Annotated in this window: 38 protein-coding genes, 1 other RNA gene and 2 pseudogenes (1 of these 41 running past the window's edge); 23 read left to right on the top strand and 18 right to left on the bottom strand. The window is 58.9% G+C overall.

Going from position 1 to position 57,671, the window contains the following annotated elements; translation table 11 throughout:
* The 4 genes from guaD to xdhA all read right to left on the bottom strand — a co-directional run.
* Positions 1 to 1,160, bottom strand: the 5' portion of a protein-coding gene (gene guaD, locus AACY02_RS14000; RefSeq protein WP_339432460.1) for a guanine deaminase. 145 nt of this gene lie to the left of the window's left edge; 1,160 of the gene's 1,305 nt are visible here — the first part of the coding sequence; its start codon is at positions 1,158 to 1,160; the stop codon falls past the left edge of the window.
* A gap of 13 nt (positions 1,161 to 1,173) precedes the next feature.
* Positions 1,174 to 2,031, bottom strand: coding sequence for a xanthine dehydrogenase accessory protein XdhC (xdhC, locus tag AACY02_RS13995; RefSeq protein WP_339432459.1), 858 nt, complete (start codon positions 2,029 to 2,031; stop codon positions 1,174 to 1,176).
* A 115-nt stretch (positions 2,032 to 2,146) separates the two neighbouring features.
* Entirely contained in the window at positions 2,147 to 4,546 is a 2,400-nt protein-coding gene (xdhB, locus tag AACY02_RS13990) for a xanthine dehydrogenase molybdopterin binding subunit (protein ID WP_339432458.1), read from the bottom strand.
* The gene (gene xdhA / locus AACY02_RS13985) at positions 4,539 to 5,993 is read right to left on the bottom strand and encodes a xanthine dehydrogenase small subunit (protein WP_339432457.1); all 1,455 of its coding nucleotides are present in this window, start codon (positions 5,991 to 5,993) and stop codon (positions 4,539 to 4,541) included. The genes xdhB and xdhA overlap by 8 nt, the downstream gene beginning before the upstream one ends.
* 268 nt (positions 5,994 to 6,261) lie before the next feature.
* On the opposite strand from xdhA, the gene AACY02_RS13980 reads away from it, so the two are divergent.
* The 6 genes from AACY02_RS13980 to ffs all read left to right on the top strand — a co-directional run bounded on the left by AACY02_RS13980 (position 6,262) and on the right by ffs (position 15,790).
* A complete protein-coding gene (locus AACY02_RS13980; protein WP_339432456.1) occupies positions 6,262 to 6,921 on the top strand; it encodes a GntR family transcriptional regulator in 660 nt (219 codons plus the stop codon).
* Between the two features lie 2 nt (positions 6,922 to 6,923).
* Positions 6,924 to 10,412 carry a chromosome segregation protein SMC gene (gene smc, locus AACY02_RS13975; protein ID WP_339432455.1) on the top strand — a complete coding sequence of 1,163 codons (3,489 nt, stop codon included), beginning with the start codon at positions 6,924 to 6,926 and terminating at the stop codon, positions 10,410 to 10,412.
* Between the two features lie 226 nt (positions 10,413 to 10,638).
* Complete coding sequence (zipA, locus tag AACY02_RS13970; protein ID WP_339432454.1) at positions 10,639 to 11,499, top strand: cell division protein ZipA; 861 nt, start codon at positions 10,639 to 10,641, stop codon at positions 11,497 to 11,499.
* Positions 11,500 to 11,586: 87 nt separating this feature from the next.
* The gene (ligA, locus tag AACY02_RS13965) at positions 11,587 to 13,944 is read left to right on the top strand and encodes an NAD-dependent DNA ligase LigA (protein WP_339432453.1); all 2,358 of its coding nucleotides are present in this window, start codon (positions 11,587 to 11,589) and stop codon (positions 13,942 to 13,944) included.
* Positions 13,945 to 14,415: 471 nt separating this feature from the next.
* Complete coding sequence (locus AACY02_RS13960; RefSeq protein WP_339432452.1) at positions 14,416 to 15,582, top strand: zinc-binding metallopeptidase family protein; 1,167 nt, start codon at positions 14,416 to 14,418, stop codon at positions 15,580 to 15,582.
* 111 nt (positions 15,583 to 15,693) lie between these two features.
* Positions 15,694 to 15,790: signal recognition particle sRNA small type (gene ffs / locus AACY02_RS13955), an RNA gene on the top strand.
* Between the two features lie 89 nt (positions 15,791 to 15,879).
* On the opposite strand, the gene AACY02_RS13950 is transcribed toward ffs, so the two are convergent.
* Complete coding sequence (locus AACY02_RS13950; protein ID WP_339432499.1) at positions 15,880 to 16,089, bottom strand: hypothetical protein; 210 nt, start codon at positions 16,087 to 16,089, stop codon at positions 15,880 to 15,882.
* Positions 16,090 to 16,779: 690 nt separating this feature from the next.
* Between AACY02_RS13950 and AACY02_RS13945 the strand changes: the two genes are divergently transcribed.
* The 3 genes from AACY02_RS13945 to AACY02_RS13935 are packed head-to-tail and all read left to right on the top strand — an operon-like array spanning position 16,780 to position 22,342.
* On the top strand, positions 16,780 to 19,512 hold the full coding sequence (locus AACY02_RS13945; RefSeq protein WP_339432451.1) for a DUF4135 domain-containing protein: 2,733 nt from the start codon (positions 16,780 to 16,782) through the stop codon (positions 19,510 to 19,512).
* On the top strand, positions 19,509 to 21,182 hold the full coding sequence (locus AACY02_RS13940; protein WP_339432450.1) for an ABC transporter ATP-binding protein: 1,674 nt from the start codon (positions 19,509 to 19,511) through the stop codon (positions 21,180 to 21,182). Before AACY02_RS13945 ends, AACY02_RS13940 begins: the two co-directional genes overlap by 4 nt.
* 2 nt (positions 21,183 to 21,184) lie before the next feature.
* On the top strand, positions 21,185 to 22,342 hold the full coding sequence (locus AACY02_RS13935; protein ID WP_339432449.1) for an AAA family ATPase: 1,158 nt from the start codon (positions 21,185 to 21,187) through the stop codon (positions 22,340 to 22,342).
* Positions 22,343 to 22,542: 200 nt separating this feature from the next.
* Here AACY02_RS13935 and queD read toward each other — a convergent pair whose 3' ends face one another.
* Positions 22,543 to 22,899 (bottom strand): 6-carboxytetrahydropterin synthase QueD, encoded by a 357-nt coding sequence (gene queD, locus AACY02_RS13930; protein WP_007955941.1) that lies wholly within the window; start codon positions 22,897 to 22,899, stop codon positions 22,543 to 22,545.
* 85 nt (positions 22,900 to 22,984) lie between these two features.
* Positions 22,985 to 24,064: a patatin-like phospholipase family protein gene (locus AACY02_RS13925; RefSeq protein WP_339432448.1), complete on the bottom strand. Its 1,080-nt coding sequence runs from the start codon at positions 24,062 to 24,064 to the stop codon at positions 22,985 to 22,987.
* A 148-nt stretch (positions 24,065 to 24,212) separates the two neighbouring features.
* Here AACY02_RS13925 and AACY02_RS13920 point away from each other — a divergent pair, with 148 nt between their 5' ends.
* Genes AACY02_RS13920 through AACY02_RS13905 form a run of 4 tightly spaced genes read left to right on the top strand, consistent with a single transcriptional unit; the run spans position 24,213 to position 26,814 of the window.
* Positions 24,213 to 24,521 carry a PepSY domain-containing protein gene (locus AACY02_RS13920; protein ID WP_339432447.1) on the top strand — a complete coding sequence of 103 codons (309 nt, stop codon included), beginning with the start codon at positions 24,213 to 24,215 and terminating at the stop codon, positions 24,519 to 24,521.
* A complete protein-coding gene (locus AACY02_RS13915) occupies positions 24,521 to 24,832 on the top strand; it encodes a PepSY domain-containing protein (protein ID WP_339432446.1) in 312 nt (103 codons plus the stop codon). Before AACY02_RS13920 ends, AACY02_RS13915 begins: the two co-directional genes overlap by 1 nt.
* Before the next feature lie 3 nt (positions 24,833 to 24,835).
* On the top strand, positions 24,836 to 25,504 hold the full coding sequence (locus AACY02_RS13910; RefSeq protein WP_221732956.1) for a response regulator transcription factor: 669 nt from the start codon (positions 24,836 to 24,838) through the stop codon (positions 25,502 to 25,504).
* The gene (locus AACY02_RS13905) at positions 25,501 to 26,814 is read left to right on the top strand and encodes a sensor histidine kinase (protein ID WP_339432445.1); all 1,314 of its coding nucleotides are present in this window, start codon (positions 25,501 to 25,503) and stop codon (positions 26,812 to 26,814) included. Before AACY02_RS13910 ends, AACY02_RS13905 begins: the two co-directional genes overlap by 4 nt.
* 132 nt (positions 26,815 to 26,946) lie before the next feature.
* Here AACY02_RS13905 and AACY02_RS26030 read toward each other — a convergent pair whose 3' ends face one another.
* Together AACY02_RS26030 and AACY02_RS26025 are read right to left on the bottom strand one after the other, a co-directional pair.
* The gene (locus AACY02_RS26030) at positions 26,947 to 27,702 is read right to left on the bottom strand and encodes a methyl-accepting chemotaxis protein (RefSeq protein ID WP_401160353.1); all 756 of its coding nucleotides are present in this window, start codon (positions 27,700 to 27,702) and stop codon (positions 26,947 to 26,949) included.
* A 102-nt stretch (positions 27,703 to 27,804) separates the two neighbouring features.
* Positions 27,805 to 27,951, bottom strand: a pseudogene (locus AACY02_RS26025) (HAMP domain-containing protein); the annotation flags it as partial.
* A gap of 1,399 nt (positions 27,952 to 29,350) precedes the next feature.
* On the opposite strand from AACY02_RS26025, the gene AACY02_RS13895 reads away from it, so the two are divergent.
* The 3 genes and pseudogenes from AACY02_RS13895 (at position 29,351) to AACY02_RS26015 (ending at position 32,483) form a co-directional block, all read left to right on the top strand.
* Positions 29,351 to 30,667, top strand: coding sequence for a Na+/H+ antiporter family protein (locus tag AACY02_RS13895; protein ID WP_339432443.1), 1,317 nt, complete (start codon positions 29,351 to 29,353; stop codon positions 30,665 to 30,667).
* A 133-nt stretch (positions 30,668 to 30,800) separates the two neighbouring features.
* Positions 30,801 to 31,577: pseudogene (locus AACY02_RS26020) on the top strand (cache domain-containing protein); the annotation flags it as partial.
* A gap of 84 nt (positions 31,578 to 31,661) precedes the next feature.
* The gene (locus AACY02_RS26015; protein ID WP_401135169.1) at positions 31,662 to 32,483 is read left to right on the top strand and encodes a methyl-accepting chemotaxis protein; all 822 of its coding nucleotides are present in this window, start codon (positions 31,662 to 31,664) and stop codon (positions 32,481 to 32,483) included.
* A gap of 123 nt (positions 32,484 to 32,606) precedes the next feature.
* Here AACY02_RS26015 and AACY02_RS13885 read toward each other — a convergent pair whose 3' ends face one another.
* Positions 32,607 to 33,542 carry a LysR family transcriptional regulator gene (locus AACY02_RS13885; RefSeq protein WP_339432441.1) on the bottom strand — a complete coding sequence of 312 codons (936 nt, stop codon included), beginning with the start codon at positions 33,540 to 33,542 and terminating at the stop codon, positions 32,607 to 32,609.
* A gap of 112 nt (positions 33,543 to 33,654) precedes the next feature.
* On the opposite strand from AACY02_RS13885, the gene AACY02_RS13880 reads away from it, so the two are divergent.
* Genes AACY02_RS13880 through AACY02_RS26010 form a run of 3 tightly spaced genes read left to right on the top strand, consistent with a single transcriptional unit; the run spans position 33,655 to position 34,873 of the window.
* Positions 33,655 to 34,140 (top strand): DMT family transporter, encoded by a 486-nt coding sequence (locus AACY02_RS13880; protein WP_339432440.1) that lies wholly within the window; start codon positions 33,655 to 33,657, stop codon positions 34,138 to 34,140.
* Between the two features lie 2 nt (positions 34,141 to 34,142).
* Positions 34,143 to 34,598, top strand: a complete 456-nt coding sequence (locus AACY02_RS13875) for a DMT family transporter (protein ID WP_339432439.1) — start codon at positions 34,143 to 34,145, stop codon at positions 34,596 to 34,598.
* Entirely contained in the window at positions 34,595 to 34,873 is a 279-nt protein-coding gene (locus tag AACY02_RS26010; RefSeq protein ID WP_445261952.1) for a DUF6124 family protein, read from the top strand. Before AACY02_RS13875 ends, AACY02_RS26010 begins: the two co-directional genes overlap by 4 nt.
* A 67-nt stretch (positions 34,874 to 34,940) precedes the next feature.
* Here the strand turns inward: AACY02_RS26010 and AACY02_RS13865 are convergent, their stop codons facing one another.
* From AACY02_RS13865 to inhA, 4 genes are all read right to left on the bottom strand, one after another.
* Positions 34,941 to 35,414 (bottom strand): hypothetical protein, encoded by a 474-nt coding sequence (locus AACY02_RS13865; protein ID WP_339432437.1) that lies wholly within the window; start codon positions 35,412 to 35,414, stop codon positions 34,941 to 34,943.
* Between the two features lie 333 nt (positions 35,415 to 35,747).
* The gene (locus AACY02_RS13860) at positions 35,748 to 37,313 is read right to left on the bottom strand and encodes a methyl-accepting chemotaxis protein (RefSeq protein WP_339432436.1); all 1,566 of its coding nucleotides are present in this window, start codon (positions 37,311 to 37,313) and stop codon (positions 35,748 to 35,750) included.
* Positions 37,314 to 37,414: 101 nt separating this feature from the next.
* Positions 37,415 to 38,206 (bottom strand): CPBP family intramembrane glutamic endopeptidase, encoded by a 792-nt coding sequence (locus AACY02_RS13855; protein ID WP_339432435.1) that lies wholly within the window; start codon positions 38,204 to 38,206, stop codon positions 37,415 to 37,417.
* Between the two features lie 243 nt (positions 38,207 to 38,449).
* The gene (gene inhA, locus AACY02_RS13850; protein ID WP_339432434.1) at positions 38,450 to 39,136 is read right to left on the bottom strand and encodes an isonitrile hydratase; all 687 of its coding nucleotides are present in this window, start codon (positions 39,134 to 39,136) and stop codon (positions 38,450 to 38,452) included.
* Positions 39,137 to 39,225: 89 nt separating this feature from the next.
* On the opposite strand from inhA, the gene AACY02_RS13845 reads away from it, so the two are divergent.
* A complete protein-coding gene (locus AACY02_RS13845; RefSeq protein WP_339432433.1) occupies positions 39,226 to 40,209 on the top strand; it encodes a GlxA family transcriptional regulator in 984 nt (327 codons plus the stop codon).
* A gap of 12 nt (positions 40,210 to 40,221) precedes the next feature.
* Here the strand turns inward: AACY02_RS13845 and AACY02_RS13840 are convergent, their stop codons facing one another.
* The 3 genes from AACY02_RS13840 to AACY02_RS13830 form a co-directional block, all read right to left on the bottom strand.
* Positions 40,222 to 40,611 (bottom strand): hypothetical protein, encoded by a 390-nt coding sequence (locus AACY02_RS13840; RefSeq protein ID WP_339432432.1) that lies wholly within the window; start codon positions 40,609 to 40,611, stop codon positions 40,222 to 40,224.
* Between the two features lie 251 nt (positions 40,612 to 40,862).
* The gene (locus AACY02_RS13835) at positions 40,863 to 42,689 is read right to left on the bottom strand and encodes a glycoside hydrolase family 15 protein (RefSeq protein ID WP_339432431.1); all 1,827 of its coding nucleotides are present in this window, start codon (positions 42,687 to 42,689) and stop codon (positions 40,863 to 40,865) included.
* Positions 42,682 to 43,482 carry a glucose 1-dehydrogenase gene (locus AACY02_RS13830; protein ID WP_339432430.1) on the bottom strand — a complete coding sequence of 267 codons (801 nt, stop codon included), beginning with the start codon at positions 43,480 to 43,482 and terminating at the stop codon, positions 42,682 to 42,684. The genes AACY02_RS13835 and AACY02_RS13830 overlap by 8 nt, the downstream gene beginning before the upstream one ends.
* A 175-nt stretch (positions 43,483 to 43,657) precedes the next feature.
* Here AACY02_RS13830 and AACY02_RS13825 point away from each other — a divergent pair, with 175 nt between their 5' ends.
* Positions 43,658 to 44,830: an MFS transporter gene (locus AACY02_RS13825; protein WP_339432429.1), complete on the top strand. Its 1,173-nt coding sequence runs from the start codon at positions 43,658 to 43,660 to the stop codon at positions 44,828 to 44,830.
* 20 nt (positions 44,831 to 44,850) lie between these two features.
* Here the strand turns inward: AACY02_RS13825 and AACY02_RS13820 are convergent, their stop codons facing one another.
* Positions 44,851 to 45,984, bottom strand: a complete 1,134-nt coding sequence (locus tag AACY02_RS13820; protein WP_339432428.1) for a cupin-like domain-containing protein — start codon at positions 45,982 to 45,984, stop codon at positions 44,851 to 44,853.
* A gap of 129 nt (positions 45,985 to 46,113) precedes the next feature.
* On the opposite strand from AACY02_RS13820, the gene AACY02_RS13815 reads away from it, so the two are divergent.
* Both AACY02_RS13815 and AACY02_RS13810 read left to right on the top strand, forming a co-directional pair.
* Complete coding sequence (locus tag AACY02_RS13815) at positions 46,114 to 46,851, top strand: thioesterase II family protein (RefSeq protein ID WP_339432427.1); 738 nt, start codon at positions 46,114 to 46,116, stop codon at positions 46,849 to 46,851.
* A gap of 241 nt (positions 46,852 to 47,092) precedes the next feature.
* Positions 47,093 to 57,671 (top strand): amino acid adenylation domain-containing protein (locus AACY02_RS13810; RefSeq protein ID WP_339432425.1); only part of this gene is annotated, 10,579 nt, incomplete at its 3' end.

Genomic DNA, 57,671 nt, shown 5'->3' with positions numbered 1-57,671 from the left:
AGCACCAGGAAGTCGGCATCGCTGCCCGGTTTCAGATTGCCGATCTTGTCTTCCAGGCGCAGTGCCCGCGCGCCGCCCAGGGTCGCCAGGTACAGCGACTTGAACGGACTCAAGCGCGCACCTTGCAGTTGCATCACTTTGTAGGCTTCGTTCAGGGTTTGCAGCAGCGAGAAACTGGTGCCGCCGCCGACGTCAGTACCGAGGCCGACGTTCAGCTTGTGCTTCTCGGCCATCGGCAGGTTGAACAAGCCGCTGCCGAGGAAGAAGTTCGAGGTCGGGCAGAACGAGATCGCCGAGCCGGTTTGCGCCAGCCGTGCGCATTCGTCGTCACACAGGTGCACGCCATGAGCGAATACCGAGCGCTCGCCGAGCAAGTTGTAGTGATCGTAAACGTCCAGGTAGCCCTTGCGCTCCGGGAACAGTTCCTTGACCCACTCGATTTCCTTGAGGTTCTCGCTGATGTGGGTCTGCATGTACAGCTCGGGGTATTCGGTCAGCAGTTGCCCCGCCAGCCCAAGCTGTTCCGGGGTACTGGTCGGGGCGAAACGCGGCGTGACCGCATAGTGCAGACGACCCTTGCCGTGCCAGCGCTCGATCAGTGCCTTGCTTTCGACGTAGCTCGATTCGGCGGTGTCGGTCAGGTAGTCCGGCGCATTGCGATCCATCATCACTTTGCCGGCGATCATGCGCAGGTCAAGCTTCTCGGCCGCCTCGAAGAAAGAGTTCACTGACTGCGGGTGCACGCTGCCGAACACCAGCGCGGTGGTGGTGCCGTTGCGCAGCAGTTCCTTGATGAAGATATCGGCCACATCATCGGCGTGAGCTTTGTCACCGAACTGGCTTTCGCACGGGAAGGTGTAAGTGTTGAGCCAGTCCAGCAGTTGCTCGCCGTAGGCACCGACCATGCCGGTCTGCGGCAGGTGGATGTGAGTGTCGATGAAGCCCGAAGTGATCAGCGCGTCCTGATACTGGGTGATCTCGATGTCTGCCGGCAGGGTCGGCAGCAGTTCGCTGGCGTGGCCGAGGGCGCTGATCTTGCCGCCATCGACCACCAGCAGGCCGTCCTCGAAATATTCGTAGGAGGCTTCGATCCCGACTTCGGCGGGGTCGGCGATGCTGTGCAGGATGGCGGCGCGGTAGGCTTTGCGAGTCAGAGGCATGAGGGTTCTCTAATCAGTTTGAGGCTTTGAGTTTGGTGGCCTGACTGCGGCGCGATACGGGCAGCAGTTTGGCAATCGGCTCGGCGCTGGCGCTGTGCTGGCCGAAATTGGCGTTATAGGTGGCGATGATTTCGCCGGCGATGGAGATGGCGATTTCCACAGGCAGTTTGCCTTTGACTTCGCCGATGCCCATCGGGCAGCGCATGCGTTGCACGACGCTGGGGTCGAAACCGCGATCACGCAGGCGATGTTCGAACTTGACCCGTTTGGTCTTCGAACCGATCAGGCCGAACCAGGTGAAGTCGTTGCGCTTGAGGATTGCGGCGGTCAGCTCCAGATCAAGCTGATGGTTGTGGGTCATGACGATGCAGTAGCTGCCGGCGGGCAGGTCATCGATTTCATCCACGGGCTCTTCGGCGACGATTTTACGCACGCCGTGGGGAATCTGTTCGGGGAACTCCGCCTCCCGCGAGTCGATCCAGCGCACCCGGCACGGCAGGCTGGCGAGCAACGGCACCAAAGCACGGCCAACGTGGCCGGCGCCGAACACCGCGATCTGCGCCTGTACCTGGCCCATCGGTTCGAACAGCAACACGGTGGCGCCGCCGCAGCACTGGCCGAGGCTGGCGCCGAGGCTGAAGCGCTCCAGATGAGTGTCTTGCTTGCCGCTGGCGAGCATGTCGCGGGCGATCTGCATGGCTTTGTATTCCAGATGCCCGCCACCGATGGTGTCGAAGCTCTGGTTCGCGCTGATCACCATCTTCGAGCCGGCATTGCGTGGCGTCGAGCCGAGTTCTTCGATGATCGTCACCAGAACGCAGGGTTCGCCCTGGTTCTGCAGGTCGGCGAGGGCGTCGATCCAGTTGTACATAGTCACCTCGACATCTGTGTTGTCTGTTCAGTCGTCTTCGCGAGCAAGCCCGCTCTCACATTTGGAATGCATTTTCCTGTGGGAGCGGGCTTGCTCGCGAATGGCGCGCCTCGGTCTAGAGCGAAGCCAGCTCGGTCTCTGTTTCTACCGCTTTCACAGTCTTGAGCTGGCGCATCTGCTCGCACCCCCACAGCACCCGCTCAGGGGTCGCCGGTGCATCGACTTTCGGTTGATGCTTGTAGTCACCGAGGCTCGCCACGGCGTCCTTGATCGCGCACCACGCGGCAATCCCGAGCATGAACGGCGGCTCGCCCACAGCCTTGGAGTGGAACACGGTGTCTTCCGGGTTCTTGCGGTTTTCCACCAGTTTCACCCGCAGGTCCAGCGGCATGTCCGCCACGGCCGGGATCTTGTAGCTGGCGGGGCCGTTGGTCATCAGCTTGCCTTTGTTGTTCCAGACCAGTTCTTCCATGGTCAGCCAGCCCATGCCCTGGACGAAACCGCCTTCCACCTGACCTATGTCGATGGACGGGTTCAGCGAGGCGCCGACGTCGTGGAGGATGTCGGTGCGCAGCATCTTGTACTCGCCGGTCAGGGTGTCAACGATCACTTCGCAGCACGCCGCGCCGAAGGCGAAGTAGTAGAACGGGCGGCCACGGGCCTGGCTGCGGTCATAGTAGATTTTCGGGGTCTTGTAGAACCCGGTGCTCGACAGCGAGACCTGATTGAAATACGCCTGCTGGATCAGCGCTTCGAAGGTCAGGATGTGGTCGCGCACACGCACATGGCCATTGTGGAATTCGACGTCTTCTTCGCTGACCTTGTATTGGCGTGCGGCGAATTCGATCAGGCGTCGCTTGATGATCTCGGCGGCGTTCTGCGCGGCCTTGCCGTTGAGGTCGGCACCGCTGGAGGCAGCGGTCGGCGAGGTGTTCGGCACCTTGTCGGTGTTGGTTGCGGTGATCTGCACGCGATCGATTTCGACCTGGAATACTTCGGCCACGACCTGCGCGACTTTGGTGTTCAAACCCTGACCCATTTCCGTGCCTCCGTGGTTCAGGTGGATGCTGCCGTCGGTGTAGATGTGGATCAGCGCACCGGCCTGGTTCAGGAAGCTGGCGGTGAAGGAAATACCGAATTTCACCGGGGTCAGCGCCAGGCCTTTTTTCAGGATCGGGCTGTTGGCGTTGTAGCGACGGATCGCTTCGCGGCGCTCGTGATACTGGCTGCTTTCTTCCAGTTCAGCGGTCATTTCTTCGAGCATGTTGTGCTCGACGGTCTGGTAGTAGTGCGTGACGTTGCGTTCGGTCTTGCCGTAGTAGTTGGCCTTGCGCACGGCCAGCGGATCGAGGTTCAAGTGACGGGCAATCGCATCCATCACTTCTTCGATGGCAACCATGCCTTGCGGGCCACCGAAACCCCGGTACGCGGTGTTCGACGCGGTGTTGGTCTTGCAGCGATGACCGTTGATGGTCGCGTCGCCCAGGTAGTAGGAGTTGTCCGAGTGGAACATCGCCCGGTCAACAATCGAGGCAGACAAGTCCGGTGAGCAGCCGCAGTTGCCGGCCAGGTCCATGTTGATCCCGTGCAGGCGCCCGGTGCTGTCGAAGCCGACGTCGTACTCGACGTAGAACGGGTGACGCTTGCCGGTCATCAGCATGTCTTCGACGCGCGGCAGACGCATCTTGGTCGGCTGGCCGGTGAGGTGCGCGACCACCGCGCACAGGCATGCCGGGCTCGCGGCTTGCGTTTCCTTGCCACCGAAACCTCCGCCCATGCGACGCATGTCGACGACGATTTTGTTCATCGACACGTCGAGCACTTCGGCGACCAGTTTCTGCACTTCGGTGGGGTTCTGCGTCGAGCAGTAGACGATCATGCCGCCGTCTTCGGTCGGCATTACCGAGGAGATCTGCGTCTCCAGGTAAAAGTGTTCCTGGCCGCCGATGTGCAGCGTGCCTTGAATGCGGTGTTCGGCAGTGGCCAAAGCACCGGCCGAATCGCCGCGCTGGTGGGTGTGGCTGTCGAGCACGAAGTGGCGTTTGCGCAGGGCTTCGACCACATCCAGCACCGGCTCCAGGTCTTCGTATTCGATGATCGCGGCCATTGCCGCTTTGCGCGCGGTTTCCAGATCTTTCGCGGCGACGGCCAGCACCGGTTGACCGACGAACTGCACATCATCGATGGCCAACAACGGATCGCCCGGCATCAGCGGGCCGATGTCTTTCAGGCCCGGCACGTCCTGGTGGGTGATGGCGATGCGTACGCCTTCGAATTCATAGCAAGGCTTGGTGTCGATGCTGATGATTTTCGCGTGGGCGCGGTCCGACAGGCGTGCGTACAGGTGCAACTGGTTGGGGAATTCCAGGCGATCATCGATGTACTGCGCTTCACCGGACACATGCTTGGCGGCGCTGTCGTGTTTCACGCTACGGCCGACACCGGTGGTCAGGTCTTTGGCGAACAGTTCAGCCAGTTCAGCTTGGGTCTTCTCTACGGCGTGATGGTTAGACATAAGCGGTCACCCGAGTCTCGATGTGCGGTGTTTGCAGTTCGATGAAGTATTTGCGCAGCAGGTTCTGCGCGCTGAGCAGGCGATATTCCTTGCTGGCGCGGAAATCCGAGAGCGGTGTGAAGTCCTCGGCCAGCGCGGCGCAGGCGCGTTCGACCACGGCGTTGTTGAACGGCTGGCCGAGCAACACGGCTTCGCAATGGGCGGCGCGTTTCGGGATCGCCGCCATGCCGCCGAAGGCGACGCGGGCGTCAGTGATCACGCCGTTTTCGACGCGCAGGTTGAACGCGGCGCAGACGGCAGAGATGTCGTCGTCCAGACGTTTCGACACTTTGTAGGCGCGGAACAGCTGCTCGGCGCTGGCACGCGGGACGATGATCTTCTCGATGAACTCGCTTTCCTGACGCGCCGTGACACGGTAGTCGATGAAGTAGTCCTCAAGATTCAACGTGCGCCGGGTGTCACCTTTGCACAGCACGATCTGCGCACCGAGGGCGATCAGCAGGGGCGGTGAGTCACCGATGGGCGAGGCGTTGCCGATGTTGCCGCCGAGAGTGCCCTGATTGCGGATTTGCAGAGAGGCGAAGCGGTGCAGCAGTTCGCCGAAGTCCGGGTACTCGGCGTTCAGTGCTTCATAGCAGTCGGAGAGGGCGGTGGCGGCGCCGATTTCGATGCGGTCGTCGAAGGTTTCGATGCGCTTCATTTCTGCGACATTGCCGACATAAATCATCACCGGCAGGGTGCGGTGGAACTGCGTGACTTCCAGCGCCAGATCGGTGCCGCCGGCCAGCAGTCGGGCTTGCGGGTAGGCGTCGTAGAGGTCGGCCAGATCGGACACGGTCAGCGGCACCAGGCAGCGCTTGTCGCCGCTGTTGAGTTCGCCGATATCGGTGGGGGCAATGGCTTTGAGGCGGGCGATGGTTTCGGCTTCGCGGGCGTCGAACTGGTCCGGTTGCTTGCCACAGCACGATTGTTCGGCAGCGGCGAGGATCGGCCGGTAGCCGGTGCAACGGCAGAGGTTGCCGGCCAGTGCTTCGTGGGCTTTGGCATGATCCGGTGCATTGCTGTTCTTTTGCAGGGCGAACAACGACATGACGAACCCAGGCGTGCAAAAACCGCACTGTGAGCCGTGGCACTCGACCATGGCTTTCTGCACGCTGTGCAGTTCGCCTTGGTGCTTGAGGTCTTCGACGCTGATCAGTTGCTTGCCGTGCAGCGACGAAACGAACGTCAGGCACGAGTTGAGGCTGCGATAACGAATGTGTTCGCGGCCAGCATCATCCGTTTGCAACTCGCCGACCACCACGGTGCAAGCGCCGCAATCACCGCTGGCGCATCCTTCTTTGGTGCCGGATTTGCCGACGTGCTCACGCAGGTAATTGAGCACGGTCAGATTCGGGTCCAGGGCGTGCTCGCTACGGAGTTCCTGGTTAAGTAAAAACTGGATCACGGAAGGCCTCGCAGACTCATTATTGTTGTTAACCGACGTGAACCGAATTTAGCAGGTCTGACTTTTCGGTCAATGGTTTTCTGACTTAAAGGTCAGGAAAATGCGTTTCGTCGATCAGCAACGTGTCTATTCAGTATTGACCCTCATTGGATCCCCTGCTTTTTTGCGGGATTCGTGCCAAAAACCGCTGAGTGGGCACTCCGCCATGACCGTGCATTTGCGCTACACTGCGCCGCTTGTGCAGATCGATAGAGTTTGAAGGACAACCATGACGTTCAAGGCGCCGGACAGCCTCGCCGAGCAAATTGCTCACCACCTCGCCGAACGCATCATTCGTGGCGAAATGAAGCCGGGAGAGCGCATCCAGGAACAGAAGGTCACGCTGGCACTCAATGTCAGCCGCGGATCCGTTCGCGAAGCCTTGTTGATCCTCGAACGCCGCCACCTGATCGCGATCCTGCCGCGCCGTGGCGCGCACGTCACCGAGTTGACGGCGCACAAGGTGCAGAGCCTGTGCACGCTGATGAGCGAGTTGTACATCCTGCTCGGCAACTCGGTGGCCAACGGCTGGCAAGACCAGGCCGACATGGCGCCGTTCGTGCAGATCCAGCAGCGCCTGACCGCCAGCTACGAGCGTCAGGACATCCGTACCTTCGTCGATGACAGTTTCGCCGTGATGCGCGCGGCCTATCCGTTTGCCAACAACCCGTACCTGCAAGAGACCGTCGAGAACCTGCAACCGGCGATGAGCCGCGCGTACTTCCTCGCCCTCGAGCAGCGCAAGGCTGAGATGAGCGAGTTCCTCGAACTGTTCGAGCGCTTGCTGGCCGCCGTGCTTGCCCGTGATCTGCCGCAGATCCGCATCGTGCTGACGGCTTACGCCCAGCGCAGTTGCGATCTGGTGGTGTCCGCCCTGACGGTCGCCTAAGCGTGCGGCTCAAGTGCATCAAACTGGCGGGATTCAAATCCTTCGTCGACCCGACCACGGTGAACTTCCCCAGTAACATGGCGGCGGTCGTCGGGCCGAACGGTTGCGGCAAGTCGAACATCATCGACGCCGTACGCTGGGTGATGGGCGAAAGTTCGGCGAAGAACCTGCGTGGCGAGTCGATGACCGACGTCATCTTCAACGGCTCGACCAGCCGTAAACCGGTGAGTCAGGCGAGCATCGAGTTGGTGTTCGACAACTCCGACGGCACGCTGCTGGGCGAATACGCCGCTTACGCGGAGATTTCCATTCGTCGCAAAGTGACCCGCGACAGCCAGACGACTTATTACCTCAACGGCACCAAATGCCGTCGTCGCGACATCACCGACATCTTCCTCGGCACCGGCCTCGGCCCGCGCAGCTACTCGATCATCGAGCAGGGGATGATCTCCAAGCTGATCGAGTCCAAGCCTGAAGATCTGCGCAACTTCATCGAAGAAGCGGCCGGCATTTCCAAGTACAAGGAGCGTCGGCGCGAGACCGAAAACCGCATCCGCCGCACCCACGAAAACCTTGCCCGCCTGACCGACCTGCGCGAAGAACTCGAGCGTCAGCTCGAGCGCTTGCACCGCCAGGCCGAGGCCGCCAAGAAGTATCAGGAATTCAAAGCCGAGGAGCGTCAGCTCAAGGCGCAACTGTCGGCCCTGCGCTGGCAGGATCTGAACGATCAGGTTGGCCAGCGCGAGTCGATCATCGGCACCCAGGAAATCAGTTTCGAAGCGCTGGTCGCCGAGCAACGTAACGCCGACGCCGCTATCGAGCGCCTGCGCGACGGGCATCATGACCTGTCCGAACGCTTCAATCTGGTGCAGGGACGCTTCTATTCGGTCGGCGGCGACATCGCCCGGGTCGAGCAGAGCATCCAGCACGGCCAGCAACGTTTGCGTCAATTGCAGGACGACTTGAAAGAAGCCGAGCGCGCGCGTCTGGAAACCGAATCGCACCTGGGCCACGACCGCACGTTGCTGCTGACCCTCGGTGAAGAGCTGGACATGCTCACCCCCGAGCAGGAAGTCACCAGCGCCGCCGCCGAAGAGGCTGCCGCCGCGCTGGAAGATTCCGAAACCGTCATGCACGGCTGGCAGGAGCAGTGGGACACCTTCAACCTGACCGCCGCCGAACCGCGCCGTCAGGCTGAAGTCCAGCAGTCGCGCATCCAGCAGCTGGAAACCAGCATGGAGCGTCTGGCCGATCGGCAAAAGCGCCTCGGCGAAGAGCGTGCATTGCTGTCGGCCGATCCGGAAGACGCGGCGATCATTGCGCTCAACGAACAACTCGCCGAGTCCGAAGCGACGCTTGAAGATTTGCAGACCAGCGAAGAGGCTCAGGTCGAAAAGCTTGAGCAACTGCGCCAGGAGTTGCAGCAAGCGTTGACCGCGCAGCAACAGGCGCAGGGCGATTTGCAGCGTTTGAATGGCCGGTTGGCCTCGCTGGAAGCCTTGCAGCAAGCCGCGCTCGATCCGGGCACCGGCACGGCTGAATGGCTGAAGGAGCACAACCTGGCCGAACGACCGCGTCTGGCCGAAGGCCTGAAGGTCGAGGCCGGTTGGGAGTTGGCGGTGGAAACCGTGCTCGGCGCCGACCTGCAAGCGGTGCTGGTGGATGATTTCAACGGTTTTGATTTGTCCGGCTTCACTCAGGGCGATTTGCGCCTGCTCAGCCCCGGCACCGATGGCGTGCGAGTGGCGGGCAGCTTGCTGGACAAGGTCGAGGCGCAGATTGACCTGTCGCCATGGCTCAGTCAGGTCAAACCGGTCGATAGTCTGGAGCAGGCCTTGGCCTTGCGCGGTCAGCTGAGCGCCGGGCAGAGCCTGATCAGTCGTGATGGATACTGGGTCGGTCGGCATTTCCTGCGCGTGCGCCGTGCCAGCGAAGCCGAAAGCGGCATGCTTGCCCGTGGCCAGGAAATCGAGACGCTGCATCTCGAACGTGAAGAGCGTGAAGCCACGGTCGAGGCGATGGAAACCCGTTTGCAAACCCTGCGCGCGCAACAGCGTCAGCAGGAAAACGGTCGCGAACATTTACGTCGCTTGCTGCAAGACGAAGCCCGTCAGCAAGGTGAATTGAAAGCCCAGTTGTCCGCCGGCAAAGCCAAGGCCGAACAACTCACGCTGCGCCGTACCCGTCTCGATGAAGAGCTGATCGAGCTCGGCGAACAGCGTGAGCTCGAGCATGAGCAAATAGGCGAAGCGCGCATGCAATTGCAGGACGCCCTCGACGCCATGGCGCTGGACACCGAGCAACGCGAGTTGCTGCTGGCCCAGCGCGACAGCTTGCGCGAGCGCCTCGACCGCGTGCGTCAGGAAGCGCGGCAGCACAAGGACCATGCGCATCAATTGGCCGTGCGGCTCGGCTCGTTGCGCGCGCAGCATGACTCCACGCGCCAGGCGCTGGAGCGTCTGGAAATGCAGGCCGAGCGTCTGACCGAAAAGCGCGAACAGTTGAGTCTGAATCTGGAGGAGGGCGAGGCCCCTCTGGAAGAACTGCGCCTGAAGCTTGAAGAGTTGCTCGACAAGCGCATGTCCGTCGACGAAGAACTCAAGACTGCGCAAATCGCCCTGGAAGATGCCGACCGTGAATTGCGCGAAGCGGAAAAACGCCGGACGCAAGCCGAGCAGCAATCGCAGTTGATCCGTGGCCAGCTCGAACAGCAGCGCATGGAATGGCAAGCCCTGACCGTGCGCCGCAAGGCTCTGCAGGATCAACTGCTCGAAGATGGCTACGATCTCAATGGCGTGCTCGCGACATTAACGGCACAAGCCAGTGAACGCGAAGCCGAAGAGGAACTCGAACGGATCAATGCCCGGATTCAGCGTCTGGGTGCGATCAACCTCGCGGCCATCGACGAATATACGCAACAATCCGAGCGTAAACGTTATCTGGATGCTCAGGATGCCGATCTGGTCGAGGCACTGGAGACGCTGGAAAACGTTATTCGCAAGATCGACAAGGAAACCCGCAACCGTTTCAAAGATACCTTTGATCAGATCAATGGCGGTTTACAGGCGCTTTTTCCAAAAGTTTTCGGTGGCGGGCGCGCGTATTTGGAACTGACGGGCGAAGATCTACTCGATACAGGGGTAACGATCATGGCGCAGCCGCCTGGAAAGAAGAACAGCACCATCCATTTGCTCTCCGGCGGGGAAAAAGCCCTGACCGCGCTGGCACTGGTTTTTGCGATCTTCAAGTTGAACCCGGCGCCGTTCTGCATGCTCGATGAAGTTGACGCGCCACTGGATGACGCTAACGTTGGACGCTACGCACGATTGGTTAAGGAGATGTCTCAGACGGTGCAGTTCATCTATATCACTCACAACAAGATCGCCATGGAAATGGCCGAGCAGTTGATGGGTGTGACGATGCATGAACCGGGTTGTTCGCGACTGGTAGCTGTAGATGTCGAGGAGGCGATGGCGATGGTGGACGCCTAGCGGCGCAGCGGCGAGTTGCAAGCTTCAAGCGGCAAGTGAAGCGGCTTGCAGCCTGGAGCTTAAAGCTTGTAGCTGCGAAGCCTTTGATCGTGCTAGTTTAATGTCAATTTTTCGTATACGTGGGCAAAACACCTGTCAGAACATAGAGTTGGCGCCACGTTTTAAAGCGGTTTGCACAGTGTAAACCCCTTATTTTTCAGCATTTTTTATAGAGGCACGGGATTACATGGAAATCGGTCTGCGCGAGTGGCTGATCGTCATCGGCATCATTGTGATAGCCGGTATTCTTTTCGATGGCTGGCGCCGGATGCGCGGCGGCAAGGGAAAACTGAAATTCCGTCTTGATCGAAGTCTGTCGAATCTGCCGGACGAGGACACCAGCGCCGAGCTGTTGGGCCCGGCCCGCGTTCTGGACACCCATAAAGAGCCACAACTGGACGAGCACGATCTGCCGTCGGTGAGCATGCCGGCCCGCGAAGCACGCGAGCCTCGCGAATCCGGCTCCAAGCGTGGCAAGCGTGGCAGCAACGGTCCGGCCCAGGGCGACCTGAACCTTGACCTGGATCTGGACGGCGGCCCGAGCTTCAGCAGTCGTGAAGACTTCGCCAATGATGCCAAGGCTGCACCGGTGGCCAGTGACAAGGATCAACCGCAAGCCGAAGAGGTTCTGGTGATCAGCGTGATCTGCCGCGACGCTGCCGGTTTCAGAGGCCCAGCGCTGTTGCAGAATATTCTGGAAAGCGGTCTGCGTTTTGGTGAGATGGATATTTTCCACCGTCACGAAAGCATGGCTGGCAACGGTGAGGTGCTGTTCTCCATGGCCAATGCGGTCAAGCCGGGCATCTTTGATCTGGACGACATCGATCATTTCAGCACCCCGGCGGTGAGCTTTTTCCTCGGTCTGCCTGGCCCGCGTCATCCGAAGCAGGCCTTCGACGTGATGGTGGCCGCTGCCCGCAAGCTGTCCCAGGAACTGAACGGTGAACTCAAGGATGACCAACGCAGCGTCCTGACCGCGCAGACCATCGAGCATTACCGTCAGCGCATCGTCGAGTTCGAGCGCCGCGCCCTGACCCATAAGCGTTGATTGAAAAGATTGCCTCGTTATAAAGAGGCAATCGGCAAAATAGATTGAGCAGCCTCGGCTGCTCTTTTGCTTTATGAGAGAACACCCATGACCGCCGCCCAAAACCGCATTCTAGCGCTGCGCGCTGAGCTGGATCAGCACAACTACCGTTACCACGTCCTCGACGAGCCGAGCATTCCGGATGCCGAGTACGACCGGTTGTTCCACGAGCTCAAGGCTCTGGAAGCAGCCAACCCGCAGTTGATCACCCGTGACTCGCCGACCCAGCGTGTCGGCAGTGTGGCGCTGACGGCGTTCACTCAGGTGCGCCACGAAGTACCGATGCTCAGCCTCGGCAACGCCTTCGAAGAAACCGATATGCGCGAGTTTGATCGCCGCGTCACTGAAGGTCTGGATCTGCCGGCTGGCGATCTGTTCGGCGGTGGCTCGGCGGTGGAGTACAGCTGCGAGCCGAAGCTCGATGGCCTGGCGGTCAGTCTGCTGTATCAGGACGGCCTGCTGGTTCGTGGCGCCACACGCGGTGACGGCACCACCGGCGAAGACATCAGCGTCAACGTGCGCACCGTGCGCAACATTCCCCTGAAGCTGCACGGCGAAGGCTGGCCGGCGACCCTGGAAGTGCGCGGTGAAGTGTTCATGTCCAAGGCCGGTTTCGAGCGCCTCAACGCCTCGCAACTGGACATCGGTGGCAAGACCTTCGCCAACCCGCGCAACGCCGCTGCCGGCAGCCTGCGTCAGCTGGATTCGAAGATCACCGCCAACCGTCCGTTGGAGTTCTGCTGCTACGGCATCGGTCAGGTCTCCCACGATATTTCCGACACCCACATCGGCAACCTCAAGCAATTGCAAAAGTGGGGCATGCCGATCAGCCACGAGCTGAAACTGGCCAAAGGCATCGGTGAGTGCCTGGATTACTACCGCGACATCGGTGAGCGACGCAGCTCGCTGACTTACGAAATCGACGGTGTGGTGTTCAAGGTCAACAGCATTGCCGATCAGCGTGAACTGGGCTTCCGCGCCCGCGAACCGCGTTGGGCGATCGCGCATAAATTCCCGGCGATGGAAGAGCTCACCGAGTTGCTCGATGTGGAATTCCAGGTTGGCCGTACCGGCGCCGTCACTCCGGTGGCGCGCCTGAAACCGGTCAAGGTCGCGGGCGTCACCGTGGCCAATGCCACGCTGCACAACATGGACGAAGTCGCGCGGCTGGGCCTGATGATCGGCGACACCGTGATTATCCGTCGTGCCGGTGATGTGATTCCGCAAGTGGTGCAAGTGGTCACCGAACGCCGTCCGGACAATGCACGACCTGTGGCGATTCCGGAGAGCTGTCCGGTGTGCGGCTCCCACGTTGAGCGCACGCAACTGATCAAGCGCAGCAAGGGCAAGGAAACCGTCAGCGAAGGCGCGGTGTATCGCTGCGTGGGGCGCCTGGCCTGTGGCGCGCAATTGAAGCAGGCGATCATTCACTTCGTCTCGCGTCGTGCGATGGACATTGAAGGCCTCGGCGACAAGAGCGTCGAGCAATTGGTCGATGAAGGCCTGGTCAGTTCGCCGGCCGATTTATACGCGCTGAAGTTTGATGACATCGTCGATCTGGAAGGCTTTGCCGAGGTGTCCGGCAACAAACTGCTCGCGGCCATTGAAGACAGCAAGAAGCCGGGGCTGGCGCGTTTCATCTATGCCCTGGGCATTCCCGATGTTGGTGAAGAAACGGCCAAGGTACTGGCGCGCTCGCTGGGTTCGCTGGAGCGCGTACAACAGGCGTTGCCGCAGGTGCTGACCTATCTGCCGGATGTCGGCCTGGAAGTGGCACACGAGATTCACAGCTTCTTTGAAGATGCGCACAACCAGCAGGTGATCGGCGAATTGCTCGGGCATGGTTTGCAGATTCAGGATCAGGGCGAACTGGGCGCCGAGTTTGCCGCCAGCACTACGCTGGGCGGCTTCCTCGACAAGCTGCACATTCCTTCGGTCGGCCCAGGCGGGGCGCAGAAGCTGGCAGACAGGTTTGGCTCGCTCGACGCGGTAATGAGCGCCGACTGGCTGGACATGCGTCAGGCATTGCCGGAGAAACAGGCCAATTCGGTACGTGAGTTTTTTGCGCTGCCGCAGCATCGCCAACTGGCCGAAGAGGCCGAGAAGCAACTGCGTGATTTCGGCATGCACTGGCACAGCGAGAAGAAGGTCGTCGAAGGTTTGCCGCTGTCCGGGCAGACTTGGGTGCTGACGGGCAAGGTCGAGTTGATGAGCCGCGATGTCGCCAAGGAACATCTGGAAAGCCTTGGGGCGAAGGTGGCCGGTTCGGTGTCGGCGAAGACGCATTGCGTGGTGGCCGGCCCAGGCGCTGGCTCCAAGCTGACCAAGGCCAATGAGCTTGGGGTGAAGGTGATGGATGAGGAGGCATTTATCGCGTTCCTGAAGGGCTGTGGCCTCTCCGTCTGACCTCTCGTTCCCACGCATTGCGTCACTAGTGTCCGGTAAAAACTGAAGGGGGAGCTTGCTCCCCCTTGCTGTGCCTGCTTCCTGAGCAATAATCAGGTTTTTCAGGCTCGATTTTCGCCTATGTTCAGCAGCACCCGATTTGCACAGATGCTTCAAGTTCTCCGAAAATGCCGTTCGTCTTCAGATATACAGCGCTTTGATCACGTACCTCTTGCTGCACCTTTAGCAGCGCCGGTCAGGTGGCTCTGGGCTATTTCCAGCTTCGTCATTCGGCTAGCCCACACGTTGTTCGAACGGCCATCAAGCATCGAACATCTTGAACATCGAAGGCAGAAGCGAACGGAGCAGAAGGCAGCTCAAGGCTGCCTTCTGCTATGAAACAGGTTTTACCGGACACTAGTGACGCTCTGCGTGGGAACGATCTTTGGGCGGGAATGATCTAGTCTTGGCAAGCCCCAAGGAGAGATCGCCATGTACCGCTTTTTCGAGCAACTCAGTTCTCGCATCGTCGCGCCGTTCATGGGCGAATCTTCACGCAACAGCAAAGTCTGGCCGTGTCGCTGCGGTCAGTCACTGTTCTTTCGCAACAGTCAGTGCCTGGCTTGCAGCGCATTGCTCGGTTATCAGTCTGAACAAAGTCGCCTGACCTCGCTGCAACCGGGGCCGCAGGAAGGCTCCTGGACGCTGGATGCCGATCCCGAGGCGGGACTGTTCCGTCGTTGCGCCAATCTCGATACGCCTGCGGCGTGCAACTGGTTGCTGCCGGACAACGGTCGCGACGTCCTGTGTGTTGCCTGCAGCCTCAATCGCACGATTCCCGATCTTTCGGTTTCTGAAAACCCCGAACTGTGGCGCAAGGTGGAAACGGCCAAGCGCCGCCTGGTGGCACAACTGATCACCCTCGGCTTGCAGGTCATCCCGAAAACGGTGAGTGAAGAAACCGGACTGGCCTTCGATTTCATCGGCGTCGACCTCGAAGGCAATTCACCAATGACCGGCCACGCGAGCGGCCTGATCACCCTTGACATCAAAGAAGCCGACGACGCCCATCGCGAGCGGGTGAGGGCGCAAATGCATGAGCCCTATCGCACGCTGCTGGGGCATTTTCGCCACGAGGTTGGGCACTACTACTGGGATCGGCTGATCGCTAACGGTCCATGGCTCCAATCATTCCGCAACCTGTTTGGCGACGAGCGCGCCAGCTATGCCGAGGCACTTGACCACCACTATCAACAAGGCGCCCCACTGGACTGGCCGCAGCATTACGTCAGTGCCTACGCGACCATGCACCCTTGGGAAGACTGGGCGGAAACCTGGGCGCATTACCTGCACATGATGGACGCAGTGGACACTGCGCTGGGTTTTGGCATGAGTGCGCGGGAAATGGACTTCGACTACCAGCCATTTGCGCCAAGCACTCTGTACGAACCTGAACATCCTGGCGGCGGGGCGTTTCTGTCGTTCGTCAACGCCTGGATAGAACTGGCCGGCATGCTCAACGAATTGTCACGCAGCATGGGTCAGCCGGACTTCTACCCGTTCGTGTTGCCGGCGGCGGCGATTGCCAAGCTGCACTTCATTCACCTGGTGATCCAGCAAGAGGGCGGCAGGGCGGATGAGGTGTTGCAAGCGCAATAGCAAGTGCTTGAACCTCTTCATGTTTTTTATCTGAAACCAACGGTTGTAACTTCGTCTCAGATAGGTACAATGGCGCGGCTCGCCGACAGGTGAGTGTCGTTATGGTGACCCCATCGGTCCCCCCGCAACGATTACCCGTGAACCTGGTCAGATCCGGAAGGAAGCAGCCACAGCGGGAACATTGTGTGCCGGGGTGTGGCTGGTGGGGTTACCACCTTAACGAACATCGAACGATTCAACAGAACTGCATGGGTATCGCCCAATGCGGTTTTTTTTTGCCTGTGATTTATGCATTCGTCATGCATCACCCCTGTGCGCGGGCAAGCCCGTCCCTACAGGGATTTCAGTGTTCTTCATGGATAACTCGCCGCGATAGATGCAGCCACGGGTGCAGGTTTCGTGGATGCGGATCCAGCCCGTGTGCGGATCGAGGTCGCCGCTTAGGTGAATCGCCACTTTGGGGACTTCGCTGAGGGGGGGATCGTTGCCGGCATCGCTCTGCGTCATAGGGCGTTCCTTGCTGGAATGAGAGAGAGGCGGGGAAGGTTGCAGAGTTCGAACCAAGTTTGAATAGCTATTTCCAATGCTTGAGAACTATATGAATTGATAGTTGTTGGACTAACAACTATTGGGGTGAGCTGTCATCTTGACGTTTTGTTCTGTCAATTTCTTGTATGAAAGAACTTAATATTTTGAATTGAGTCTGGATTGTTCCTATGGCCCCACTGGAATAGTCCTACAGGATATTAGTCCTGTTCCTGCTTCGAATTTATTGACCGTAAAGGTTTGATCCAATATATCTATAGCTCCAAATGATTCTCAATTTTTCAAAGCATTCTAATGGCAATACAAGGACGTAAGATGAGTAATCGTAGTGTCGATATTGAATCTATTAAAAATGTTATTCGGGCGGATGGCGTCATGATGAGTGCTGCCTTCGTAAAAATGTATGTAGATCCACTTCTTTTGCAAATTGAAAATACTCCCCCTGGAATGGAGCTTACAAGACCTGTACACACGGGGCCGGCGACAAGTAACTGTACTCAATGCTTCAGCAGGTGTTGCTATGCTTCCTACTCGCCAAAATCAATAAAAAGCGGGACGTGTTATGGGCTGGTGCCAAGTGCCAATGTAGTTGTCTTTAACTAGTCGCAAACCGCCGAAAGGCGGTATTTTATTTGACATAAGGAAATGTTGATGAGTGGTTTTTCAAAAGTTGAATCCATGTCGACTTATTTTGGAGCGCATAGAGTTTTAGTAAATGAGTATCTGAATGAACTGTATAAGAGTAAAGAGTTCGATCTTGCTTCTTTGTTCGATAAAAAACTGGCTAATGCGTTTGCTATACATGTTGCGAACAAGGTGGAAATTTATGTTCGGCAAACCATTGAGGCAGAAGTTTCGCATGTCAATGAAGATCTCGGCGTCAGTATGACGTACGAGGATTTTTTAGAGAAGGATGAGTTGTATCTAGAATTTTTGAGTAAATATGAATCACTGCAGTACTTGCTGGATAAACTTTTTGAGGATGAGTTGAAAAACTTTTCCTTAGTAAAGGGGGCTTTTGTTCAGTCGCTTCCGGAATTGCTACGGACTGGTTTTCTGACGGACGCTCATGAAGTGAGTGATGTGTTTTTGCTCGGGGATGAAAGTCACGATGGAAATAAAAATGTCGCTCTATTTTACGTACGGGGATGCCCCGCCTTTGCCTTGAAATTGCGCGACCTGGAACTGGAAAGGAAAACAAGCGAGTTTCTTGGGGATTTCTTTAAGGATCAATGTGATATCCAAGGCTGGGAGTTTCCTGAATATATATCGGGGCAGGATTTCGGATGGGTGAAGTGGTGTGATCAGGTTCCTTTGAAGAGCCAAGCGGAGGTAGAGAACTATTATAAGTTAGCAGGCTATTTGATTGCCGCAGTTGCTTCGTTAGGGGTTACCGATCTTCATTATGAAAATATAGTAACTCATCATGGAAATCCTGTGCCGGTTGACTTGGAAGCAGTATTTCATCATGTCTATGTTGACGCGTCTCGTTCGGCAATAGCTAGAACTGGGCTTGTGCCGAATGTTATTAAATACACAGATGGACTTGCCGACACCGAGCACGCGGGGATAGGAAATATATTTCGGAAAGAAATCATTAGAAAAGCATCTTTGAACAAAAATCCGAACGCAGTAGTGTTTGATGGTTGTGTACAGAATCCGATGGACTATATTGATTGTATGGTTGCTGGCTGTGTGGAGTGCTATAAAATTATAACTGCTGAGTATCAGCGGTTTGTGAGGTTTTTTAATCAAGCTTCTAATCTTAAAAATAGAATGATATTGAGAGACACGGCTAATTATTGCTTGGTGATTGAGGCGTCTTTTCATCCGCTACTTCTAAAGAGTAATGAAGGGCGAAAAAACTATATCGAGTCCTGCCTCGGATCAATCGAAGATTATCGGGCTGAGCCCGCTCTCTTAAAGGCTGAGGTTGAAGCCTGTTTTCTTGGGGATGTTCCAAGGTTTACGTCTAGTGCAAAGGCTCTTTTCGTTTGTTCAGTTCATGCTGTGAAAAGTATTAAACTGATTAACTGTGTGAGTGGGTACGATAGTGTAAGGAGTGATTTGCATCGTATAGTAAGTGATGGGTATGGTCACGAGATTGAATTTTTAAAGTGCGTGTATAAAGAGGCTGGAAAAGTAGTCGATATGAACTTTAGGTTTAATAGGGTTGGCTTCTTTGATGATGGAGAAGTCTCTAATTGTTTTTCTTTAGACACGACTTCCGCTTCAGTAAAGAGAACTGCTAAGCACATGCTTTATAAAAAATCTCCCCCGTTACTGTTTACCAGTAGAAGTGAGAGCTATCTTGAGCTAACTTCGGTAGGGTTCGATTTGTTTTCGGGTTCGGGAGGGCTTGGGTATCTCGCCTCTACTGGGGGGTTATTCGAGTCAGAGTCTGAGAATAAGGAGTTTCTCTCCGCGTATTATGAAATGGTGGTGGGTAGTGAGTTTCTCTCCTCGTCCCCAATAGGTGGAGCATATGTCGGTGGGTTGAGTTCGATAGCTCCGATTTTTATAGATGGAAACCTGACCTCTATTTCCGCTGCAACCGATAAAATTGTCACGTCTATTTATGCATGTGAATATAAGAAAATGGGTTCGGGATTGGTTTATGGTCTTGCCGGGGCTCTAGTGATTGCAAGTTGTTACTTTGAACTATCACGGATGGAAGTTTGGCGAGATGTTGCTAGGTCGCTATTCGATGTTTTAGTAGCGCGATCCGAACTCGATGGTGAGCAGATAATATTTGCTGCCAATATCTCAAGGCACGCAAAGAAGATATTATCTGGGCTTTCGCATGGTCAAGCAGGAGTCGCTTATTCGATCGCGGTATATGCCCTTGTTTTTGATATTCCTGATGGGGCGATCCTGCCATTGATAAAAGGCGTGATCATGTCGGAAATCAATTGCTTCGACCCTCAGCGTGGTAATTGGCCTGATTTGAGAAGTAAACCTCGAAATATAGAACTTCAAGATGAGTTTGGGTGGGCTTATGGGGGGGCAGGGATTATTTATGTATTAGATTTTTTAAAAAGACATTTTAATATCTGCATGATCAATGAGTTCCTACAGAAATACAATGTTCGTGCATTATTTGAGGCGAGTGTTTTAGAACCTGGCAAAAAAGAAAGTTTCTCAGTTTCCAACGGAGCCTTGGGCGTAGAGTTGATTTATCGGCGACTATTCAAGAAAGCTTTGAATAGTGATTTGGAAAGTAAGTGTTGGTCGATTCATGGTTCGGCCACTTTAGGTTGTGGTCTGATGAAAGGAAGTGCCGGAGAATGCCTAGCCCTGAAATCCCTGATGACAGGTGATCGATCCTTTCCCCTGTTACCTCATGAATTGTTCAAGCTTAACTTTCAGGAAGTATTCGAATGAAGGCCAAAGGGTTTGTCGATGCTTATAAGCTATTAAAGTTGTCCATGAAATCAAAGGATGCAGGTCGTTTGGCCTTTTTGGTGACGCTGGTTTTTCTTACCGCGATAGGGTTTGGGGTGTTGCCCATGTTTTTTCAACGGATGCTTGCGGTCGCTTCAAGTGATCATGAACAGTTCTTGAACTTTCTGGTTTTGGTGATTGGTGTTGTTTTTATATCTCAGGTGTTATCTCATTCGTCTGATGTGTTGACAATGATGTTTATTCAGAGGGTTAATATAAATCTTGGTGAGATGTTTATTAAGAAATCAATTGGTTTATCTGCGAATGAGAGTCTTGTACAAGGGCCGGCACACCTTGCGCAGGTGTTGCAATGTGCTTCTGCGAGTATGGATAATACTGTGCGCTCTTTATTGGTTGGTGTGCTGCCGTCCTTGGTTCAGATATTAGTATCGTTTGTAGTGTTGCTGTTTTTTGAAGATTTTTTCGTAATGTTTATGATTTTTTTATATGTTTTTGTATATGCCATTCTTAGCGCTTCAGTGATAGGTCGTTTGTCAGAGCTATTCAAAGCTGTGATATTGAAGGAAATGGGATGTTCTAAAACTGTCCATGGCATTGTTTCGAATATTGAGACGATACGTATTTATTTAGCTGAGGAGTTTCTACTGCGGTTTTTTCGCGAAGATCAAGAAGGGGTTTACCAGTCTTGGTTGGATTTCTATAGGAAAAGTACTTCTCTGGAGGTGGTCAGGATAGTTATTTTTTCATTGGTTTTTTTTGTGGTTATTTATGAGTCCTCGTTAAGGTTGCTTTCCGGTGAGATAGGTGTTGGTCATTTAGTAATGGTTGCAGCCTATATGTTTCAGGTTTGTCAGCCGTACGACGCTCTTTTAAAGAGTGTTGGAAGCATGATCGAGTCACTAAGTGGGTTTGCACCATTACTAAAGCATTTTGACGCTTGCGAAATTCGGCGTGTTGATAAAAATAATAAACTTCCGAACGTTGGTCATGGTCTGGAGTTTTGTAATGTTGGGTTCTCTTACCCTAACCGACCTGTAGAAAAGGTGCTGTGTGATTTGTCAATTCGATTTGCTCCGGGTGAAGTCGTCGCGATCACTGGCCCGTCTGGCGTGGGTAAGTCAACTATTGTCAAATTGCTGATGCGACTCTACGTGCCATCGTCAGGTTTAATTAAATATGGTGGTGTTGCGATAGGCGATTTGTCTGATCACGATTTTTATTCCAGGTTTTCTTTCGTGTCCCAAGAGGTTGGTTTGTTCAACGGTACGCTGAGATTTAATCTAAAAGTTGCCGATCAGAATGCACCGGATGAGAGACTGGAAGCTGTTCTAAAGCTCGCTAATCTTGAGGTATTCCTGAAAGGATTACCGTCCGGACTGGACACGGAAATTGGAGACAGAGGTCTAATGTTGTCGGGAGGAGAGCGCCAACGTCTTGCGCTGGCAAGAAGTTTTTTGCGGGATCATAAGGTGGTTGTTTTTGATGAGAGTACCGCGTTTCTTGATGAGGCGGCAGAGCGTACAGTCATATCAAATATAAAGAAATATAATGCGTCTAACATTGTGATCATTGTTGCTCATCGCGAGTCAATATTAAAGCTGGCTGATCGAGTAGTCTCGTTTAATGGCGAATATTGTGTGGAGCTTTAGTAGTGAGAATTTTGTCTGTTTCAGTTAAAGGGTATCGCTCTATTGATGATGTGTTTATTAATCTTGACGGATTGAACATTTTTCATGGCGCTAATGGAGTTGGGAAGACCAATTTGTATAATGCACTAAAGCTCGTGCAGGCCGCCGCGACGGGGGAGTTCTCAAAGTTTATCGTTAGGGAAGGTGGCATGCAGTCGATCCTTTCGGAAAGTTCAAAGCGCAGTGCCGAACGCTCAAAAATTATTCTTGAAGTGCGTTTTTCAACTTTTCCAGATGATGGCTATTACAGTTATAGAATTACAGCAGGCTTGGTGCCGCAAAAAAATGTTTTTGGAGAGAAAATTGTATTGGGCGATGGCTTTGAGTTTGAACCGCAAATTAAAAATGAAAAGCTATCGTTTTATGATGGGCGAAAAACTCATATTCTGATGGTCAGAGAGAATAGTTTCTTGAAAGTCATGGGTCGAGAAATGGCCATGCTGGACATGACTAATTCTATTCGACTATTTCCCTCGGCAACGGCATTAAACTCTCTCACAGATGCGGAGCGTTTTCCCGAGGTGTTGCGTATCAAACATGAAATAATGGGGTGGCGTTTTTATCATGGTTTCAGGACTGATATTGAGTCACCCATCCGTAAGCCTTGCTACGCTGTTAGTGGTACCGTGCTTGATTCCTGTGGAACAAATCTCGCTGCTGTTTTGGCGACGCAAAAATATATAGTTCAGGATCTTGATGTTATTGAAAAACTGATTGCGGATACATTCGGTGGAGCAACTTTGGATATTTCAAAGCCCGAGCGTACCGTTTCGTTTGGTTTGCGTTTCGCTCACAGTAATCGGACAAGTAATGCGTGGGAGTTGTCTGACGGTACGTTGCAGTATATTTGCCTGGTCGTTGCGCTGACATCCGGTTCTTTGCCTCCTTTTATTGTTTTGAACGAGCCTGATAACAGCCTTCATCCTGATATGCTCAGATCGTTGGCTGGTTTGATTAGCTCTGCCAGTAAGCGATCGCAGATTTGGGTTGTTACGCATTCACCGATATTGAAAGATATTCTAGAGGAGTCAGGGGCGTTCAAATCACGGCATGTTATCAAGCGGGGGCTTCATACATGGATTGAAGGACTGACTCTTAATGGTGATGTCGATGTTTTGTGAGTCAACCGCACGCTATGCCCGTTGAAGTCGAAGACTTGATCCAGCAGCCAGTCCGTCATGGTCCTGTCCTCTTGGCAGGGTGGGAGCCAAAAAAGCATAGGCATAAAAAAACAGCCGCGAAGGCTGTTCTCTATATCCTTGATGAACACCGATCCCCTGAAGCGGCTTCTGGCAACGCCTACAAGGGGATGTGTATTGAATTACTCGCCGCGATAGATGCAGCCGCTGGTGCAGGTTTCGTGGATGCGGATCGCGCTCAGTTCCGGCAGAAGTGGTTTCAATTCATTCCAGATGAATTTGGCCAGGACTTCGCTGGTCGGGTTTTCCAGGCCGGGAATGTCGTTCAGGTAGTTGTGATCCAGGCGCTCGTAGAGCGGCTTGAAAATCGCTTTGATCTCGGAGAAGTCGCGGATCCAGCCTGTGTGCGGATCGAGGTCGCCGCTCAGGTGAATCGCCACTTTGAACGAGTGGCCGTGAAGGCGCCCGCACTTGTGGCCGTCCGGTACGTGCGGCAGGCGATGGGCGGATTCGAATGTAAATTCCTTGAAGATTTCCACAGTAGTTTCGGCTCTGTTCAGATGGCGTTCGCCGCAGCGATTCGGGCAGGCGGCGAGTTTATCAGCTTGTGTTTGGCCTTGCTGACTAAAGGGTCAGCAAGCGCTCGGCGAGGCGACCATTGGCAGCCAGTTCGAGGAATTCGTCCCCCAGGCGCCGGCTCTCGTCCATCGCCGCGTGCCAGTATTTTTGCCGGCTCGGCGCATCGCCCATGAAGCGCTTGAAGTCGTTGCGGTCGGGCAGTTTGCCGTAGGGCAGGCGTGCCAGATATTCCTTTGACGGCGCGAGCAACAACACGTCTTGCAAGCGCTCCACCGAGGCCCGGCGCCATGGCAGGGTCTTGTCGAACCAGCCCGGAATCACACGGTCGGTGAAGTGCGGATAGAGCACGATGCCGTCGCCGCTGTAGGGCAGGTCAAGGTGATAGTCGAGCAGACCGCCATCGCGGAAAGTCCCTGCACCGGCGCCGGGCAGGTCGCGCACGCCTTCCATGATCATCGGAATCGAACCCGAGGCCAGCAGCGCCTGACGCAGATTGGCAGCATTGAGCGCGACGAAGCGCGACGGGAAATCGTTGAGCGCATGCACCGGCGGTGCGAGGCGCGGATCGTGGATGATCAGCCGTTCGAAATGTCGCGACAGCCGCGCGCGACCACGCAGGTTGTCGGCAATCACCGAGCCCAGCGCCAGCCCGAGTCGAGCGCGATGGTCGTCCGCCAGACGGCCCTGGCTTTTGACCACCATGATGTTCAAGCGGTAATCGGCGTTATTGAGAATGCTGTCGTCGCGGCCATCGAGCAGGTCATTGAGCATGCGCTGCGAGCTCTGACTGATCTGGGCCATGGTCACGCCTTTGTTGAAATTCTGCTCGGCGTACAGGTGGCCGAGGCGACGAATGCCTGCGGCGGCGTCCGGCAGGCAGGCGCTGGCGAAGCGCCAGGAACCCACTGACGCACCGATCAGCGAACGTTCGCGCGGCGCACTCGGCAGCCACTCACCGAACAAGGCCAGATCCAGCCCCTGAATCCCCAAAGCCTTTGGCCCACCGGCCGCGCCGGGCAGGGTGCCGACATCAGCAGCGTTGAGGCCTTGGGCGCGGATGCGCGCCATGGCCCGGGGGCCGGCCTTGAGGGTGAGGGACGGAAACTTGATGTGGATGGCTGTCATACCGGTCTCGATCGTTAGCAAGCGAAGGATTATAGAACCACGGCGGCCCTCTGTGGGAGCGAGGAAACAATGATGGCAATTCAGTTTCAGTTAAGTTCATCCCGCTAAGGTGCCCTGCGTTGCAACACATAAAAATATGGAGTCACCCATGAAAACCCTGACTGCCCTGTCCATCGTCTCGCTTTTCGGCTTGACCGCCAGCATCGCCCACGCCCGCGACCTTGGCCCCGATGAAGCCCTGCGTCTGCACGACGCTGGTACTATCGTCTCCTTCGAGAAGCTCAATACCACGGCGCTGGCCAGACATCCGGGTTCCGAGATCACCGACACCGAGCTGGAAGAGCAGTACGGCAAGTACATCTACCAGATTGAAATGCGTGATCCGCAGGGGCAGGAATGGGATCTGGAATTGAACGCGGTGACGGGGCAGGTTCTCAGGGATCATCAGGATAAGTAATGAAGGTTAATGTTCGCGCCACCCGTTGCACGGCGTTGGCGCTCGTGATTTTTTGTTCGACGGCGATGGCTCGCGACCTCGATCAGGACGAAGCGCTGCGCCTGGTTCGCGCGGGTGTGATTTTGCCGCTGGAGCAAGTGCTGCATCAGGCAATGGCGCGTTACCCCGGCGCGAAGCTTTTGGAGGTCGAGCTGGAAGAGAAGCACGACGTCTACATGTATGAAGTCGAGTTGCTGACCGTCGAGGGTGTGGCGCGTGAGCTGCACCTGAAGGCTGATACCGGTGAACTTGTGAAAGACGAGGAAGATTGATCGATGCGTTTGCTTTTGGTGGAAGACCACGTACCGCTGGCCGACGAGTTGCTCGCCGGCCTGCAACGCCAAGGTTACGCAGTGGATTGGCTGGCAGATGGTCGTGATGCGGTGTATCAGGGCCGCAGCGAACCCTATGACCTGATCATCCTCGACCTCGGCTTGCCTGGCGTGCCGGGGCTAGAGGTGCTGGCGCAATGGCGTGCCGGGGGCCTGGCGGTGCCGGTGCTGATCCTCACGGCACGCGATTCCTGGGCCGAGCGCATCGAAGGCCTGAAGGCCGGTGCCGACGATTACCTGACCAAACCGTTTCATCCCGAAGAGCTTTATTTGCGCATTCAGTCGTTGTTGCGCCGCTCCAAAGGCCAGGCCAACCAGCCGACGCTAAAGGCAGCCGGCCTGCATCTGGATGAGGGTCGCCAATGTGTCGTTCGCGACGGCGCCGACATTCAACTGACCGCCGCCGAATTTCGCTTGCTGCGCTATTTCATGCTGCACCCCGAGCAAATCCTCTCCAAAAGCCACCTCGCCGAACACCTCTACGACGGTGAGACCGAGCGTGATTCCAACGTTCTTGAAGTCCACGTCAATCACCTGCGCCGCAAGCTCGGCAAAAGCGTGATCGAAACCCGTCGCGGCCAGGGTTACCTGTTCGGCGGGCAAGCGTCGTGAGGTCAATCCAGCGCCGCTTGAGCCTGGGGTTGATCAGCGTGCTGGTGGTGGTCGGCGTGGTGCTGGCGCAAACCAGTCTGTGGCTGTTCGAGGTGGGATTGCAGCGCTATCTCGAGGCCGGTTTGCGCAACGACAGCGAAAGCCTGCTGGTGGCGCTGGTGCGTGGCCCGCAAGGCTTGCAGCTGGATGAGCGGCACCTGTCGCCGGCCTATCAGCGACCGTTCTCCGGGCACTATTTCCGCATTGATTTTGCCGACAGTCACTGGCGTTCCCGTTCGTTGTGGGATCAGGACCTGCCGCAGCTCGAACACCAAGGCCTGCACAGCAATCTGCAGTTGGGCCCGGACGGGCAGCAGTTGCTGGTGTTGCGTTCGGACTATCGACGGCTGGGCCAGTCGATCTCGATCAGCGTCGCCCAGGATTACACCCCGGTGCGCGAAAGCTTTCAGCGCATGCGCCAGATCGGACTGGGTTTGGGCGTGCTCGGGCTGTTGCTGATTCTGTTTTTGCAACGGCTCACCGTGCGCCGTGCCTTGCGACCGCTGGAAAAGGCGCGTGAACAGATCGCCCAATTGCAGCAGGGCCAGCGTTCGCAACTCGATGATCAGGTGCCGGTTGAACTCGAACCGTTGGTGGCGCAGATCAACCATTTGCTCGCCCATACCGAAGACAGCCTGAAACGCTCGCGCAATGCACTGGGCAACTTGGGGCATGCCCTGAAAACGCCATTGGCGGTGCTGTTGAGTCTGGCGGCGAGCGAAAAATTCGATGGCCATCCCGAGTTGCGCAAGATCCTCAAGGAACAACTGGAGCAAGTGCAGCAGCGGCTCAATCGCGAGCTCAACCGTGCGCGATTGTCCGGTGATGCGCTGCCGGGAGCGTTGTTTGACTGTGACGCAGAACTGCCGGGACTGTTGGCGACCCTGAACATGATCCACGGCGAGCATCTGGCGTTGAGTTACGTAGCGCCACCGGGGCTGCAATTACCGTGGGATCGGGAAGACCTGCTGGAGCTGCTCGGCAACCTCTTGGACAACGCTTGTAAATGGGCGGATGCCGAGGTTCGTCTCCGTGTGATCAAGCGTACTGATGGCTTTGCCCTGAGCGTGGAGGATGACGGGCCGGGCATACCCCAAGCGCAACGGGGTCAAGTGTTCAGCCGTGGGACGCGGCTTGATGAGCAGACGCAGGGGCATGGTCTGGGGCTGGGCATCGTGCGGGATATCGTCGATACGTGGGGTGGGTTGTTGGTGCTGGGCGAAAGCGAGTGGGGCGGGTTGAAGGTGGTGATCGAGTTGCCCCGGCGCTGAACCGCAGGTCGCTATAAAACCACTGTGGGAGCGGGCTTGCTCGCGAAGGCGGCGGGTCAGTCAATCAAGATGTCGACTGAACTACCGCTTTCGCGAGCGAGCCCGCTTCCACATTGCGTTGTGCAGTGAGCCTTAGACCCGGAACTGATCCATCAAACCCTGCTGCTGATTGGCCAGGCTATTGAGTGACTGGCTCACCCGCGCCGATTCATTCGCCTGCCCGGACAGCGACTCGGTCACATCACGAATCGTCGCCACGTTGTTGTTGATTTCCTCAGCCACGGCGCTCTGTTCTTCCGCCGCACTGGCGATCTGCAGGTTCATGTCGCTGATCACCGTCACCGCATCGCCAATCTGGCGCAACGCTGTCACCGCTTGCCCCACCTGCTCGACACTGCCCTGTGCCTGACGATGGCTGTTGCCCATCGAACCCACCACATCCTGTGTGCCGTTCTGCAACTGCTCGATGACCTGACGGGTTTCCTCGACCGACTCTTGCGTGCGGCGGGCGAGGTTGCGTACTTCGTCAGCCACCACGGCGAAACCGCGTCCGGCTTCACCGGCGCGGGCGGCTTCGATGGCCGCGTTGAGTGCCAACAGGTTGGTCTGTTCGGCGATGGCGCGGATGGTTTCCAGTACCGTGCCGATTTTCTCGCTGTTGGCGGCCAGGCCTTCGACCTGGACCATCGCAGCGCTCATGTCACTGGCGAGTGTGTCGATGCTCGCCGTGGTGCGGTCGATCACCGTCAGGCCCTCACGGGTCGCGCGATCGGCATCCTTGGCGGCTTCAGCGGCCTGGGCGGCGCTGCGGGCGACGTCCTGGGCGGTGGCGCTCATTTCATGGGACGCGGTGGCGACCTGATCGACCTGGCGGTACTGCTGCTCCATACCCGCACTGGTCTGGGAGGCGATGGCCGAGGACTGGTCGGCGGTGTTGCGCGCGTCCTGAACCGAGCGTTTCACTTCGGCGATGATCGGCTGCAACTTGTCGAGGAAGCGGTTGAACCAACCGGCCAGTTGACCGAGTTCGTCCTTCTTGTCGTAGGCCAGGCGCCGGGTCAGATCACCTTCGCCGCTGGCGATGTCTTCCAGCATGTGCGCCACGCCGAGGATCGGTTTGGTCACGCTGCGCGCCATCAGCCACACCAACAACAGGCCGACCAGCGCGGCCAGCACGCCGAGGCTCAGTTCGATCAGCGTGCCCGAGGTGTTGCTCGCATCCAGTTGTTGTTTGAGTGCTTCGGCGCGGCTGACCAGGACTTTCTCCGGCACATCGAGCAATACACCCCACGACGGCCCGCCCGGGATCGGCTGGAACGGCGACAGCACTTTCAACAGGCCCTTGCTGTGCAGGCTGCTGACGCTGCTGCTGGAGGCGAGCAGGCGCAGCAGTTCGGCGCCGCTGGTGGTATCGACGGCGTCCAGGCGCTGGCTGAGTTTGCCGGCGTCCGGACTGTAACCGGCGAGGAGGCCGGCGGGGCTGATGATGCTCACGGCGGTCTGGCCGTCATAGAGCTTTTTGCTCGCGCCCTGACTGATCGCTTGCAGGCTGTTGAGGTTGATGTCCACCGACAGCGAAGCGATGACCTTGCCGTTGACCATCAGCGGGAAGACGATGCTGGTCATCAGCACCTTCTGGCCGTCGATCACGTAGAAGTACGGTTCGATCACGCAGGGCTTGAGGGTCGTGCGCGGGCAGGTGAACCAAGCGTTGGCCGCTTGGCCACTGGGGCCGGTGCTGGTATCGGCCATGTCGCTTTCCGGCAACGCCATCGACGTGACTTTGCCAGGTACGGGCTGCGACCAGTACAGGGCGAAGCGGCCCTTGTCGTTGCTGCCCAGTTCCGCTTGCCCGGCGAACAGTTCGTCCTTGCCGTCCAGCCCATTGGCTTCGAACACCAGCGACAGGCCAAGCAGATCCGGATTGGCTTGCAGCGCGGACTTGACCTGACGGGTCATGTCTTCGCGCAGGTCGAAGGCATCGAGAAAGCGCTTTTCTGCCTGTTCACGCAGGAACAACACCTGTCGCGAGAAACCGTGGCCGTATTGATAGGCGTCCATGAACTGCTGGCGAATGCCCGCCGCCTGCACTTCTCCCTGGGATTCGATGCGCGCCTGAGCCGACTCGGTGAGCATCTCCATACTTGAAGCCTTCACCAGTTCGGAACTGTGCTCCATGCGGTACAGCGAAAGACCGACCAACAGGGTCACGATACCGGCCAGGCAAAGCCCGGCGAGCAGGGTGATTTTCCATTGGATGGAAAGTTGTCTGAGCGACATGGAGACGTCCTTATTCGATAAATATCTGAGACTTTGCACTGTAGCGGCCGCGAATCGGCTTTCTTTATCCTTAAAACACAATAGGGCGGATTGTCACAGCCATTGGCGGGTTTGGAGGCTTTGACACCGCTGCCACTCTGCGGCAAAGTGCGCGCCCTTCTAATAAGACCCTCTTTGCAAATCCGCCGGTGCTCCGTGGGCGGGCTCATCCTGTCTGGCGGTGGCTGTTGCACCGCAGTGATTTTGAGGTAGTGAAATGAATGCAGTGATTGCAGCAGTCGGCGTGATGCTGATCCTGAGTCTGTCCCGCGTGCACGTAGTGATCGCTCTGATCGTCGGTGCGCTGGTCGGCGGTCTGACCGGCGGTCTGGGCATTGATGCCACGCTCAAGGCGTTCAATAGCGGTCTGGGCGGCGGGGCGACGGTGGCGTTGTCCTACGCGTTGCTCGGCGCTTTCGCGGTGGCGATTGCCAAGTCCGGCTTGGCCCACGCACTGGCCGACAAGGTTCTGGTAATGGTTGACCGCCAGCATTCGACCGACGGCGGCAACGTCAAATGGCTGCTGATCGGCATGCTGTGGATGGTCGCGATAGCCTCGCAGAACATCCTGCCCATCCATATCGCGTTTATTCCGCTGCTGGTACCGCCACTGCTCTATGTACTGAGCAAGTTGCAACTGGATCGCCGATTGATTGCCTGCGTGATGACGTTCGGTCTGATCACCCCGTACATGTTTCTGCCGGTGGGCTTCGGCAACATCTTCCTTAATGAAATCCTGCTGGCCAACGTTGCCCGCAGCGGTGTCGACATCAGCGGCATCAATGTCACCCACGCCATGGGTATTCCGGCATTGGGCATGGTGTTCGGCCTGGCGATGGCTTTCGTCAGCTACCGCAAGAAGCGCGTTTACAACCTGGCGAAAATCGAGCAGGTCGAGCAAGTGGCGGTGCAGTACAACCCGCTGAGTCTGATGATGGCCGGTGTGGCGATTGCGGCGGCATTCGTCGTTCAGTTGTTGCTGGACTCGATGATTATCGGGGCGCTGGCCGGTTTTCTGATTTTCTCGGCCTCGGGTATCGTCAAGTGGCGCGAGACCGATGACCTGTTCACTCAAGGCATGAAGATGATGGCGATGATCGGGTTCATCATGATCGCCGCCTCCGGGTTTGCCGAAGTGATGAAGGCCACCGGGCAGGTGCAGACACTGGTCGAATCGTCGGCAACATGGATCAACCACAGCAAGGGCGTGGGTGTGTTGCTGATGCTGCTGGTGGGTTTGTTGGTGACCATGGGCATCGGCTCGTCGTTCTCCACCGTGCCGATTCTGGCGGCGATTTTCGTGCCGCTGTGTGTGCAATTGGGTTTCAGCCCTCTGGCGACCGTGTGCATTGTCGGCACCGCCGGTGCACTGGGCGACGCAGGTTCACCGGCCTCGGACTCGACGCTGGGCCCGACCTCCGGCCTGAACATCGACGGCCAGCATCACCATATCTGGGACACCGTGGTGCCAACGTTCCTGCACTACAACCTGCCACTGCTGGCGTTCGGTTGGATCGGGGCGATGGTTCTGTAACACCACAAATCCCCCTGTGGGAGCGAGCAGGCCCGCTCCCACAGGGGGGGATTGAATCGTTTGCTCAACTTTTGATCTGGCGTGCCGTTAAAGCCTTTAACCACGCCAATAAAACCAAGAGAGTGAGCCCCCCATGCGCCTGAGTCTCAAGGCTAAAGTCCTTTCCCTTGCCGTTCTTCCGGTGTTGCTATTTGCGCTGGTGATCAGCCTGACCACGCTGTTCATCCTTCAGGATCAGGCCAGCAAGGAAGTCGAAGAAACCCGCCAGCGTCTGCTCAGCGACGCCAAAGCCACGCTGCAAAGTTACGTCGCCGTGGCCATGACCGCGATCAAGCCTTTATACGACGCCTCCGCTCCCGGCGATGAAGCGGCGCGTGCGCAAGCGATCAAACTGTTGTCGGGTATTCGCTACGGCAAGGATGGCTACTTCTTCGGTTACGACTCCCAGACCGTGCGCCTGTTCAAGGCCAATGATCCCGAAGGCGTAGGCAAAAGCTTCAAGGACAACCGCGATCCAAACGGCGTCTACGTCAACCGCGGTCTGGTGAGTGTGGCGAAGGACGGCACCCACTATCTGCAATACAGCTCACCGCTGCCAGGCAATGCCAAGGTGCTGGTGCCGAAACTCGGCTACACCGAATACCTGGCGAAGTGGGACATGGCCGTCGGTTCTTCGGTCAACCTTGACGGCATCGAGGCGCAGGTGGAGGTGGTCGAAGCCAAGGTGCAGGAACGTATGCAAGGCGTGGTGCTGAGCATCGTGGGTGTGGCTGTGGTGATGCTGTTGCTCATCGCCGTGGCGGGGATGTTGCTGGCCAACACCATTCTGCGTCCCCTGAACTTGATGAAAGCCAACCTCGATGACATCGCGGCGGGCGAGGGCGACCTGACTCGCCGACTGACCATCACCAGCCAGGATGAACTCGGCGAACTGGCCGGCTCGTTCAACCGTTTCGTCGACAAGATTCATGGTCTGGTGCGCCAGATCACCGAGATGACCACGCAACTGACCGGGTTGGTGACGCAGGTGTCCGATCAGGCGCAGCGCTCGGATCAAGCGATGGAGCGTCAGCGCCACGAGACCGATCAGGTCGCCACGGCGATCAACGAAATGTCCGCTGCCGCGCAGGAAGTCGCCAAGAGTGCGCAAAACGCTGCAGTCGCTGCCCAGCAGACCGACGAGGAAGGCCAGAGCGCCAAGCGCGTGGTGGCCGGCAGCATCAAGCAGATTCATGCGCTGGTGGACGACATTCGCAGCAGTGGCGTGTCGCTGGACAGCCTGCAACAGGACGTGTCGTCGATTGTCGGCGTGCTGGGGGTGATCCGCTCGATTGCCGAACAAACCAACCTGCTGGCACTGAACGCGGCGATTGAAGCGGCGCGGGCCGGTGAGGCCGGACGCGGTTTTGCGGTGGTGGCCGATGAAGTGCGGGCGCTGGCCAGTCGTACGCAGATCAGTACGCAGGAAATCCAGGGGATGATCGATCGCCTGCAGGCCGGGACGCAGTCGGCGGTCGAGGCCATGCGCCGTTCCAGTGAGGCAGGTGATGGCACCTCGGTGCAGGCCAATCAGGCCGGGGCTTCGCTGGATGCGATGGCTGAGTTGATTGCGACAATCAACTCGATGAACGCGCAGATTGCCAGCGCTGCCGAAGAGCAAACGGCGGTGGCCGAAGAGATCAACCGCAGCGTGCATCAGATTGCGGTGGCGGTGGATAACGTGGCGGATGAAACGCAGTTGGGGGCGCAGACTTCACGCAGCCTGGCGGATCTGGGCCAGCGACTGGGCAAACTGGTCGGGCAGTTCCGTATCTAGAACGCTACACATAACCTGTGGGAGCGGGCTTGCTCGCGAAGGCGTCGTGACATTCAGTATTTGTGTCTCTGACACACCGTCTTCGCGAGCAAGCCCGCTCCCACATTGGGTTTTGTGCAGGGCTTAAGGTCTGTCCCAATAGGGGATTTCGCCGAAGCATTCGATGAAGAAGTCGATGACTGTGCGCACCTTCACCGACAGCCGACGGCTCCCCGGCCACAGCACTGCAATCTGCTGCGGCTCCAGGCTGTTGGAGACCTGATATTGCCTCAGTACCGGTACCAGCGTGCCTTCGCGCACCGCCTCACCAATCAGCCATGACGGAAACATCACCAGCCCCAACCCTTGCTCGGCGGCTTGCGTGAGGGTGTCGGCGTGGTTGCCGGTGATCGGGCCTTTGACCGAATACGGCGTCCAGTCTTGCCCCTCACGGCGAAAAAACCAGCGCTGTTGGCCGGTCGCGCCTTTGTAGGCCAGGCACTGATGCTGCGCCAGATCATCCGGATGTTGCGGGATGCCGTGGCGTTTGAGGTAAGCGGGGCTGGCGGCGACCTGGAATCGATGCGGCGCCAGAATCCGCGCTTGCATGCTGGAATCGTGCAAAGGGCCGATGCGAAACAGCAAATCGGCGCCTTCCTGCAGCGGATCGACGTAATGGTCAGTCTGTTGAATATCCAGTTGCAGCTTCGGATAGCGCGCGCATAACTGACCGAGCCACGGCGTCAGATGGCGTTGGCCGAACACCACGGGGGCGTTGATTCGCACCAGGCCCGTGGGTTCGCTTTGCTGTTCCTGCAACGCCTGCTCGGCTTCTTCCAGTTGCACCAGCACCAGCCGCGCATGATGGCCGAGCATGCGTCCGGCTTCGGTTGGCGTAACCGCCCGGGTGTGGCGGTAGAGCAATTGCTGGTTGAGCGCCTGCTCCATCAACTGGACCTGCCGAGAGATCGATGAGGGCGCCACGCCTTCGCGGCGGGCGACTTCGGAGAAACTGCCTTGGTCGAGTACGGCCACAAATAGCCTTAGCGCTTTGAATCCCAGTTCGTTAAGCCCGTGCATGCGGTGCCCTGCTGTGCGTATTGCGCAAAAGTGTTGTCCGGATGCTCCCATTTATCGCACAGCGGCGCCAGCCGATAATCCGCGCCATCGTTTATTGGCCTGGATGTTTGTGATGCAGACGTTGGATGAAGTGAGTGTTGCGCCGCCGGCGGTCAGACCGGGGTTGCGCTTGTTGTTGCTGCCGCTGGTGATTTTGGCGGGGATGGGGTTGTCGGTAGAGGCCGGGTTGCTCGGGCCGTTGGGTGTGCAGGTGGGGCATTTGTGGGCGACGTTGAGCATTTTCGGCGTGGGCTCGGCGATTCTGTTTTTGCTCCTGTTGTTCAGCGGCCAGCAACAAGGGCCGGCGTTGAACACATTGCCGCGCTGGCAGTTGATCGGAGGTGTTCTCGGACCGGTCTATGTGGTGGTGCTGACGCTGGCGACCCCGCACATCGGCATCGCCATGACCATGATCGCGATTCTCTCCGGGCAGGTTGGCAAGAGTGTGTTGATCGACCACTTTGGCTGGTTCGGCGCGGTTCGTAAAAAGGTCAACGGTGAACGTTGGCTGGCGCTGCTGCTGATTGTCGCGGCACTTGTCTTGATTGCTCGGGGTTGATGATGAATCTGATTATTTTGTTGGCCGTGGTGGTTGCAGCGGGCGCGGTGTTGAGTGTTCAGGCTGCGATCAATGGGCGTCTGGGTGAAACCGTTGGGGTGTTGCGCAGTAGTTTGCTGACGTTTGCCGTGGGTGCGCTGGTTACCGGGTTGCTGATTGTGTTCTTCGAACCGGCCCACGCGGTGAGTTTGCTCGACGTGCCGAAATGGCAGCTCAGCGGTGCGTTGTTTGGCGTGGTGTACATGATCGTGATGGTCGGTGCAGTGCCTCGGGTGGGTACCGCGGTGGCGACCGTGGCGGTAATTGTCGGGCAGCTCGGGATGGGGATGTTGATCGATAACTTTGGCTGGCTTGGTAACCCGGCTATCGATTTGTCCGCTAACCGGATGTTGGCGATGGTTTGTTTGGGGTTGGCTTTGGTGTTTATGTATCGCAGCAGTGTTCGGGGTTCTGACTGATTGGGAGTGTCTACTGCCTCAAGCCCGCAGACCTGGCGACCCTGCCAAGCTCGCCCAGGTTTCGCCCCGTCTATCTCGTCGCCCCCACGCTGGATGACGAACCCCCGCGCGTCGAGGCCTGCGAGTCGCTTTCAAACGCCCATGCCATGGCCGGCAATATCGCCAGCTCGGTGGGCGGCCCGGAGCGCAAACCGCTACTGGCGCTGCAACAGGTGATCATGCTGAACGAACTGTCGGTCAATCGGCTATTGGATAAACTCCGTTTGCCGTCATAGCGGCGAAGATGATGAGTGGGGCGCTTGCCCCGCTCATCGGGCATAAACCGTAATGTCTGATGCTGATTTATTGATCGGTTCTTGTCAGTTTGAAAGTGCCGTCCGGCTTTAAGCGATACCCAGCGGATTTGAATGTTGCGGTGAAATTGCCGGTGACCGTGCCTGTTTTCCGATCCAGTCTGATCGTGAGCTCCGCATCATCGGCATCGACAGTTGCGAATCCCGTGAAACCCGGTGGGGCCGGTATCGAATGGATATGGGAAACATGCAACCCTTGGCCGTCATTCAGTTTGTAGGTGTACTCCATCAAGTCTTCGTCCAGGTAAGGCACGCTCAAAAGCAAGGCGAAATAGTTTTCCTCCTCCCCCGTCCCGGTCGAACCGCTAAACACCCAACTTTCTTTGCCGGTCGGCGGGAAGACGCTGTAGTGAAACGAGCTGTCTTGAGCGTAGATTGGGCCCGCGTTGAAACTCCAGTGAAAATCATGGGTGGCGGGCTGAACACTGTTTTGCTTCGGGATGAAAATGCACTTGGCGCTCATGATGAAATCCTTCTTGGGGAATGAACAAAGACCGGCGAAAACACCTGAGTGCCCATTGATGGTGATTTTATGGACGCGTGTCTACTGTAAAACCTGACAGCTGGACGACCTCGCGTAAGTGTGGGCGCTGAGTACAAATGTCCAGGTCGCGAGATACACGGTCCAGGATCGTTTGACCAGACCCCCTTGGGGGAGAGGGTTGGGGTAGGTCTCACCACAATAAAAAACCCGGAAGCTTTCGCTGTCCGGGTTTTTTAATGAAGCAAGATCAAAAATCCGCAGCCTTCGGCAGCTCCAGAGATCGGTGTAGAGGCTGCTGCGATCTTTTGATTGTCAGCGGTTAAACCGCTCCACCAACGAATACTGCGTATTGGCAGTCTTGGTCAGCTCTTCACTCAGCAGCGCCGAGTTATGCGCCTGTTCCGAGGTCTGATCCGCCAGTTCCGAGATATTGCTGATGTTGCGGCTGATTTCTTCAGCCACCGCACTTTGCTCTTCGGTCGCGGCGGCGATCTGCGTGGTCATGTCGGTGATGTTGGCCACCGCCTCGCTGATGCCCACCAGAGCCTGATCCGCTTCCAGCACCCGTGCCACGCCTTCTTCGGCCTGGCGATGCCCGGCTTCCATGGTCTGCACGGCGCTGCTGGCGGTCTGTTGCAATTTGGCGATCAGGGTGTGGATCTGCCCGGTGGATTCGCTGGTGCGTTGCGCCAGTTGGCGCACTTCGTCAGCCACGACGGCAAAACCACGGCCCATTTCGCCGGCACGGGCCGCTTCGATGGCGGCGTTGAGCGCCAGCAGGTTGGTCTGGTCGGCGATGCCTTTGATCACGTCGACCACGCCGCCGATTTCGTCGCTGTCCTTGGCCAGTTGGGTCACGGTCAGACCGGTTTCCCCGACGACAACGGACAGGCGCTGAATGGCTTCGCGGGTTTCACCGGCGATGTCACGACCGCGACCGGTCAGGCGATTGGCTTCCTGGGTAGCGTCGGCGGTGCGCTGCACATGGCTGGCCACTTCCTGCGTGGTCGCGGCCATCTGGTTGACGGCGGTGGCGACCTGTTCGGTTTCCACGCGCTGACGTTCCAGGCCGCTGGAGCTGTTGTGCGCCAAAGCGTCGGACTGCTTGGCCTGATCGGTCAGGTGTTCGGCGGTGTCCTGCAGTCGGGTCAGGCAGGTTTTCAGGCGTGCTTCCTGGCTGAGGATCGACATTTCCAGACGCGCTTGGGCGCCACGGCTGTCGGTGTACATCTGTGCGATCAATGGGTCGGAGGTGGTCTGCTCGGCCAGGCGCAACAGGCGTTTGAGCCCGCGTTGCTGCCATTGCAGGCCCATCAGGCCCAACGGCACCGACAAACCGGCCGCCAGGGCAAAGCCCCAGTGCGAGTTCAGGGTCGCGCCGATCACGAAGCTCAGTTGGCTGACCAGAATGAACGGCAGCCAGTCTTGCAGCACGGGTAGCCATTTATCGCTGGAAGGGATCGCCGACTTGCCCTGGTTGATGCGTTGGTAGAGCGCTTCGGCACGGCGGATCTGTTCGGCAGTGGGTTTGATCCGCACCGACTCGTAACCGATCACTTGACTGCCATCGAACACCGGCGTCACGTAGGCGTTAACCCAGTAGTGGTCGCCCGTCTTGCAGCGATTCTTGACAATGCCCATCCATGGCAAGCCTTGTTTCAGTGTGCCCCACATGTGCGAAAACACCGCCGCCGGCACGTCGGGGTGACGGACCAGGTTATGCGGCGCACGGATCAATTCTTCACGCGAAAACCCGCTGATCTCGACGAAAGCGTCGTTGCAGTAGGTGATCATGCCTTTGGCGTCGGTTGTGGAAATCAACCGTTGCTGAGCCGGAAAGGTCCGTTCGCGTTGTGTAATGGGCTGGTTGTTACGCATGTTTTTCAATCCGCAAGGCTTTGAAAGGTTGTCGGCGCTGTCAGCTTTTTATTGAAGTTTTTTTTCAGTTTTAAGTACGGCGTCGCAAAACGGCTCTTGCTTCAGCCAGCGAGCATCGGATAAGTGAACAAGCCGAAATGGAGCAGGTTCAGTCCGAAGTGTGTGGCGATCGCCGCACCGAGTCCGCCAAATCGGTAGGCCAGACCATAGCCGACACCTGCCAAACCCGCCAGCAACACCCATGTCCAGCCTGCGCCGATATGCGCCAGTGCAAACAGTGATGAAGCCACTAGCAGGGCAAGGTTTTCGCCATAAGGCAGGTGTTTGAAGTGTCGGCTCAGACCGCCCTGTATATAGCCACGAAACAACGCTTCCTCGACCAGTGTCACCAACAGAAGATTGTTCAACACCCACAGCCACGCCGGATCCGGCCATTTCGGCGCCCAGGCGATCACGCCGAGCAACATCGCGCCGCCCAAAGCCAGAATGACGCTCAAGGTCAGGGCCAAAACAGTGGCGTAGACCGTCAGGCGCAACGACCGCCGCGCGACAATCCACGGGCACACCAGCAACAGCCAGAAACCGATCAGCGGTTTGTCGAGATTGAGGTACATCGAAAACGGCACGGCGTTGTCGGTGAAGCGTTGCGGGGCGATGGCCCGGCCGTTATAGAAGCCGGGCAGCCAGTGCAGGGCCAGCGCCACGGCCAAAACAATGAACAGACCATGCCCCAGATAACGTCCGACCGGCACCTGCTGCTGGCGTACGGCGAAGCCTGCGAATAACAGAAGCGCGATCGAGATCAATGCCAGCCAGCCGAGTTGGCCGAGGCTCAGCGCCAATCCGTAGCCGAGGCCGAGCAGTGCCAGATAGAACCATGGCAGAGACTTCATGGAGGGTCCTTGTGCAGAGGGTGTGGAGGGGCTTTCTACACGGACGGGCGGCGGGGGACAAGTGAAGGTGAAGTGAGAAACCGGGACAGCACCAAAGCCATTGGCCAAACACAAATCCCAATGTGGGAGCGGGCTTGCTCGCGAAGGCGGTGGGTCAGGCAATGAATGTGTCGACTGATACACCGTTTCCGCGAGCAAGCCCGCTCCCACCGGGGATTTGTATTCCACCGGGGGGCAGAGGGATTAGCGCAGGTTGAGTTTTGCCGCTGCGCGTTCGGTAATTTCTGTGCGCAGCTTCAACGATGGCGCGGCGAGCAGACGGGCCTGGTCGACAATTGCGCTCGGTGCGGTGTCAGGAGAGCCGGAGCTGAACGGCGGTGCGGGGGCGTATTCGAGTTGCAGTTGCACCCGTTGTGCCGTTTCGGCATCGACCAGTTCAGCCGCCAGCACCAGCGCAAAGTCGATCCCGGCCGTAATTCCGCCCCCGGTGAACAGATTGCCGTCACGCACCACCCGTTCCTTCACCGCAATCGCGCCCAAGGTTGGCAGCAACTCGTGGTACGCCCAGTGCGTGGTGGCGCGCTTGCCTTGCAGCAGACCGGCGGCGCCGAGTACCAGCGAGCCGGTGCACACCGAGGTCACGTAACGCGCTTGGGCGGCCTGGCGTTGAATGAACGCGAGGGTCTGCTCGTCTTCCATCAATGGCCCGACGCCGCCACCGCCCGGCACACAGATCACATCCAGATCCGGGCAGTCTTCGAACGTCGTGGTCGGTTTGAGCAGCAGACCGGTGCTGGCGGTGATGGGCATCAGATCCTTCCAGATCAGGTGCACCTGCACATCCGGCAGCGAAGCGAGCACGTCATACGGGCCCGTCAGGTCGAGTTGCTGAACCTGCGGGAACAATAGAAAACCGATCTGCAACGTCATGGTGTTTTTCTCCATTGAAGGGGTGGACGGCTTTACTGTAGGCGCGTAGGTTCTGGCGTATACGCCAATTACCCCACGAATTACGCCAAATGCCCAAAGCCATTCACGTACTCGCGTTTGCCAACATGCAGATCCTCGACGTCACAGGGCCTTTGCAGGTATTCGCCTCGGCCAACGACATTGCCCGCCAGCGCGGTTTGCCGATTCCGTATGCGCCGACGGTGATTGCCCGCGAGGGCGGGGCGGTGATGTCGTCGGCAGGCTTGGCGGTATTGGCCGAACCGCTACCGCAAGAGCCCAGCGACACGCTGATCATTGCGGGTGGCTGGGGCATTTATCCGGCGACCGAAGATGTGCCGCTGGTGGATTGGGTGCGCGAACACGCGGCGAAATGTCGGCGCGTGGCTTCGGTGTGCACCGGGGCTTTCTTGCTCGCAGCCAGCGGCTGGCTCGACGGTCGTCGCGTCGTCACCCACTGGACCCGTTGCGAACAACTGGCGCAGCAGCACCCGAAACTGCAGGTCGAGGCCAATCCGATTTTCATCAACGACGGCCCGGTCTGGACCTCGGCGGGCGTCACCGCCGGCATCGATCTGGCACTGGCGATGGTCGAGCAAGACCTCGGTCGCGAGATTGCGCTGGACGTCGCCCGGCATCTGGTGGTGTTCCTCAAACGCCCGGGCGGGCAGTCACAGTTCAGCGTGACGCTTGCGTTGCAAAATCAGGGCAATCGCTTTGATGACTTGCATGCCTGGATCGCCGAGAACCTGACCTGCGATCTAGGCGTGCCGACCCTGGCCGAGCAGGCGGGCATGAGCGAGCGCAGCTTCGTGCGCCACTACCGCGCCGACACCGGCCAGACCCCGGCGCGGGCGATTGAGCTGATTCGCGTCGAAACGGCGAGGCGGTTACTCAGTGATACGGGCTTGCCGGTCAAACGCATCGCCGCCCACTGCGGGTTTGGCAGTGAAGAGACGCTGCGCCGCAGTTTTCTGCGGGCGATTGGCGTGACGCCGCAGGCTTATCGGGAGCGCTTTTCGGTCAGTGCTGCAAAAGATCCAGCACTGCCCTGAGCGTTGGCCCGGTCAGGCTTCAGCTTCCGCCACCTGATTGAAATACTTGCTCCGATCCGGGGTAAACGTGACCCGCATCTTTGTCCGCGAACAGGTCAGCGAGCGTTCTTCACTCAAGTGAATATCCAGGTCTTCCCCGCGCAACCCCTGCCACTGGGCGAGGTATTTGAGCGAGCCGTACTTCTCGCTTTTCTTCAAGCTACGGCTGACGCCGCCTTTCCAGCCGAGTACCGGCAATTCGTCGGCGAGGCACTGTTGGGCGAGTTCGGGGAAACGGATGGCGCGCTGGCGGCCGATTTCCCAGCATTTGATCAGGCCTTTGTCGTCGGCCTCCCACAGTTGAGTGCGGGTCAGGCCGGTGCGCAGGGGCGAGTCGATGGTGCGCTGGACGTGGTGGGTCATTCTGGTTCCTTGAATCGGGTTTTGTTGGACAGCTCCGCTGTGCCCGTTGCGGTGGATGGTAGGGGCGGATTAAACAGCTGGCAACAAGGTATTTCGGGGTGTAAGTGCAAGTTGCAGGGGGAGGATGGATCAAGTGCTGTTGAGTATTTGTAGTCCCTCGCCGCAGGGACAGGACTTTCCTGCATCAGTGGCGGGTTTTAGTCCTACAGCGAGGGTTATTTGAGTGAAATTTCCGACAGCCTCTGACGACATTACGGCTGCCAAGCATTCTTTTCTCCGCTCAAACGACGATCCAGAAAACTTGCCGCGCTGATCAACGCCAGGTGTGTCAGCGCCTGTGGCGTGTTGCCCAAGTGGCGTCCATGGGTGTCGAACTCCTCGGCATACAGCCCCAGCGGGTTGGCGTAGCGCAGCAATTGTTCGAATTGCAGGTGCGCTTTGTCCACTTGCCCGGCGCGCGCCAGGCATTCGACGTACCAGAATGAGCAGGCGGCGAACGCGCCTTCGGTGCCGGGCAGGCCATCAATGCCGTTGTCGTCGTTGCGATAGCGATAGACCATGCCTTCGCGCACCAGGCTTTTCTCGATGGCTTGCAGCGTTGCCAGCCAGCGCGGGTCCTTGGCACTGACGAAGCGCATCAACGGCATCAGCAGCATCGAGCCGTCCAGCGCGGTGCCGCCCTGGTACTGAACAAAATGCCCATGTTCTTCGTTCCAGAAGTTTTCCCAAATGTCGCTATAAACGGCCTGTCGGGTTTGATCCCATCGCGCAAATGGCGCGGGCAGCGAGCGTTTGTAAGCCAGGCGAATCGCGCGATCCAGCGCTACCCAGCACATCAGCCGTGAGTGCAGAAAATGATGCTGCTCACCGCGCATTTCCCAAATTCCTACATCTTTGTTCTGCCAAGTCTCACAGACGCGGTCGACTATTTGCCGGACATGATTCCAGCCCTCGTGAGAAATCGCATCGCCGTACTTGTTGACCAGGTACACCGCGTCCATTAACTCGCCAAAAATGTCGAGCTGGATTTGGTCGTAGGCTTCGTTGCCGATCCGCACGGGTTGGGCGCCGCCGTGACCTGACAGGTGAGTCAGCTCGGTTTCCGGCAACCGCTGGCGCCCGTCGATACCGTAAAGAATATTCAGTTTCATCGATTTGCCGTGGCCATCGCTGACCCGGCCACGCAGCCAGCGCATGTAGTCGTTGGCTTCCCCGACAAAGCCAAGACGCATGAACGCATATACCGTGAATGAGGCGTCGCGGATCCAGGTGTAGCGATAGTCCCAATTGCGCGACCCCCCCGGCGTTTCCGGCAGGCCGAACGTGGCGGCGGCGAGGATGGCGCCGTGTCTGCGTGAGGTCAGCAGCTTGAGTGCCAGCGCCGAGCGGTTGACCATCTCGCGCCAGCGTCCGCGATAGCTGGACTGGCCGATCCAGTCGCGCCAGTACTTCAGGGTGCGCGCCATGCACAGGTTGCCGGCCCCTTCGGCAAAGCGAGGATCCTGGTTTTCACCGAGCATGAACGAGGCTTGCTGATCCTGCTGCAAGGTGAACGTTGCGACAGCCGCGCCTGCGTCAATGTTCAGCGCCTGGTCGGCAGCCAGCCGCAGGGTTGGATAACCGCTGGCACTGAATAACACGTCTTGCCTGTCCATCCGGGCGCTCGTTTCGGCGCGGGCGTAGTCATGCTTGACGGCGCAGCGCATATGAAACTTCGCCTGACCGCTGGCCACCCGAACCCGCCGCATGAGTACCGGCATGTCATCTTCGTTGTCGCCGATGGGAAGCAGGTCGGTGACTTCGACCACCGCGTGCTCACTGAGCCAGCGGGTCTGCAAGACGTTGGTGCCCGGCAGGTAAATCTGTTCGCGCCGTGCATCGGGCAAGTCCGGTGCCAGTTGAAAAATCCCTGCTTCAGGGGTATCCAGCAGCGAACAGAAAATCGACGGGCTGTCGAACTCCGGCCAGCAGAAAAAATCCACGCTGCCCTTGTCGTTGACCAGTGCCGCACTGCGCATGTCGCCGATGATGCCGTGGGCGTCGATCGGGCTTTGTCGTTCTTGATGATGTTCAGCCATTGCCGCGAAACTCCGGATAGAGGCTCATGCCGCCGTCGATGAACAGGGTCGTACCGACGATGTAGTCGGACGCGTCAGAGGCGAGGAAGACCAGGGCGTTGGCGACGTCTTCAGCTTCGCCGATACGTCCGTAGGGAATCAGCTCGAGCAGTTTTTCGCCGGCATCCCCTTCAGTGGCCGCGGTATTGATCGCCGTGCGAATCGCTCCCGGCGCAATGCCGTTGATGCGAATGCGCTGATGGCTGGCTTCCTGAGCGAGGGTCTGCATCAACTGATCAACGCCTCCCTTGGAGGCCGCGTAGTTGACGTGCCCGGCCCATGGGATGCGCTGGTGCACCGAACTCATGTGAATGATCTTGCCAGCGGCCCGGGAGACGCCTTCGCGAATCCCTTGGCGCTGGAAAATCCGCAGCGCGGCGCGAGCGCAGAGGAACTGGCCGGTGAGGTTGACGCCGATCACCGTGTTCCAGTCGTCCAGCGACATGTCCACGGCGGCGGCGTCTTTTTGCAGGCCGGAATTGGCCACCAGAATATCCAGTGAGCCAAAGGCTTCCAGGGTGTCAGTGAACATCCGTTCGACCTCATCCTCTTTTGACACATCGGCGCCAATGGCGAGGGCTTGACCACCGTCGGCGATGATCTGCCGGGCCAGCGCTTGGGCGGGTTCGGCATGACGATTGTAGTTGATGACGACCGCAGCGCCGGCAGCGGCGAGGGCTTTGGCAGCCGCATGACCGATGCCGGAACTGGCGCCGGTGATGAGTGCCACTTGATGGGCGAGGGAAATCTGCATGCGAAGTCGCGCCTGGATTGAGGGCTTATTTAGCTGACTGATGGCCGGCGGCCAGAGTTCATCGACGAACATGAAATAAACGATAGGAAGGCTTTCACACTCCACCAACAATTCCCCGCTTCCACGCTCATCAGCCTTTATGGCAACTTGGCCGCCCTTGATGAGGCTGCAACCGATGGCAAACCCTTACCGCGAATTGTTCAATGCCCCCGGCGCCCGAAATTTTGTGTTGGCGGGGATGATTGCGCGTATGCCGATTTCCATGACGGGCATCGGCGTGATCACCATGCTGTCGCAGTTGAAGGGCGGGTATGCGCTGGCGGGTGCGGTGGCGGCGACGTTTGCCTTGGCCACCGCGTTTTGTGCGCCGCAGGTGTCGCGGCTGGTCGATCGGTTTGGTCAGGGGCGCGTTTTGCCGCTGTCGGCATTGATCGGTGGCGGGGCGTTGTTGATGTTGTTGCTGTGTACGCGGTTGCAGGCGCCGACCTGGACGCTGTTCATCTTCGCCGCGTTGGCCGGTTGCATGCCGAGCATGTCGGCGATGGTGCGGGCGCGCTGGACGCAAATCTATCGCGGCCAGCCACAACTGCAGACCGCGTATGCGCTGGAGTCTGTGCTCGATGAAGTCTGCTTTATCGTCGGCCCGCCGCTGTCGGTGGGATTGTGCGTGGCGGTGTTTCCCGAAGCCGGGCCGCTGGCGGCGTTGTTGATGTTGGCGATCGGCGTAACGGCGTTCGTGGCCCAGCGCAGCACCGAGCCGGCGGTGCATCCCCACGCATCCCATCACCAAGGCTCGATCATTCGCTCGACGGACGTTCAATGGTTGCTGCTGTTGATGACCGCCATGGGCATCATCGTCGGCGTGATCGATGTGGTCAGCGTCGCGTTCGCCCAGCATCAAGGGCAGCCGGCCGCGGCGAGCATTGTGCTGTCGGTGTACGCCATCGGCTCGTGCCTGGCCGGGATCGCGTTTGGTGCGATGCGTTCGAAACTGCCGTTGCCGCGATTGTTTTTGTATGGCGGTATGGCGACGGCGGTGACAACCTTGCCGTTGCTGCTGGCGAGCAATATTTTCGGGTTGTCGGTGGCGGTGTTTATCGCCGGGCTATTCTTCTCGCCGACGCTGATTGTGGCGATGGCGTTGATTGAGCGTATTGTGCCGCCGGCCAAACTGACTGAAGGTCTGACCTGGCTGGTGACCGGTCTGAGCATCGGCGTCGCTGTCGGTGCTGCCGGGTCCGGGGCGCTGGTGGATGCCTTTGGCGCGCGTAGCGGTTTCTGGCTGGCGATTGCGGCCGGATCGGTGGTGCTGGTTTCGGCGGTGCAGAGCTTCCGACATTTGAAATGAGCTCGTCCTTGTGGGCGCGGTCACCAACCGCGCCCCGAGTTGACCCAGAAGTTCACCGACAGCGACGTCGACACCGACACCACTTGATGGAACCAGCCCTCCGGCAAGAACAGCAGGTCCCCTGCCTCCAGCGTCACCCGCAGGAATGTCACATCCCGCGCCGCCGGGAAGCGTTCGTAGTCCGGCGCATCCGGGTTGAAGTCACAGCCATCCAGACCGCCCTTGGGCGCCGTCGACCAGGTGCCCAGCGCTTCACGGTGATGAGGCGCGGCGAGGGTGAACGTCTTCTGCCCCCAGACCTGAGCAAACAGATTGTCGGTGTCGTCGCGATGCAACGGCGTCAGCGTGCCTTTGGGGCCGATCCAGATTCGTGGCGGGATGAACAGCGTGGCATCGAAGTAGGGCGGGTATTGGATCTGCTGCATCAATTGCGTCGGCAGAATGTTGTTGCCCATGTACGCCGGCGGTTCACCGTCTGCACTTTTGGCCGCTGGCGTGTCCAGCGAGGCGATGAAGTCGGCCATCGATGTCGAACGGAAATCACGTTCGGTAGAGAAGGTTTTCTTCACGTAATCGCCATGGCGAGTGATGCCTTGCAGTTCGGCGAAATGCACCAGCGATTCTTCGCGGCTGAGTTTGAACAACGGCCAGTCGTGCAGCGCGTTGCTGATCACCACGGGAATACCGTTAGGCAAGTACTTGCTTTTGAATTCGCTGACCGACAACTCGTTGCGCGCGCGTCGCTCGATGCTGATCTGTGTCGGCAGGCTGGCGGTGAGTTTTTCACTGAAGCGCGGCGGGGTCGGATAGCGCTTGTTCATGTCGACCTTTTCCGTCACGGGGCCACCGTGCATCGCATGCTCGATGATCTGCGGCAGCAGCGTCGCCAGGCCCATGTTGCCGCCGATCCTCAGGCGACCGCTGGCGAACAGTTCTTCGACGTTGGCCATGCCGCCCATGATCCCGAGAAAATCACACTCGGCGACTTCGATGGTCACATCGGGGCTGGCATGTCGGCCCGGCACAGTGCGGCTGCTGGCCTTGACCTCGGACCAGTAGGCCTGCTGCGGGCCAAACACGAATTGGAAAACGCCTTCGATGCCGACGGCACCGGCATTGGCGAACAACTTGCCCAGAATGCGCTGCAGGTCCACGGTGAATCCTCATTATTGGTTTTGGTCTGAACAGTTAACGAGCGCCTGTATGCAGGATTTACTGGCTGGCGACTAATTTGTTCAGGGCGCAATCCGTTTCTCACTACGGATAGTTTTTTTGAGGAGCGCATGGTGACCAAGCTGACCCTGCTGTGCCTGCCGTACTCTGGCGCCAGTGCCATGGTGTACAGCCGCTGGCGGCCGAAGATGCCGCAATGGCTGCACTTGCAACCTGTAGAGCTGCCGGGGCGCGGCGCACGTTTCGGTGAGCCATTGCACACCGACATGCGTGCACTGGCGAGGCAACTGGCTAAAGAGTTGTGCCCGACACTCAAGACGCCTTACGCGTTGTTCGGCCATAGCCTTGGCGCGTTGCTGGCCTGCGAAATGGCGCACGCCTTGCGTGCCCTCGGTTGCCCGGAACCGGTTGCACTGTTCGCCTCGGGCACGGCAGCGCCGACGATGCGCGCCGATTACGAACGCGGGTTTGCCGAGCCGAAAACCGACGCCGAGCTGATCGATCAATTGCGCACACTCAATGGCACCAGCGAAGAAGTGTTGGCCAACGCGGAGTTGATGAGCCTGACGCTGCCGATCCTGCGCGCGGACTTCCAGCTCTGCGGCAGATTCGAGCCGTTACGGCGACCACTGCTCAATTGCCCGGTGCATGTGTTCGGCGGCAAGGCTGACCGCGCCACCGCCGAGCAGTTGATCGGCTGGAGCAAGGAAACCCGTGGCAGCTTCTCGGTGGACATGCTCGCCGGTGGGCACTTTTTCATTCATGAACATGAGGCCAAGGTGCTGAAGGTGATCAAGGATCAACTCGACCTGCATCATCGCCGGCATGCCAGCGCCGCAACCGCATGATCACGGCAATACCTGCGGGGGCGGGCTTGCTCGCGAATGCGGTGTTTCGGTTGATGTATTGCTGACTGATAAGCGCATTCGCGAGCAAGCCCCTCCCACATTTGATTTGTATTAACTGAAAAATCCCCGTTCTGCTTCCCGCCTGACAGTTGTTCTCATTCGCTAATTTTTCCGGTCTGCATTCGTTTTATAGGGACGACGTGCCTTTGTGCTGCCTGCCTACTGATCCGGATGCTGAGAAATGAATGCTGAAGACTCCTTGAAACTTGCTCGCCGGTTTATCGGACTGCCGCTGGAAAAGCGCCAGATGTTCCTTGCGGCTTTGCAAAAGGAGGGCGTGGATTTCGCCCGGTTTCCGATCCCCGCCGGCATCGAGGCCGAGGATCGTCAGGCGTTGTCCTACGCGCAGCGGCGCATGTGGTTTCTCTGGCAACTCGATCCGCAAAGTGGCGCCTACAACTTGCCGGGCGCAGTGCGTCTGAGTGGGCGCTTGAATGTGGCGGCGCTGGAGCAAGCCTTCGCCTGTCTGGTGGAGCGTCACGAAACCCTGCGCACGGTGTTCCAGCGCCAGGCCGATGACCGCCTGCTGCAAGTGCCGGCCAGCGCACCGCTGGTGATTGCCCGTGAAGATTTCAGCGCTCTGCCGCAGGCCGAACGCGAGCAGGCTGTGGTTCACGCCGCCGAGCAACAATCGGTGCTGCCGTTCGATCTGGCAGTCGGCCCGCTGCTGCGGGTCAATGTGCTCAAACTCGCGGAGCAGGAACACGTCCTGTTGCTGACCTTGCACCACATCGTCTCCGATGGCTGGTCGATGAACGTGCTGATTGATGAATTCATCCGCTGCTACGACGCGTTCGATGGCGATCAGCCGCCGCTACTGGCGCCGCTGCCGATTCAGTACAGCGACTATGCCCTGTGGCAACGGCGCTGGCTGGAGGCGGGCGAGCAGGCACGCCAACTCGACTACTGGCAGGCGCAACTGGGCGACGAACATCCGGTACTGGAATTGCCGCTGGATCATTCGCGCCCGACGGTGCCGAGCTATCGCGGTACCCGCTACGAATTTGCCGTCGACGCTCAGTTGGCCGAGCAACTGCGCAACACCGCGCAGCAGCATCAGGTCACCTTGTTCATGTTTTTGCTCGGCGCCTTTAACGCGCTGCTGCACCGGTATACCGGTCAGACGGATATCCGTGTCGGCGTACCGATTGCCAACCGCAACCGTGGGGACATCGAAGGGCTGATCGGCTTCTTCGTCAACACCCAGGTGCTGCGCACGCAACTGGACGGCCAGACCCGCGTCGATGATCTGCTGCGCGCGATCAAGGAAACCGCGCTCGGCGCCCAGGCTCATCAGGATCTGCCGTTCGAGCAACTGGTCGAAGCGCTGAAACTGGAACGCAGCCTCAGCCACACGCCACTGTTCCAGGTGATGTACAACCACCAGCCGCAAGTGGCCGACGTCGCCGCGCTGAGCACCGCGTCGGGTCTGGCGCTGAGCAGTCTCGACTGGCAGAGTCGTACCACGCAGTTCGACCTGACCCTGGATACCTGCGAGAAGGGTGGCAAGCTGCACGCCGCATTGACCTACGCCAGCGACCTGTTCGACGCCGCGACCATCGCACGCATGGCACGTCACTGGCTGCGCTTGCTGGCAGCGATGGTCGCTGATCCGTCGCAGCGGGTTGGCGAGTTGCCACTGCTGGAGGTCGATGAACATCACGCGCTGGTGCACGCCTGGAACGATACGCCGGCGCTTTACCCGACCGAGCAGTCGATTCATCAACTGATCGAAGCGCAGGTTGCCCGTACGCCGAATGCGCCAGCGCTGGTGTTTGGTGAGCAGACCTTGAGCTACGTCGAGCTGGATGCCCGGGCCAATCAACTGGCGCAGCTGCTGCGTGAGCAAGGCGTACAGGCCGACAGTCTGGTCGGCATCTGCGCCCAGCGCTCTCTGGAGATGGTCGTCGGCCTGCTGGCCATCCTCAAGGCGGGTGGCGCCTATGTGCCGCTGGACCCGGAGTATCCGCAGGAACGTCTGGCCTACATGATCGAGGACAGCGCCATCACCTTGCTGTTGACCCAAGCGGCGCTGCTGACATCCCTGCCGACTGACGGCGTCAAGGTCATTGCGCTGGATCAGCCGGGCCTGCTCGACGGCTACAGTGAAAGCCGTGCGGATGTACCGGTTGATCCGTTGAATCTTGCGTACGTGATTTACACCTCCGGTTCCACCGGCAAGCCAAAGGGGGCCGGCAACAGTCACGCCGCGCTGGTCAACCGCTTGTGCTGGATGCAGGACGCTTACGCTCTGGACGCCAGTGATTCGGTGCTGCAGAAAACCCCTTTCAGCTTCGACGTATCGGTCTGGGAGTTCTTCTGGCCGCTGCTCAGCGGTGCGCGTCTGGTCGTCGCTGCGCCTGGGGCGCACCGTGATCCGCGGCAGATGATCGACACCATTAACCGCCACCGCATTACTACGCTGCATTTTGTGCCATCGATGTTGCAGGCGTTTATTCACGAGCCGGGCGTCGAAACGTGCGCCGGCCTCAAACGCATCGTGTGCAGCGGTGAAGCATTACCACTGGATGCGCAACTGCAAGTCTTCGCCAAACTGCCGAATGCCGGCCTCTACAACCTCTACGGCCCGACTGAAGCGGCCATCGACGTCACCCACTGGACTTGCGTCGACGAAGGCGCCGACAGCGTGCCGATCGGTCGTCCGATCGCCAACCTGCGCACCCATGTGCTCGACGCCGAACTGTCGCCGGTGCCAAGTGGCGTGGCCGGCGAACTGTACCTGGGCGGAGCGGGGCTGGCGCGCAGTTATCACCAGCGTCCGGCACTGACCGCCGAACGTTTTGTGCCGTGCCCGTTCCATGAGGGCGCGCGCCTGTACCGTACCGGTGACCGTGTGCGTCAGCGAACTGACGGCGTGATCGAGTACCTGGGCCGTCTCGACCATCAGGTGAAACTGCGCGGTTTGCGCATTGAACTCGGTGAAATCGAAACCCGCCTGATGCAGCACTCGCGGGTGCGTGAGGCCGTGGTGCTGGTGCAGGGCGGCAAGCATCTGGTGGCTTATCTGGTGCTGGAAAATACTCAGCCGCACGAGCAATGGCAGCAGGACGTCAAGGCCTGGCTGCTCGGCAGTCTGCCGGAATTCATGGTGCCGACCTACCTGATGACCCTGGCCACACTGCCGGTCACCGCCAACGGCAAACTGGATCGCAAGGCTCTGCCGCAACCTGACGCCGCGCCGCAGCAAGCCTTCGTTGCGCCGCAGGACACGATGCAAAAAGCCCTGGCGGCGATCTGGGCCGACGTGCTCGGTCTTGAGCGCGTCGGCCTCGAAGACAACTTCTTCGAGCTGGGCGGCGACTCGATCATCTCCATTCAAGTGGTCAGCCGGGCGCGACAGGTCGGGATTCGCGTCAGTGCGCGTGATCTGTTCCAGTACCAGACCGTGCGCAGCCTCGCACGGGTCGCCACGCTGGACAGCCAGACGTCGGTGGATCAAGGGCCAGTGACCGGCGACGCCGTACTCGGGCCGATCCAGCAACACTTCTTCAGCCATGCGATGCCGGTGCGTGAGCACTGGAACCAGTCGCTGCTGCTGACCCCGCGCGCCACTTTGAACGCTCAGTGGCTCGATACCGCGCTGGCGCACGTCATCAACCACCACGATGCCCTGCGCCTGCGCTTCGTCGAAAACGCCGAAGGCTGGCAGCAAAGCCACGGCCCACGGGTTGAAAACGCTGGGCTGTGGCAGCGCGACGCCGACTCTGTCGAGCAGTTGAACGCCTTATGCAACGAGGCCCAGCGCAGTCTTGATCTGCGCAACGGCCCGCTGGTGCGCGCGTTGCTGGTCACGCTGGCCGATGGCAGCCAGCGTCTGGCGCTGATCATTCATCACTTGGTGGTGGATGGGGTTTCCTGGCGAGTGCTGCTGGAAGATGTGCAGCAGGCCTATGAGCAACTGGCGGCGGGCGGCGGCATTCAATTGCCGGCAAAAACCACAGCCTTCCAGAGCTGGACAGCACGCCTCGAAAGCGCAGCGTCGCGTTTCGACGATCAACTGAATTATTGGAAAGCCCAGCATCAGGATGCCCGGGATCTGCCGTGCGAGCGTCCGGATGGCAGCCTGCAGAACCGGCATGGCGAGAGAATCCAATGGCGCCTCGACGCCGAGCGCACCCGTCAACTGTTGCAACAGGCGCCGGCAGCGTATCGCACGCAGGTCAACGATCTGCTGCTCACGGCACTGGCGCGCACCATCAGCCGCTGGAGCGAGCAACCGGGCACGCTGATCGAGATGGAGGGGCATGGTCGCGAAGATCTGTTCGATGACATCGACCTGAGTCGCACTGTGGGCTGGTTCACCAGCCTGTTCGCGGTAAATCTGATTGCCGTCGACGATCTCGACGGTTCGATCAAGTCGATCAAGGAGCAACTGCGCGCGGTGCCGGACAAAGGTCTGGGCTATGGCGTGCTGCGTTATCTCGCGGCGCCGTCGGTATGCGCCGAATTTGAGTCGCTGGCGCCGCCGCGCATTACCTTCAACTATCTCGGCCAGTTCGACCGCCAGTTCGACGAGGCGGCGCTGTTCGTACCGTGCGCTGAAAACAGCGGTGTCGCGCAGGATCCAGAGGCGCCGCTGGCCAACTGGCTGACCGTGGAAGGTCAGGTGTATGGCGGCGAACTGTCGATGAGTTGGGGGTTCAGCCGCGAGATGTTCGACGGCGCAACCGTACAGAAACTGGTGGATCAATACGCCGTCGAGTTGCACGCGCTGATCGAACATTGCTGCACCCTGCAAGCCGCGCAAGCGACGCCGTCGGACTTCCCGCTGGCGCAGGTCACGCAGGCGCAACTCGATGCACTGCCGGTGCCGGCCGGTCAGCTCGATGACCTTTATCCACTGTCGCCGATGCAGCAGGGTTTGCTGTTCCACACCCTCTACGAGCAAGCGGCGGGTGAGTACATCAACCAGTTGCGCGTCGATGTGCAAGGCGTTGATCCCGAGCGTTTCCGCGCTGCATGGCAAGCCACCGTCGACGCGCAGGACATTCTGCGCAGCGGTTTCGTCTGGCAGGGCGAACTGACGCAGCCGCTGCAGATCGTGCACAAGCAGGTGCAGTTGCCGTTTACCACGCTGGACTGGCGCAACCGCGACAATCAGCCAGCCGCTCTAGCAGCGTTGGCCGATGCCGAACGTCAGCAAGGCTTTGATCTGAGTTGCGCACCGTTGCTGCGACTGGTGCTGGTGCAGACCGGCGCCGAGCAATGGCACCTGATTTACACCCACCACCACATCCTGATGGACGGCTGGAGCAACTCGCAGTTGCTTGGCGAAGTCTTGCTGCGTTACGGCGGCCGGACGCCGGTAAGCGGCGGTGGACGTTTTCGCGATTACATCGCCTGGCTGCAACGGCAGGACGGTCAACTCAGTCAGGACTTCTGGAGCGAACAACTCGCTGCGCTGCAAGAGCCGACCCGACTGGCCCGCGCCGCCACCGGTGGGGGAAACCTCAGCGGTCACGGCGACCACTACCTGACGCTGGACGTGCCACGCACAAAGGCACTGGAAGCGTTTGCCCGTCAGCAGAAAGTCACCGTCAACACCTTGGTGCAAGCGGCTTGGCTGCTGTTGCTGCAACGCTACACCGGTCACGAAGCGGTGGCGTTCGGCGCGACCGTGGCCGGGCGTCCGGCGGATCTGCCGGGCATCGAGCAGCAGGTCGGTCTGTTCATCAACACCTTGCCGGTGATCGGTGCGCCGCGTCCGGACCAAACCGTCGGCCAATGGCTGCAAGCGGTGCAGGCGCAGAACCTCAGCCTGCGCGACTTCGAACACACGCCGCTGGCGGACATCCAGCGCTGGGCCGGGCAGGGTGGCGAAGCGCTGTTCGACAACATCCTGGTGTTCGAAAACTACCCGATTGCCCAGGCCCTGAGTCAGGCCGGGCAAGGGCTGGTGTTCGGTGGCGTGGGCAATCTGGAGCAAACGCACTATGCGCTCAGCGTAGCGGTCACGCTCGGCGAGCAACTGGCGTTGCATTACAGCTTCGACCGTGGCCAGTTCGCCGGCGATGTCATCGCCGGCATCAGTGCGCACCTGCTGCAACTGCTTGAGCAGTTTGCCGTGTCGGCTGAACGCAACCTCGGCGAAATCGGCCTGGCCAGCGCTGAAGAGCAGGCGCGCCAGCAAGCCGAAAACCATCCGCAACCGTACCCGGTGGACATCGGCGTGCATCAGCGTATTGCCGCGCTGGCCGGCGAAAGTCCGCAACGCACGGCGGTGATCTTCAACGGTCAGCGCTTCAGCTATGGCGAAATCGATCAGCGCGCCAACCAATTGGCCTACGCGTTGATCGCCCGTGGCGTCGGTACGGAAACCCGCGTCGGTGTGGCCCTGCCGCGCAGTGAGGCGGTGATCGTCGCGTTGCTGGCGGTGCTCAAGGCTGGCGGCGCATACGTGCCGCTGGACACCAGCTATCCGCGTGAACGTCTGGCCTACCTGATCGAGGATTCGGGGCTCGCGCTGTTGATCAGCGACTCGTCGGTGTCGGCGCAATTGCCTGTGGCCGAATCGGTGCCGCTGCTTGAACTCGATCGCCTCGACTTGCGCGAATGGCCGATCACCGCGCCGCCCGTGCAACTCGATCCGCATAACCTCGCGTATGTGATTTACACCTCCGGCTCCACGGGTAACCCCAAAGGCGTCAGCGTCGCTCACGGCCCCTTGGCGATGCATTGCCAGGCCATCGGTCAGCGTTATGAAATGCGCGACAGCGATTGCGAATTCCACTTCATGTCGTTCGCCTTCGACGGCGCCCATGAGCGCTGGCTGACCAGCCTCACCCACGGCGCCTCGTTGCTGATCCGCGACGACAGCCTGTGGACACCGGAGCAGACCTACAACGCCATGATTGAGCATGGCGTGACCGTGGTCGCGTTCCCGCCGGTGTACCTGCAACAACTGGCCGAACACGCCGAGCGTGTGGGCAATCCGCCCAACGTGCGCATCTATTGCTTTGGCGGCGACGCGGTACCCAACGCCAGTTTCGAGCGGGTCAAACGGGCGCTCGATCCGGACTTCATCATCAACGGCTACGGCCCGACCGAAACCGTGGTCACGCCGCTGATCTGGAAGGCCGGCCGCGATGTGCCGTGCGGCGCCGCTTACGCGCCAATCGGCAGCCGCATCGGTGACCGTAGTGCCTACGTGCTCGACGCCGATCTGAACCTGTTGCCGCAAGGTATGGCTGGTGAGCTGTATCTGGGTGGCACGGGGCTGGCCCGGGGGTATCTGAATCGTCCGGGGCTGACCGCCGAGCGTTTTGTCGCTGATCCGTTCAGCCGCACTGGCGGCTTGCTTTATCGCACCGGCGACCTCGTTCGCCAGCGCGCCGATGGCACATTCGACTATCTGGATCGCATCGACAATCAAGTGAAGATCCGCGGTTTTCGCATTGAACTCGGCGAAGTCGAAGCCGCCCTGCAAGCGCTCGACGGCGTGCGTGAAGCCGTGGTCGTGGCCCAGGAAGGCAGTGCCGGCAGCGGCAAGCGTCTGGTCGCCTATGTGGTGGGTGATTCTGCCCGCGCCGACTTCACCGAAGAGCTGCGTGCGCAGCTCAAGGCAACCCTGCCGGGCCATATGGTGCCGGCGTATGTGTTGCGTCTGGAACGCATGCCGCTGACGCCGAACGGCAAACTCGACCGCAAGAACCTGCCGAAACCGGATGTCAGCCAACTGCAACAGACCTATGTCGCTGCGCAGAACGCGCTGGAGCAACAATTGGCGACGATCTGGCAAGACGTGCTCAAGCTTGAGCAGGCCGGTATCAGCGACAACTTCTTTGAGCTGGGCGGCGACTCGATCATTTCCATTCAAGTGGTCAGCCGTGCGCGGCAGGCGGGTATCCGCTTCACGCCCAAAGACCTGTTCGAGCACCAGACCATTCAGGCGTTGGCCGTTGTCGCGCAGACGGGCGAAGCGCTGCAAATGATCGATCAGCAACCGGTCACCGGCAGCACGGCACTGTTGCCGATTCATCAGGAGTTCTTCGCTCAGGCGATTCCTGATCGTCATCACTGGAACCAGTCGGTGATGCTCAAACCGAGTCAGGCGCTCGATGGCAACTTGCTTGAGCAAGCGCTGGATGCGTTGGTGCTGCACCACGACAGCCTGCGCCTGGAATTTGTCGAGCAGGCGGATGGCTGGTCGGCGCAATATCGCGACGTTGTGACCCAGGCGGGTGAAACAATCCTCTGGCAAGTCGCGGTCGCCGACCTCGCAGCCCTTGAGGCATTGGGCGACAAGGCCCAGCGCAGCCTGCAACTGAGCGGTGGCTCGCTGATTCGCGCGGTGCTGGCGAACCTGGCCGATGGCAGTCAACGCCTGCTGCTGATCGTCCATCATCTGGTGGTCGATGGCGTGTCGTGGCGGATTCTGTTTGAAGATCTGCAAAACGCTTACCGGCAGATCGCTACGGGCAATGCCGTGCAGTTGCCGGCCAAGACCCATGCGGTCAACGCCTGGGCGCAGGCCTTGCAGGAATACGCCGCCACGCCTGCGTTGCAGTCTGAACTGGGCTTCTGGCAGCAACAGTTGCAAGGTGCATCGGCGACGTTGCCTTTCGACCGTCCCGACGGTGGGCAGCAACACGATCAGGCGCTGACCATTCGCAGCAAACTGGACCAGACCCTGACCCGTCAGCTGTTGCAGGATGCGCCGGCGGCTTATCGCACGCAGGTCAACGATCTGCTGCTGACGGCTCTGGCGCGGGTGATGGTGCGCTGGACCGGTGCCGACCATGCGCTGGTATTGCTCGAAGGTCACGGTCGCGAAGACCTGTTCGACAGCGTCGACCTGACGCGCACTGTCGGCTGGTTCACCAGTGTGTTCCCGGTGCGCCTTTCGCCGGTTGCCGAACCGGGCGCATCGCTCAAGCAGGTCAAGGAACAACTGCGGGCGATTCCGCACAAAGGCATCGGCTTCGGCGCGCTCGCGCATCTGGGCGATGAGCTGGCTCGCCAAGCCCTGCAAGCCTTGCCGACACCACGCCTGACCTTCAACTATCTGGGCCAGTTCGACGGCAGTTTCGATGCCGCCGACCACGCCCTGTTTGCACCGACTGGCGAATCCGGCGGCGCCGAAGTCAATCTGCAGGGCCCGCTGGGCAACCCGCTGGCGCTGAACGGCAAAGTCTTCGGCGGCGAACTGGACCTGAGCTGGACCTACAGCGGCGCGATGTTCGACGCGGCGACCATCCAGCGTCTGGCCGATGATTACGTGCAGGAATTGACGGCGCTGATCGGCCATTGCTGCGACAACGCCAACCGTGGCGTGACACCGTCGGACTTCCCGCTGGCGCAACTGTCGCAGGCGCAACTCGATGCGCTGGTGCTCGAACCGCAAAGCATCGATGACATCTACCCGCTGTCGCCGATGCAGCAGGGCATGCTGTTCCATACGTTGCTCGAACATGGCAACGGCGACTACATCAACCAGATGCGCCTGGACGTCGACGGCGTCGATCCACAACGCTTCCAGGCGGCGTGGCAAGCGGTGGTGGATGCCCATGACATTCTGCGCACCGGGTTTTTCTGGCAGGGCGATCTGCCGCAACCGGTGCAAGTGGTGCAGCGCCAGGTTGAAGTGCCGTTCAGCGTGCTCGACTGGCACGACAAAGCCGGGCTGGACGCGGCGCTGCAAACCCTTGCCGACGAAGAGCGCGCACAGGGGCTGGATTTGACCTGTGCGCCGCTGCTGCGCCTGGTGCTGGTGCGCACCGCGACGGATCGTCATCACCTGATCTATACCAACCACCACATCCTGATGGACGGCTGGAGCAGCGCGCAGTTGCTCGGCGAGGTGTTGCAGCACTACAGCGGCGAAACGGTCGCACGTCCGGCAGGGCGCTATCGCGATTACATCGGCTGGCTGCAACGCCAGGATGCGGCGGCGGCCGAGGCCTACTGGCTGGCGACGCTGCACAACCTGCAAGAGCCAACGCGTCTGGCCAATGCCATCGCGCGGCCGCATGACGGTTTGCCGAGCGTCGGCTATGGCGATCATTACCAAGTGCTGGACGCGGATCTGACTCAGCGTCTGGGGGAATTTGCCCGGGCTACGAAAGTCACGGTCAACACCGTGGTGCAAGGCGCCTGGCTGTTGCTGTTGCAGCGCTATACCGGCAAAGACTGTGTTGCGTTCGGCGCCACCGTCGCCGGGCGTCCGGCGGATTTGCCGGGTGCCGAAGCGCAGATCGGTCTGTTCATCAATACCTTGCCGGTGGTTGCTGCGCCGCAGGCGCAGCAGAGTCTGGTCCGTTGGCTGCAAGGCGTGCAGGCGCAGAACCTGGCGTCGCGCGAGTTCGAACACACGCCACTGGCCGATATTCAGCGTTGGGCCGGGCAGGGCGGTGATGCGCTGTTCGACAGCCTGATGGTGTTCGAGAACTACCCGATTGCCGACGCGCTGGAACGTGGCGCGCCGCAAGGTTTGCGTTTCGGCGCGGTGGCCAATCAGGAGCAGACCAACTATCCGCTGACCCTGCTGGTAAACATGAGCACGCAACTGACGGTGCATTTGAGCTATCAGCGCGACAGCTTTGCGGCGGCCAACGTGGCGCAGTTGGGCGCGCATTTGCAGCGTCTGCTGAGCCAGATGACTGAGTCGGGCGACCGGTCGCTCAGTGAGTTGAACCTGATCGAAAGCGTCCCGAGCGTCGCTGCCGATTTCGCCACCGAGCTGTGCATTCATCAGGGCATCGCTCGTCAAGTCGTAGCGACGCCGGATGCGCTGGCGGTGA

Source organism: Pseudomonas sp. EA_65y_Pfl2_P78 (assembly GCF_963970495.1).
Lineage (GTDB): Bacteria > Pseudomonadota > Gammaproteobacteria > Pseudomonadales > Pseudomonadaceae > Aquipseudomonas > Aquipseudomonas baetica_A.
Note: the sequence above shows the minus strand (reverse complement) of the source record. Positions and strands in the feature narration are given on the sequence as shown.

Excerpts from the sequence above, each read along its gene's own strand:
- AACY02_RS13880 (WP_339432440.1), top strand. The coding sequence starts at position 33,655 with ATGCAGACGTTGGATGAAGTGAGTGTTGCGCCGCCGGCGGTCAGACCG.
- AACY02_RS13910 (WP_221732956.1), top strand. The coding sequence starts at position 24,836 with ATGCGTTTGCTTTTGGTGGAAGACCACGTACCGCTGGCCGACGAGTTG.
- AACY02_RS26030 (WP_401160353.1), bottom strand. The coding sequence starts at position 27,702 with ATGGAGCAGCAGTACCGCCAGGTCGATCAGGTCGCCACCGCGTCCCAT.
- inhA (WP_339432434.1), bottom strand. The coding sequence starts at position 39,136 with ATGACGTTGCAGATCGGTTTTCTATTGTTCCCGCAGGTTCAGCAACTC.
- AACY02_RS13895 (WP_339432443.1), top strand. The coding sequence starts at position 29,351 with ATGAATGCAGTGATTGCAGCAGTCGGCGTGATGCTGATCCTGAGTCTG.
- AACY02_RS13980 (WP_339432456.1), top strand. The coding sequence starts at position 6,262 with ATGACGTTCAAGGCGCCGGACAGCCTCGCCGAGCAAATTGCTCACCAC.
- AACY02_RS13830 (WP_339432430.1), bottom strand. The coding sequence starts at position 43,482 with ATGCAGATTTCCCTCGCCCATCAAGTGGCACTCATCACCGGCGCCAGT.
- AACY02_RS26015 (WP_401135169.1), top strand. The coding sequence starts at position 31,662 with ATGACCACGCAACTGACCGGGTTGGTGACGCAGGTGTCCGATCAGGCG.
- xdhB (WP_339432458.1), bottom strand. The coding sequence starts at position 4,546 with ATGTCTAACCATCACGCCGTAGAGAAGACCCAAGCTGAACTGGCTGAA.
- AACY02_RS13925 (WP_339432448.1), bottom strand. The coding sequence starts at position 24,064 with ATGACAGCCATCCACATCAAGTTTCCGTCCCTCACCCTCAAGGCCGGC.
- AACY02_RS13915 (WP_339432446.1), top strand. The coding sequence starts at position 24,521 with ATGAAGGTTAATGTTCGCGCCACCCGTTGCACGGCGTTGGCGCTCGTG.
- zipA (WP_339432454.1), top strand. The coding sequence starts at position 10,639 with ATGGAAATCGGTCTGCGCGAGTGGCTGATCGTCATCGGCATCATTGTG.
- AACY02_RS13940 (WP_339432450.1), top strand. The coding sequence starts at position 19,509 with ATGAAGGCCAAAGGGTTTGTCGATGCTTATAAGCTATTAAAGTTGTCC.
- AACY02_RS13840 (WP_339432432.1), bottom strand. The coding sequence starts at position 40,611 with ATGACCCACCACGTCCAGCGCACCATCGACTCGCCCCTGCGCACCGGC.
- xdhC (WP_339432459.1), bottom strand. The coding sequence starts at position 2,031 with ATGTACAACTGGATCGACGCCCTCGCCGACCTGCAGAACCAGGGCGAA.
- AACY02_RS13835 (WP_339432431.1), bottom strand. The coding sequence starts at position 42,689 with ATGGCTGAACATCATCAAGAACGACAAAGCCCGATCGACGCCCACGGC.
- ligA (WP_339432453.1), top strand. The coding sequence starts at position 11,587 with ATGACCGCCGCCCAAAACCGCATTCTAGCGCTGCGCGCTGAGCTGGAT.
- AACY02_RS13815 (WP_339432427.1), top strand. The coding sequence starts at position 46,114 with ATGGTGACCAAGCTGACCCTGCTGTGCCTGCCGTACTCTGGCGCCAGT.
- AACY02_RS13945 (WP_339432451.1), top strand. The coding sequence starts at position 16,780 with ATGAGTGGTTTTTCAAAAGTTGAATCCATGTCGACTTATTTTGGAGCG.
- AACY02_RS13885 (WP_339432441.1), bottom strand. The coding sequence starts at position 33,542 with ATGCACGGGCTTAACGAACTGGGATTCAAAGCGCTAAGGCTATTTGTG.
- AACY02_RS13960 (WP_339432452.1), top strand. The coding sequence starts at position 14,416 with ATGTACCGCTTTTTCGAGCAACTCAGTTCTCGCATCGTCGCGCCGTTC.
- AACY02_RS13920 (WP_339432447.1), top strand. The coding sequence starts at position 24,213 with ATGAAAACCCTGACTGCCCTGTCCATCGTCTCGCTTTTCGGCTTGACC.
- AACY02_RS13855 (WP_339432435.1), bottom strand. The coding sequence starts at position 38,206 with ATGAAGTCTCTGCCATGGTTCTATCTGGCACTGCTCGGCCTCGGCTAC.
- AACY02_RS13875 (WP_339432439.1), top strand. The coding sequence starts at position 34,143 with ATGAATCTGATTATTTTGTTGGCCGTGGTGGTTGCAGCGGGCGCGGTG.
- AACY02_RS13950 (WP_339432499.1), bottom strand. The coding sequence starts at position 16,089 with ATGACGCAGAGCGATGCCGGCAACGATCCCCCCCTCAGCGAAGTCCCC.
- AACY02_RS13825 (WP_339432429.1), top strand. The coding sequence starts at position 43,658 with ATGGCAAACCCTTACCGCGAATTGTTCAATGCCCCCGGCGCCCGAAAT.
- AACY02_RS13865 (WP_339432437.1), bottom strand. The coding sequence starts at position 35,414 with ATGAGCGCCAAGTGCATTTTCATCCCGAAGCAAAACAGTGTTCAGCCC.
- AACY02_RS13860 (WP_339432436.1), bottom strand. The coding sequence starts at position 37,313 with ATGCGTAACAACCAGCCCATTACACAACGCGAACGGACCTTTCCGGCT.
- AACY02_RS13845 (WP_339432433.1), top strand. The coding sequence starts at position 39,226 with ATGCCCAAAGCCATTCACGTACTCGCGTTTGCCAACATGCAGATCCTC.